This window comes from Fibrobacter intestinalis (assembly GCF_900167415.1).
GTDB lineage: Bacteria > Fibrobacterota > Fibrobacteria > Fibrobacterales > Fibrobacteraceae > Hallerella > Hallerella intestinalis.
In genome coordinates this window covers 1-57,671 of record NZ_FUWU01000011.1, presented here as the reverse complement: position 1 = coordinate 57,671, position 57,671 = coordinate 1, and the positions used below count along the sequence as shown (strand labels likewise).

Annotated in this window: 50 protein-coding genes, 2 rRNA genes and 1 pseudogene (1 of these 53 running past the window's edge); 8 read left to right on the top strand and 45 right to left on the bottom strand. The window is 49.4% G+C overall.

Going from position 1 to position 57,671, the window contains the following annotated elements; all coding sequences use genetic code 11:
* The 11 genes in view from nuoL to B5D40_RS04540 are tightly spaced (at most 22 nt apart) and all read right to left on the bottom strand, a layout consistent with a single transcriptional unit that may run on beyond the window.
* A protein-coding gene (nuoL, locus tag B5D40_RS04590) for an NADH-quinone oxidoreductase subunit L (protein WP_078775954.1) crosses the window boundary here: on the bottom strand, positions 1-1,281 show its 5' portion. 678 nt of this gene lie to the left of the window's left edge; the window shows 1,281 of its 1,959 coding nt (coding positions 1-1,281); it begins with the start codon at positions 1,279-1,281; the stop codon falls past the left edge of the window.
* A gap of 6 nt (positions 1,282-1,287) precedes the next feature.
* Positions 1,288-1,596 carry an NADH-quinone oxidoreductase subunit NuoK gene (gene nuoK, locus B5D40_RS04585; protein WP_073304792.1) on the bottom strand — a complete coding sequence of 103 codons (309 nt, stop codon included), beginning with the start codon at positions 1,594-1,596 and terminating at the stop codon, positions 1,288-1,290.
* Positions 1,596-2,141: an NADH-quinone oxidoreductase subunit J family protein gene (locus B5D40_RS04580; protein ID WP_073304794.1), complete on the bottom strand. Its 546-nt coding sequence runs from the start codon at positions 2,139-2,141 to the stop codon at positions 1,596-1,598. The genes nuoK and B5D40_RS04580 overlap by 1 nt, the downstream gene beginning before the upstream one ends.
* A complete protein-coding gene (locus B5D40_RS04575; protein WP_233126510.1) occupies positions 2,141-2,707 on the bottom strand; it encodes a NuoI/complex I 23 kDa subunit family protein in 567 nt (188 codons plus the stop codon). Before B5D40_RS04575 ends, B5D40_RS04580 begins: the two co-directional genes overlap by 1 nt.
* Complete coding sequence (locus B5D40_RS04570) at positions 2,707-4,068, bottom strand: complex I subunit 1/NuoH family protein (RefSeq protein WP_233134326.1); 1,362 nt, start codon at positions 4,066-4,068, stop codon at positions 2,707-2,709. The genes B5D40_RS04575 and B5D40_RS04570 overlap by 1 nt, the downstream gene beginning before the upstream one ends.
* Complete coding sequence (locus tag B5D40_RS04565) at positions 4,065-5,651, bottom strand: NADH-quinone oxidoreductase subunit G (RefSeq protein WP_233134325.1); 1,587 nt, start codon at positions 5,649-5,651, stop codon at positions 4,065-4,067. The genes B5D40_RS04570 and B5D40_RS04565 overlap by 4 nt, the downstream gene beginning before the upstream one ends.
* 22 nt (positions 5,652-5,673) lie before the next feature.
* Positions 5,674-6,984 carry an NADH-quinone oxidoreductase subunit NuoF gene (gene nuoF, locus B5D40_RS04560; protein WP_073304798.1) on the bottom strand — a complete coding sequence of 437 codons (1,311 nt, stop codon included), beginning with the start codon at positions 6,982-6,984 and terminating at the stop codon, positions 5,674-5,676.
* Positions 6,985-6,986: 2 nt separating this feature from the next.
* Entirely contained in the window at positions 6,987-8,078 is a 1,092-nt protein-coding gene (locus B5D40_RS04555) for an NADH-quinone oxidoreductase subunit NuoE family protein (protein ID WP_078775952.1), read from the bottom strand.
* Positions 8,075-9,268 carry an NADH-quinone oxidoreductase subunit D gene (locus tag B5D40_RS04550; protein ID WP_078775951.1) on the bottom strand — a complete coding sequence of 398 codons (1,194 nt, stop codon included), beginning with the start codon at positions 9,266-9,268 and terminating at the stop codon, positions 8,075-8,077. Before B5D40_RS04550 ends, B5D40_RS04555 begins: the two co-directional genes overlap by 4 nt.
* Entirely contained in the window at positions 9,265-9,918 is a 654-nt protein-coding gene (locus tag B5D40_RS04545) for an NADH-quinone oxidoreductase subunit C (RefSeq protein ID WP_073304804.1), read from the bottom strand. Before B5D40_RS04545 ends, B5D40_RS04550 begins: the two co-directional genes overlap by 4 nt.
* On the bottom strand, positions 9,918-10,565 hold the full coding sequence (locus B5D40_RS04540; protein ID WP_369832920.1) for an NADH-quinone oxidoreductase subunit B: 648 nt from the start codon (positions 10,563-10,565) through the stop codon (positions 9,918-9,920). The genes B5D40_RS04545 and B5D40_RS04540 overlap by 1 nt, the downstream gene beginning before the upstream one ends.
* 183 nt (positions 10,566-10,748) lie before the next feature.
* Here B5D40_RS04540 and B5D40_RS04535 point away from each other — a divergent pair, with 183 nt between their 5' ends.
* The 3 genes from B5D40_RS04535 to B5D40_RS04525 all read left to right on the top strand — a co-directional run bounded on the left by B5D40_RS04535 (position 10,749) and on the right by B5D40_RS04525 (position 13,926).
* A complete protein-coding gene (locus B5D40_RS04535) occupies positions 10,749-12,059 on the top strand; it encodes a replication-associated recombination protein A (protein WP_078775949.1) in 1,311 nt (436 codons plus the stop codon).
* A 276-nt stretch (positions 12,060-12,335) separates the two neighbouring features.
* Positions 12,336-12,647: a hypothetical protein gene (locus B5D40_RS04530; RefSeq protein WP_143394512.1), complete on the top strand. Its 312-nt coding sequence runs from the start codon at positions 12,336-12,338 to the stop codon at positions 12,645-12,647.
* 1 nt (position 12,648) lies between these two features.
* Positions 12,649-13,926 (top strand): Kelch repeat-containing protein, encoded by a 1,278-nt coding sequence (locus B5D40_RS04525; RefSeq protein WP_078775947.1) that lies wholly within the window; start codon positions 12,649-12,651, stop codon positions 13,924-13,926.
* Between the two features lie 104 nt (positions 13,927-14,030).
* Here B5D40_RS04525 and B5D40_RS04520 read toward each other — a convergent pair whose 3' ends face one another.
* From B5D40_RS04520 to B5D40_RS04450, 16 genes are all read right to left on the bottom strand, one after another.
* On the bottom strand, positions 14,031-14,777 hold the full coding sequence (locus B5D40_RS04520) for a hypothetical protein (protein WP_078775946.1): 747 nt from the start codon (positions 14,775-14,777) through the stop codon (positions 14,031-14,033).
* A gap of 11 nt (positions 14,778-14,788) precedes the next feature.
* Positions 14,789-14,932 (bottom strand): hypothetical protein, encoded by a 144-nt coding sequence (locus B5D40_RS15560; protein ID WP_158222186.1) that lies wholly within the window; start codon positions 14,930-14,932, stop codon positions 14,789-14,791.
* 44 nt (positions 14,933-14,976) lie between these two features.
* The gene (locus B5D40_RS04515) at positions 14,977-16,326 is read right to left on the bottom strand and encodes an ATP-dependent 6-phosphofructokinase (protein WP_078775945.1); all 1,350 of its coding nucleotides are present in this window, start codon (positions 16,324-16,326) and stop codon (positions 14,977-14,979) included.
* Between the two features lie 247 nt (positions 16,327-16,573).
* Positions 16,574-18,376 carry a sensor histidine kinase gene (locus B5D40_RS04510; RefSeq protein ID WP_078775944.1) on the bottom strand — a complete coding sequence of 601 codons (1,803 nt, stop codon included), beginning with the start codon at positions 18,374-18,376 and terminating at the stop codon, positions 16,574-16,576.
* Entirely contained in the window at positions 18,376-19,089 is a 714-nt protein-coding gene (locus B5D40_RS04505; protein WP_073304822.1) for a response regulator transcription factor, read from the bottom strand. The genes B5D40_RS04510 and B5D40_RS04505 overlap by 1 nt, the downstream gene beginning before the upstream one ends.
* A 14-nt stretch (positions 19,090-19,103) precedes the next feature.
* Positions 19,104-19,910, bottom strand: coding sequence for a hypothetical protein (locus tag B5D40_RS04500; RefSeq protein WP_143394511.1), 807 nt, complete (start codon positions 19,908-19,910; stop codon positions 19,104-19,106).
* A gap of 196 nt (positions 19,911-20,106) precedes the next feature.
* Complete coding sequence (gene pta / locus B5D40_RS04495) at positions 20,107-21,540, bottom strand: phosphate acetyltransferase (protein WP_078775962.1); 1,434 nt, start codon at positions 21,538-21,540, stop codon at positions 20,107-20,109.
* A 117-nt stretch (positions 21,541-21,657) separates the two neighbouring features.
* Positions 21,658-22,821 carry a sodium ion-translocating decarboxylase subunit beta gene (locus tag B5D40_RS04490; RefSeq protein WP_073304824.1) on the bottom strand — a complete coding sequence of 388 codons (1,164 nt, stop codon included), beginning with the start codon at positions 22,819-22,821 and terminating at the stop codon, positions 21,658-21,660.
* A 13-nt stretch (positions 22,822-22,834) separates the two neighbouring features.
* A complete protein-coding gene (locus B5D40_RS04485; RefSeq protein WP_078775942.1) occupies positions 22,835-23,215 on the bottom strand; it encodes an acyl-CoA carboxylase biotin carboxyl carrier protein subunit in 381 nt (126 codons plus the stop codon).
* Between the two features lie 18 nt (positions 23,216-23,233).
* Entirely contained in the window at positions 23,234-23,932 is a 699-nt protein-coding gene (locus B5D40_RS04480; RefSeq protein WP_158222185.1) for a hypothetical protein, read from the bottom strand.
* Between the two features lie 74 nt (positions 23,933-24,006).
* Positions 24,007-25,560 (bottom strand): acyl-CoA carboxylase subunit beta, encoded by a 1,554-nt coding sequence (locus tag B5D40_RS04475; RefSeq protein WP_073304829.1) that lies wholly within the window; start codon positions 25,558-25,560, stop codon positions 24,007-24,009.
* Between the two features lie 59 nt (positions 25,561-25,619).
* Complete coding sequence (locus tag B5D40_RS04470; RefSeq protein ID WP_078775940.1) at positions 25,620-27,107, bottom strand: succinate CoA transferase; 1,488 nt, start codon at positions 27,105-27,107, stop codon at positions 25,620-25,622.
* A gap of 72 nt (positions 27,108-27,179) precedes the next feature.
* Entirely contained in the window at positions 27,180-28,187 is a 1,008-nt protein-coding gene (locus B5D40_RS04465; RefSeq protein ID WP_143394510.1) for an A/G-specific adenine glycosylase, read from the bottom strand.
* A gap of 58 nt (positions 28,188-28,245) precedes the next feature.
* Positions 28,246-29,673, bottom strand: a complete 1,428-nt coding sequence (locus B5D40_RS04460) for a glycosyltransferase (protein WP_233134324.1) — start codon at positions 29,671-29,673, stop codon at positions 28,246-28,248.
* A complete protein-coding gene (hisA, locus tag B5D40_RS04455; protein ID WP_073304835.1) occupies positions 29,618-30,379 on the bottom strand; it encodes a phosphoribosylformimino-5-aminoimidazole carboxamide ribotide isomerase in 762 nt (253 codons plus the stop codon). The genes B5D40_RS04460 and hisA overlap by 56 nt, the downstream gene beginning before the upstream one ends.
* Positions 30,380-30,381: 2 nt before the next feature.
* A complete protein-coding gene (locus B5D40_RS04450; RefSeq protein ID WP_078775937.1) occupies positions 30,382-31,419 on the bottom strand; it encodes a hypothetical protein in 1,038 nt (345 codons plus the stop codon).
* An 86-nt stretch (positions 31,420-31,505) separates the two neighbouring features.
* On the opposite strand from B5D40_RS04450, the gene B5D40_RS04445 reads away from it, so the two are divergent.
* Together B5D40_RS04445 and B5D40_RS15555 are read left to right on the top strand one after the other, a co-directional pair.
* Positions 31,506-33,065, top strand: coding sequence for a hypothetical protein (locus B5D40_RS04445; RefSeq protein ID WP_143394509.1), 1,560 nt, complete (start codon positions 31,506-31,508; stop codon positions 33,063-33,065).
* Positions 33,066-33,077: 12 nt separating this feature from the next.
* The gene (locus B5D40_RS15555; RefSeq protein ID WP_158222184.1) at positions 33,078-33,251 is read left to right on the top strand and encodes a hypothetical protein; all 174 of its coding nucleotides are present in this window, start codon (positions 33,078-33,080) and stop codon (positions 33,249-33,251) included.
* 110 nt (positions 33,252-33,361) lie between these two features.
* On the opposite strand, the gene uca is transcribed toward B5D40_RS15555, so the two are convergent.
* From uca to B5D40_RS04405, 8 genes and pseudogenes are all read right to left on the bottom strand, one after another.
* Entirely contained in the window at positions 33,362-36,964 is a 3,603-nt protein-coding gene (gene uca / locus B5D40_RS04440; protein ID WP_078775935.1) for an urea carboxylase, read from the bottom strand.
* 27 nt (positions 36,965-36,991) lie between these two features.
* Positions 36,992-37,819 carry an alpha/beta hydrolase gene (locus B5D40_RS04435; protein WP_078775934.1) on the bottom strand — a complete coding sequence of 276 codons (828 nt, stop codon included), beginning with the start codon at positions 37,817-37,819 and terminating at the stop codon, positions 36,992-36,994.
* A complete protein-coding gene (locus tag B5D40_RS04430) occupies positions 37,812-38,447 on the bottom strand; it encodes a DUF1989 domain-containing protein (RefSeq protein ID WP_078775933.1) in 636 nt (211 codons plus the stop codon). The genes B5D40_RS04435 and B5D40_RS04430 overlap by 8 nt, the downstream gene beginning before the upstream one ends.
* Complete coding sequence (locus B5D40_RS04425) at positions 38,444-39,097, bottom strand: urea amidolyase associated protein UAAP2 (protein WP_078775932.1); 654 nt, start codon at positions 39,095-39,097, stop codon at positions 38,444-38,446. The genes B5D40_RS04430 and B5D40_RS04425 overlap by 4 nt, the downstream gene beginning before the upstream one ends.
* Positions 39,098-39,112: 15 nt before the next feature.
* Positions 39,113-39,829 (bottom strand): urea amidolyase associated protein UAAP1, encoded by a 717-nt coding sequence (locus B5D40_RS04420; protein WP_078775931.1) that lies wholly within the window; start codon positions 39,827-39,829, stop codon positions 39,113-39,115.
* A gap of 36 nt (positions 39,830-39,865) precedes the next feature.
* Entirely contained in the window at positions 39,866-40,705 is an 840-nt protein-coding gene (locus B5D40_RS04415; RefSeq protein ID WP_078775930.1) for an ABC transporter ATP-binding protein, read from the bottom strand.
* A gap of 106 nt (positions 40,706-40,811) precedes the next feature.
* Positions 40,812-41,756 (bottom strand): annotated as a pseudogene (locus B5D40_RS04410) (ABC transporter permease subunit); the annotation flags it as partial.
* A 29-nt stretch (positions 41,757-41,785) separates the two neighbouring features.
* On the bottom strand, positions 41,786-42,763 hold the full coding sequence (locus B5D40_RS04405) for an ABC transporter substrate-binding protein (RefSeq protein ID WP_198951076.1): 978 nt from the start codon (positions 42,761-42,763) through the stop codon (positions 41,786-41,788).
* Positions 42,764-43,039: 276 nt separating this feature from the next.
* On the opposite strand from B5D40_RS04405, the gene B5D40_RS04400 reads away from it, so the two are divergent.
* Entirely contained in the window at positions 43,040-44,035 is a 996-nt protein-coding gene (locus B5D40_RS04400; RefSeq protein WP_078775927.1) for an ROK family protein, read from the top strand.
* A gap of 139 nt (positions 44,036-44,174) precedes the next feature.
* Positions 44,175-45,878: an allophanate hydrolase gene (atzF, locus tag B5D40_RS04395; protein WP_078775961.1), complete on the top strand. Its 1,704-nt coding sequence runs from the start codon at positions 44,175-44,177 to the stop codon at positions 45,876-45,878.
* Here atzF and B5D40_RS04390 read toward each other — a convergent pair.
* Positions 45,868-46,971, bottom strand: coding sequence for a tRNA dihydrouridine synthase (locus B5D40_RS04390; protein WP_234978154.1), 1,104 nt, complete (start codon positions 46,969-46,971; stop codon positions 45,868-45,870). The two genes, atzF and B5D40_RS04390, sit on opposite strands and share 11 nt — an antisense overlap.
* A gap of 86 nt (positions 46,972-47,057) precedes the next feature.
* Between B5D40_RS04390 and B5D40_RS04385 the strand changes: the two genes are divergently transcribed.
* Entirely contained in the window at positions 47,058-47,387 is a 330-nt protein-coding gene (locus B5D40_RS04385; protein WP_078775960.1) for an HU family DNA-binding protein, read from the top strand.
* Positions 47,388-47,414: 27 nt separating this feature from the next.
* Here B5D40_RS04385 and B5D40_RS04380 read toward each other — a convergent pair whose 3' ends face one another.
* The 9 genes from B5D40_RS04380 to B5D40_RS04340 all read right to left on the bottom strand — a co-directional run bounded on the left by B5D40_RS04380 (position 47,415) and on the right by B5D40_RS04340 (position 57,538).
* Entirely contained in the window at positions 47,415-48,122 is a 708-nt protein-coding gene (locus B5D40_RS04380) for a 16S rRNA pseudouridine(516) synthase (protein ID WP_078775925.1), read from the bottom strand.
* Between the two features lie 13 nt (positions 48,123-48,135).
* Positions 48,136-49,014 (bottom strand): hypothetical protein, encoded by an 879-nt coding sequence (locus B5D40_RS04375; RefSeq protein ID WP_078775924.1) that lies wholly within the window; start codon positions 49,012-49,014, stop codon positions 48,136-48,138.
* Complete coding sequence (locus B5D40_RS04370; protein ID WP_078775923.1) at positions 49,011-49,592, bottom strand: MlaC/ttg2D family ABC transporter substrate-binding protein; 582 nt, start codon at positions 49,590-49,592, stop codon at positions 49,011-49,013. Before B5D40_RS04370 ends, B5D40_RS04375 begins: the two co-directional genes overlap by 4 nt.
* 3 nt (positions 49,593-49,595) lie before the next feature.
* Positions 49,596-50,960 (bottom strand): TolC family protein, encoded by a 1,365-nt coding sequence (locus B5D40_RS04365; RefSeq protein ID WP_073304869.1) that lies wholly within the window; start codon positions 50,958-50,960, stop codon positions 49,596-49,598.
* A gap of 25 nt (positions 50,961-50,985) precedes the next feature.
* Positions 50,986-51,684 (bottom strand): lytic transglycosylase domain-containing protein, encoded by a 699-nt coding sequence (locus B5D40_RS04360; RefSeq protein WP_073304871.1) that lies wholly within the window; start codon positions 51,682-51,684, stop codon positions 50,986-50,988.
* Positions 51,674-52,366 carry an STAS domain-containing protein gene (locus tag B5D40_RS04355; RefSeq protein WP_073304873.1) on the bottom strand — a complete coding sequence of 231 codons (693 nt, stop codon included), beginning with the start codon at positions 52,364-52,366 and terminating at the stop codon, positions 51,674-51,676. Before B5D40_RS04355 ends, B5D40_RS04360 begins: the two co-directional genes overlap by 11 nt.
* Positions 52,363-54,243 carry an alpha-amylase/4-alpha-glucanotransferase domain-containing protein gene (locus B5D40_RS04350; RefSeq protein WP_078775922.1) on the bottom strand — a complete coding sequence of 627 codons (1,881 nt, stop codon included), beginning with the start codon at positions 54,241-54,243 and terminating at the stop codon, positions 52,363-52,365. Before B5D40_RS04350 ends, B5D40_RS04355 begins: the two co-directional genes overlap by 4 nt.
* Before the next feature lie 126 nt (positions 54,244-54,369).
* Positions 54,370-54,484, bottom strand: a 5S ribosomal RNA gene (gene rrf / locus B5D40_RS04345).
* 116 nt (positions 54,485-54,600) lie between these two features.
* Positions 54,601-57,538 (bottom strand): 23S ribosomal RNA (locus B5D40_RS04340).
* Positions 57,539-57,671: the final 133 nt, after the last annotated feature.

Genomic DNA, 57,671 nt, shown 5'->3' with positions numbered 1-57,671 from the left:
AAGAACAGGGCCAAGAGACGGGTTGAACGCAAAAAGACGTTCCAAAATCAGGTCTTTGGAGAAGAATCCGGAGAATCCCGGGAAACCGATAATAGCGAGATAGGCGAAAAGCATCGTCATTGCCGTAATCGGCGTTTTCTTGAGCAAGCCACCCATTTTGCGCATATCCTGTTCGCCAGCAAGAGCGTGCATCACCGCGCCCGCACCCAAGAACAAAGTCGCCTTGAAGAAAGCGTGCGTAAAGACATGGAAAATGGAAACGTCAAATGCAGCCGCTCCCGCCGCCATGAACATGTAACCCAACTGGGAAATGGTCGAATAAGCAAGAACCTTTTTGATGTCGTTTTGCAAAAGGCCAGCGATGGCCGCCCAGAAAGCCGTCAGCATACCCACAATAGCGATAATCGTCAGCACATAGGGAAGCCGCACGAACAAAGGCGAAAGGCGAGCGACCAGATAAACGCCGGCGGTCACCATCGTTGCCGCATGGATAAGAGCCGACACCGGAGTCGGACCGGCCATCGCATCGGGCAACCAAGTAAGGAGCGGAATCTGCGCGCTCTTTGCGGTGCACGCCCAGAAAAAGAGCAGCCCCGCCACCGTCAAAAGCGGAAGGTTCGCAATCAACACATCGCGAAATGCGGGATTCACAAGCCACGCCGTCAAATCCGCATAGTTCAAAAACGCCGAACCGCCAATGGTAACGAGAATCGCCATGCCGAGCAAAAAGCCGACATCACCGACCCGGTTCACCAAGAACGCTTTATTCGCCGCCTTGCAATTGTTCAAATCCTTATTCCAGAATCCGATAAGCAGGTAAGAGCAAAGCCCGACGCCTTCCCAGCCGAGGAAAGTCAGCACCAGAGAATCGGAAAGGACAAGCACGACCATGCTGAACAGGAAGAGATTCATGTAAGCAAAGAAACGGGCAAATCCGCGATCTTTGTGCATATAACCGGTCGAGTACAGAATGATGAGCGTCGCGATTCCCGTGATGAACAGGAGCATTGTCCGGGAAAGCCCGTCAAAAAGAAGCCCGAAATGGACAGAAAGCAACGGCGAGTCAATCCAGCTGCCGAGAGTCTGGTGAATGCCGTCTTGAGGCATGTTCCACGCCAGAAGTCCCGTGGCGACAAAAGCCAACAGCGGAAACAGAACGCCTAAAAAGCCGACAAGACCTTCGTCCGGACCTTTTTTGCTGTCCGAAGACGCGACCGCAATCAGGGCGAGAACGATTGTTCCTGCCAGCGGAAACAGAGGGATGAGCCAAAGAGGAATCATATTTTATTACCCCCTCATATTGGAATAATTGTCAATGTCCACGCTGTCCTGGTTTCTAAAAATCAGGATGACAATCGCCAGACCGACGCAAGCTTCCGCAGCAGCGACGGCGATGGTGAACAGCGGAACAATCTGCCCCACGACGCTTTCAACGCCGGGGAGCGTTTTAGAAAATCCGATGATGCTCAAGTTCACTGCATTCAGAGCGAGTTCAACGCCCATAAGAACAAAGAACACGTTTCGACGGCACAAGGCCGTTGCGATACCGAGCGACAGGAGAATGAGTGCCAGGATTTGCACATAAATCGCTTGCATTAGTGAACCTCCTCAGACTTTGCCGTTTCCGGATCCGAAGCGATGCGCTTGCGGGCGAGTATAACGGCTGTAGCCATTGCCGAAAGAAGAACCAGCCCAATGGAAAGGAATATCAGATAGTAGCCTTGCCCGCTGGCATTCATATCGAAAAGGGTTTTCGCCGTCACATCGACAGATCCCCTGACCGCGCCGGCATCAAAGTCGAAAGCGGAGCGGCAAAGAGCAACCGCTGCAAGAAGCGCCATTGCAATCACCGAAACTAGAACAAAAAGCGACGTCTTGTCAAAGCGTTTCGTGCGGTTGTCCCGAGAACCGTTCAGCACAAAAATGATGAACATGAGGAGCGTCATGATGGCTCCGGCATAGACCATCACCTGGACGACGCCGACGAAAGGACTTCCGAGCAAACCATAAATGCCCGCGAGCGAAAGCATCGTCGTCACCATGGCAATAGAAGCGTAGAGCGGATGCCGATTCAGCAAAATGCAAATGGAACAGCCGACCGCGATGACGGATAAAAGAATGAAATAAACGAGAGCTAGCATTATTGGACTTCTCCCCAAGCAGCAAGTGCCTGCTTGTTTTTTGTACCGCCGGGAGCGACCTGACTTTGAGGGTCATCCGGATAATCCTTGGGGTCCCAGTTGGTCAAATCGTAGAGCGAGACGATAAAATCTTCACGCTTGCGGTGCACAAAGCTTGTTTCACAAGTATCCATCCGAAGCGCATCCAGCGGGCAAGCTTCTACGCAAAGACCGCAGAAAATGCAAACGGAATGGTCTATATCAAAACGGGCGACGCGCTTTTCAATGCGTCCGTCTTCGGATTGCGCCGCTTCAATGAAAATGCAGTGCGCAGGGCAAGCCGTTGCGCACATAAAGCACGCCACGCAGCGCGGCGTTCCATCGGGACGAAGCATCATACGGTGCTTTGCGCGGTAATCCCTCGGAATGTAAGGCTTTACTTCCGGATAACCCGTAGTCGGCAGCGTTTCATAGCGGAAAAAGCCGCGAAGAAAATGCTTGATGGTGGTGTAAAGGCCTCGGAACGCTTCGAATATATACAAGCGTTCGATCCAGTTCATCGACTTGTGCTTTACGACGCGAACCATTAGTTGCCTCCCATGACGAGTTTGGCGATTATCGCCGTCACGACCAAGTTCAAAAGTGCGATGTTCAAAAGAATCTTCCAGCCGAGATGCATAATCTGGTCATAGCGGAAGCGCGGAAGCGTCCAGCGCACCCAAATCCAAACCCAGCAGAAGAATACGGTTTTAATCATCAAAACTAGGAACTGCAAAGCCGCCGTACCTAAAGCGGTGCCGATTCCATAAATCGGAAGGCCGTTCACCATCGTCGCTTCCGGATGGATAAAGAGACCGGAAACGATTGCCAAGGCAATGAACACGGGAACCGCAATCCAAGCGATGGTCTTGTAAAGCAGATACTCGCGGTTGATTTCCGCTTTGTTGGAAGCCTGTCCCTTGTTGAACGCTCGCAGCCAGCGATAAACCATGTGCAGGAACGCCAGAGCAAGGAATGCGCAAATGCCAAAGAGAACCGCCAAAACCGTTCCCAAATTCGCCTGAATATCGGCGGTCGTCATGAACGGAATCGAGTAGCCGCCCAAAAAGAGCGTCGCCATCAAAATACTGTTGATTCCGACGTGGCCGTATTCGCCCATGTAGAACATACCGAATTGCATGGCGCCGTATTCCGTGTGATAACCGGCAACCAGTTCCGGGTCGCCTTCCGAAACGTCAAACGGAGGACGTCCCGTTTCGGCGATGGCCGCAAGAAGGAAGCAGAAGAATGCGACCGGCTGAACGAAAATGCCCCAAGCGTGCTGTTCCTGCCAACCGACAATGCCTTCGACGCTAAAGGTTCCAGCGAGAAGCACCATGCCCATCATCGAAATTCCCAAGCAGACTTCGTAGCTAATACTCGTCGCCGTCGCGCGCAATGCGCCGAGGAACGGGAATTTGGATTTGGAAGCCCAACCCGAAAGCACCGTTCCAAAAACGGAAAGCGAAGAAAGCCCGAACATCAGAAGAATGCCGACATCCGTATCGATATTCGCCGCGGGAATATGCACAACCGTATCACCGAAAGTGAAATTCAATGAAGCGAAATACGGAAGAACGCAAGGCGTCAGGAGAGTGAGCCCAAAAGGAATCGCCGGAGCGAGCGCGAACAGGACTTTGTTCACATTCGCCGGAGCGTATTGTTCCTTGAAAAACAGCTTCAGACCGTCGCAGGCGTTTTGCACCCAGCCGAAAAACCGGACTTTCCCAAAGAACGGAAGCTTGACGTAGGAACGGTTCGGGCCTTGACGGTCCTGAATGAATCCGGCGCCACGGCGTTCCATCGGAATAAGAAGCAGAATGAAAAGCACGGGAACAAAGGCGAGGCAAAGCTTCGCCAAAGTCAGGAGCCATTCAATCCAGGTTTTGGAATCAATAATTTCCATCATACGGCAACTCCATCGAGCAATTCGCCCGTGCTATGGATCGCATCAAAAGAGAATTTGGCAAGAACCGGAGCAAACTCGCCCGCTTTCTGGTAAGCTACCGCGGCACTTTCCACGTTTTCACCGGCAAGGGCGAAAAGCACCTGATAAAGCGGAAGCAAGTCCGCGCTAGGAGCCGTAGGGGCCGCATTCAGTTTTTGCAAAATGGAATGCACGTTCACCATCGTGCCGTTCACTTCGGACCAATGATTGACGCCATAGACGATAGACGATTTTTTTGCGGTCTCGTCATTTTTTGCCGAAATAGCAATGCGGGTCGGAATCGTTTCCAAAGCGCTTGCCTTTTGAGCGTCGCTTCCCCACAAGTCGGCGGAAAGCGAAACCAGCGTTTTAAATTCGGACGCACGACGCGCCAGATCCTCTGCGGTCTGCGTAAAGCCGAAAAGCGCAAAGCCAGCGCGATTCGCCAACGGATCCCCGCTTTTGGAAATGCCGTCGGGAGATTTTACCGGTTCAAACGTGCCGACGAATACTTCCGCGCGATCGCCGAGCTTATGGACAAGAGTCTTAAGGGCAGCGGCATCTTCATTCGTCGCTGCGCCGCCGAGAACAAACGCGATTTTTCCATCGCCATTCAAGGCCGCCTGGACAGAATCCAGATTCCCGACAGGAAGACGATTTTTGGAAAATTCCTGAAAAGCCAAACGGCTCGTGTTCGAAATCCAAGTTCGATTCACCTGAGGATTGCAACGAGGCATCACTCGCCAGATAAATCCTTCATTGTGGTCAATCCAGATGTTCGCGCCCAAGGAATCGTCCATGGAAACGCTCGCCGTGCGCTTGAGCATCCAAGTCCGCTGCTGAAAACGGAAATACTTGGCCGTCAAAGCACCCGTCGGACAAATGTCGGAAACGCACAAATCGTATTCGTGATCCAGCTTGCTTCCGGGGAAAGTCGTGATGTAGGTTTTATCCGCTCGGGCAGCCAGTTGCAACTGCTCGTCGTGACACACGTCGCGCATAAAGCGGACGCAACGGTCACATTGCACACAGCGTTCTTCATCCAAAGAAATCCGTGGGCCAAGATCGATGCGCTTGCCACCGCGAAGCTGACCTTTGGTATCGTAGAATTGGTGATCGGGATTGCCGTGATAATTTTTGCCGATCTCCGGATAAAGATGCCCCGAAGCCTTGCCCGCTTCGACATAATTTTCCTGCAAAGAGCATTCGCCGGCCTTGTCGCAAATCGGACAGTCGAGCGGATGGTTCAACAGCATAAATTCGGAAACCGCGGAGCGAGCGCTTTTTACCCGTTCGCTGGAGCGCGGAGTAAACACCTTCATTCCTTCTTTCACCGGGGTGAAGCAGGAAATAATCAGCATTTTTCCACGCGGGCCTTCCGTTTCGACCAGACACTGGCGGCAATTGCCGGAAACCGGAAGATACGGATGGTAGCAGATGTGCGGAGTTTCGATGCCCACAGCTTTCAACGCTTCGAGCAGGTTCGTATCGCCAGGCACTTCCACATTTTTGCCGTCAACCTCGATAGTAACTCGGGGACTGTCGGCAGTCGGAAGGTGAGGCATGTTGTAATGATTGCTCATAATATTACCAGTATGCTCCCAAACGAACGGTTGATCTTAAACGAGGTTCCGCATGTTTCGGATTTTTTGCGATGTATTCTTCAAAGTCGGCACGATATTTTCTCGTGTACACGTTCAGCGGACCGCCCAAGGAAATGGAGAGCGGGCAAATCGTCGTTCCGCCAAAACCCGCGGAAATGCTTTGCAACAGCTCGATGTCGCCGTCGTGACCTTCGCCCTTGACAATGGCGTCCAGAACGCGCTTGGCAAATCCCGTTCCTTCGCGGCAGGGAGTGCATTGTCCGCAGGATTCGTGCGAGTAGAAATGCCCGAGAACGTCCAAAATATCGACCGCATTGTGCGAATCGTTAAAGACGATGATGGCGCCAGAACCGAACATGGTTTTCAGCGAAGCCATGCACTCATAGTCCAAAGTAGCGTGCTCGCATTCTTCGGGAAGAAGCGGCGGACAAGAAGAGCCGCCCGGAATGACGCCTTTCAGTTTTCCGATGACGCCCTGGCAGTATTCCTCGCTTTCGAGCATTTCCATGAGCGGAGTTCCCAAAGGAGCTTCGTAGATTCCCGGACGCTTGACGTCGCCCGAGACGCAAAAGACTTTTGTGCCGTGAGCTCTGGGAGTTCCCATTTTGGTGTATTCTTCGACTGGATGCGAAAAAATCCAAGGCAACGACATAATCGTTTCGACGTTGTTCACACAGGTCGGCGATGCCCATGCGCCAGCGACCGCCGGGAAAGGCGGCTTCAAACGGGGCTGTCCCTTTTGGCCTTCCAGCGAATTGATGAGAGCCGTTTCTTCACCGCAAATGTAAGCGCCGGCGCCACGATGGACGAAAATGTCAAAGCTGAATTGGGTTCCCAGGATGTTTTCACCCAGATAACCTGCTGCATACGCTTCGTTCAAAGCCTTGTTCACGCTTTCGATGCACGGCAGAAATTCGCCGCGAGCATAAATGTAGGCACTGCGGGCCCCCAGCGCCCATCCAGCGATAATCAGGCCTTCGATCAAACGATGCGGATCTTCCAAAAGCAAAAAGTGATCTTTGAACGTTCCGCCTTCGCCTTCATCGGCATTCACCACAATATAGACGGGCTTGCCCGTATTGCGGGGAACAAAGCTCCACTTCATTCCCGTGGGAAATCCCGCACCGCCACGCCCGCGAAGTCCAGAACGCTGCACGCGGTCAATCACTTCAAACTGGGACATTTCAAAAAGATGCTCGGAAATCGTAGAGTAGCCGCCGAGCTTCTTGTAGGCATCGATGCTCTGGGCGTTCTTTCCAAAATTTCCCGTACAAACTTTCATCGACTCTTGCATAATCAGACCTTCTTTGCCGTTACTGGTGCTGCGGAATCTTCGGGAAGCGGAGCCGCCTTGGCTTTAGAAACTGGAGAAGGCTTCGCCGTACGGGTTCCGCTCGTCGCAATCATCCGATATTCGTCACCGACTTTGCCCGAAGCATCTACAAACGTCTTGTCTTTAACGCCGGGTTTGCCGACTTCCGTCCAGGAACCGTTCATATTTTTTTCCACAGAAAGCTCTGTACATTCCGGAGCACTTTTCCAGGTAAGGGTCGCGCCGTTTTCATCGACAAGAGCGACGACATTCAAAACCGGAGCCGGAGGAGCATACGTCGGATTTTGCGGCTTTGCCGTCGCCCCGGGAGCACCCGGATGTCCGCCGTGTCCTTTCACCACGCCGCCAAGAACTTCCCGAGGAGGTTCCGCATTCGGGAATTTTTCTTCACGAGCGTAGCACCACTGCAAAATTTTATCAAAACGTTCCGGGGTCAAGCAAACGCCGGGCTTCATCACCAGTTCACCGTTTTCCACATCGGTCGCGTAGTCGTCGTTCACCAGCATCGCAGGAGCGTTTCCGCAAGCGGCAAGGCATTCCACTTCCACAATGGTGAAAAGACCGTCCGGAGTCGTTTCGCCCGGTTTCAAGTTCAGCGACTTGCGGGCGTATTCCAGCATGCTTTCCGCCCCGCGCAAATGGCAGCTCACGTTGTGGCAGAATTGCAAAAGAAATCTTCCCGTCGGAACGTGCTTGTACATCGTGTAGAAAGTCGAAACGCCGTAGGCGTGCGCCGGAGAACAGGCACAGACATCGGCAGCCCAACGAATCGCTTCGTGCGGAAGCCATCCAATAGCGTCTTGAGCAATCCACAGGACTTCAAGAAGCGCCCCCTGCTTCACAGGATAGCGGGAAAGCATATCGGCAACACGGGCTTTGATCGCCGCCGTTTCAAGCTTGGGGGCGATTTCTGCCCAAGTCGGCTGCTTTTGAATCGGATTAGCATGTCCAAATTGCTCTGCCGGAGACGGAAGCGTTTCGACCGGATTCGCTCCATGCGTATAGGCAAGCGTATTGTTCGCCACATCTTGAATGGCGCCTTTAATAATACTCATCTGTCCAATTCTCCCGCAATGATATTGATACTCGAAAGACAGGCAATGGAGTCCGCAATCAGATTTCCTTCGACCAGTTCATGGAAGGCCGCAAACTGCGTCAGGCAGGGCGGACGGACTTTTACACGCCAGGGATGACCGGAGCCATCGGAAATCAGGGTAAAGCCGAGTTCTCCGTTCGCGGTTTCGGAGCCGGAATAGTATTCCCCGGCTGGAATGCGAATGCCTTCGAGGACGCTTTTAAAGTGCCCCGCCAACGCTTCCATTTCTTGATAGATGCGTTCATGCGAAGGAATGCGGATGCGCGGGTCTTCGACGCTCACAGGGCCCGGAGCCAAGCGCTTCAACGCTTGCCGGATGATTTTCACGGATTCTTCCGCTTCGGCGAGGCGCACCATCAGGCGGTCATAAACATCGCCGTGAGTTCCCGTCACCACGTTCCAGTCGTAGGTTTCGTAATCCCAATACGGTTCGTCTTTGCGCAAGTCGCTAGCGACTCCGGTCGCCCGCAGACAAGGTCCGGTCCAGCCAAACTGAATTGCCTTTTCCGGGCTGATGTTTCCCACATCGACCGTTCTGTCCAAGAAAATGCGGTTTCTGTCAAAGCAAGCGTGCACATCGTGCAAGTTCTTTTCGACCTGTTTGCACACGCGAAGAACGTCTTCTTCAAAGCCTTCGTAAGTGTCGCGATAAAGCCCGCCGATTCGCCCATAGCTGTTCGTCAAGCGAGCACCGGTCAATTTTTCCCAAATGCGCATCGTCATTTCCCGGGAGTCGAACAGGTAAAAGAAACCTGTCGTCGAACCCAGGTCCTGCGCAGCGGCGGCAACGCAAATAAAGTGGTCCGCAATACGGGAAAGTTCATTGACAATCACCCGCAGCACTTTGGCGCGTTCGGGGATTTCGATACCGAGCATTTGTTCGGCTGCGCGGCAATAGGCAAAGTTGTTCATCATCGCCGAGCAATAGTCGAGGCGGTCCGTGAGCGGCAAAACCTGCTGCCAATTTCCCCGTTCCGCCATTTTTTCAAATCCGCGGTGCAAGTAGCCGATTTCGCCCACGGAAGCGACGATGTTTTCGCCGTCCAAAGCCGTAATGTAGCGAAGGCAGCCATGCGTGGCACCATGCGACGGGCCGATATTCAGCACCATCAAGTTCTTTTGTTCGCCATCAGGAGTGAGAACTTTCATTTCTTGATGCTCCCTTGCAAAAATTCAACTTCGTTCGGCAGGATTTCTTCCGGACGTTCCAAAATCTTGTAGCCTTTGGATTCCAGCCGCTTTTCCAGTGCCGGATACAGATAATCGTTCGTGGAAAGCCACTGGCGGCGATGCGCCGGATAATCCTTGCGGAGCGGATGCCCAACAAATTCAACATGGTTCAACAAGCGGCGCAAGTCCGGATGCCCGACAAAAGTCACGCCATACTGGTCATAAACTTCGCGTTCCTGCCAATTCGCAATTTCATAAAGATCGGAAATAGTCGGGATTTTCAAGTCCGCTTCTTCAGCAAAGACTTTCAAAATAAGACGCTTGGCCGGGTCATAGACGCTTTTGAAAACATATTCGACCGCAAACCGTGGTCCGGCGTAGTCTTTGAATCCCAAGTAGTCGATGCCGACAATGTCGAGCAGCATATCGAGTCCGAGTTCATCGCGGACAGCGAGAACCGCATCATGCAACCGAGCGCTATTCACGACGACCGTCAAGCTCCACGGATTTTTTTCGGAACGAACGCCTCCGAAATTTTCCAAGCGGGCAAGCGCCTGCTCTTCAAAGGACTTGCGGGCTTCGGCTGTCGCGACAACCGGTTCCTTCACATTTTCTTCAGAGACTGCCATTACGGATTCTCCTTCCAAAATTCAGCCTTGCGGATTGCGGAATCTTTGATGTTTTCCGCCTTTTCTTTCCATTCCCGAACTTTCTCGTGCGAATATTCCGCCAGTTCGGCTTTGGCCTGCGCCGTTTTAGCCTGCAAAGCTTCCCACTGTTCCTTCACACGTTCCTTGCGCTGCAGCATATAGGATTCGTCCGAAAGTTTTTTCTGGATTTCGAACATAGCATCGAAGAACGCCTCGGGACGGCTGGGGCAACCGCCGATATAAACATCCACAGGAATAATATTATCAATCCCGGGCACCGTGCAATAGCAATCGTAAATGCCGCCGGACGTTGCGCAGGCTCCCATAGCAATGACCCATTTCGGTTCCGCCATCTGCTCGTAAATACGTTTGAGAATCGGCGCCTGCTTGTAAGTAATCGTTCCTTGAACAGCCAGAACATCGGACTGGCGCGGTGTAAAGCGGACGTATTCGGACCCTATCCGAGAAAGGTCGTAGGGGCTTGTTTCCGTACTCATAAATTCAATCGCACAACATGCCGTTCCATAAGGGAAAGGCCACAGGGAGTTTTTACGTCCCCAGTTGACGATGAAGTCCAGTTTCGTTGTAAAGAAATTGGCTTCTTGGGCTTCAACTGCCATAGAGATACCTCGTAAATATCGGCTCCAAAATTAGCAATTTGAACGGCTTTTGCAAACGAAAACGCCAAAAATGTTCGCCCCGCATTCCTCGCTTAAAGAAACGTTCAAAATTTCCCTTTTCCTCTCCGGTTAAAATAGAGCCCCTCCTTTCTTGTGCACTGCACAAAATCGTTGCTATATTTGCACGCGATGAACAATCCCAATGAAAAGCCCTTGGCGGAACGTTTACGCCCGACTTCCCTCGACGAATTTTTAGGACAGAACAAAATTCTGGGAGACAAGAGCATGCTTCGGCAAAGCGTCGAAAGCGATTCCGTACCCAGCATGATTTTCTGGGGGCCTCCGGGCTGTGGAAAAACCAGTTTGGCCAACGTCATCCGGATGCACACCCAAAAGCGCTTTGTTTCCCTTTCCGCCGTAGAATGCGGCGTCAAAGAAGTCAAGGCGGTTCTCGCCGAAGCCAAAGCGAATTTGGAAATGGGCCTGAGGACGATTCTATTTATCGACGAAATCCACCGTTTCAATAAAAGCCAGCAGGACGCCCTTCTCAAAGCGGTCGAAGACGGAACGATTACGTTGATTGGCGCAACGACGGAAAATCCGGGGTTTGAAGTCAATTCAGCGCTCCTTTCCCGATGCCAGCTGATTCTATTCGCTCCGCTTTCGACGACGGAACTTTCCCAATTGGCGCTTCTCGCTCTCAAGGAACACCCCCGCGGGCTCGGGCTTCAAGACGTTGAAATTTCCGAAGAATCCATAGCAAAACTCGTCGCCCAAGCCGATGGCGATGCGCGTTTTCTGCTAAACCAAATCGAATGGATCGCCAAAAATTTGGGCGGGCGCAAAACCATCGACGAAAAAATGCTGGACGAAATCCAGTATAAAAAACCGCTCCGTTACGACAAGTCCAGCGAAGAACATTACAACCTGATTTCGGCTCTTCACAAGTCCGTTCGAGGAAGCGACCCGGACGCTGCCGTTTATTGGCTGCACCGGATGCTGCAAGGAGGCGAAGACCCGCGATTTATTTTACGCCGTCTTATCCGTATGGCGATGGAAGACGTGGGACTCGCCGATCCCAATGCGATTTTACTCGCTACCGCCGCCCGGGAAGCTTTTGATTTTTTGGGGGTTCCCGAAGGGCTCATCGGGCTGGATGAAGTTGCCATCTACTTGGCTCTTGCGCCCAAAAGCAACAGCGTAGAAGTCGCCAGCATGACCGCCGATCAGATTATCAAGCGGACGGGAACTTTGCCCGTACCAAGAGCGTTCCGCAATTCGGTCACCCAAGTCGGCAAGCAACTGGGTTACGGCAACGGCTACTTATACGATCACGACAGCCCAGGAGCCTATTCCGCACAAGAACATCTGCCCAAAGAACTTGTCGGCACAGAAATTTATACGCCGACAGAATACGGCAAAGAAAAAAAACTCGCCGACCGCCTCGCCGAATTAAAGGCCATCAAAAAAGCGAAGAGCGAGGAGAGAAAAAGTTATTAGTGGGTAGTGGCTAGGTGAAAGTGACCGCCTCATTCCTTACGCAAGTATGTTCAGTGTAGTCGCTCTTGCGCATCTGAAATGCGCCAAGCCTCTGTTAATCACACTCACATAATTGCGACTTTATGAAAGAATTTTGAAGCATTTTTTTGTTAGCAACCGTCATTTTTAACGACTTAACATCGACAAAGCTGGAACGATTTTATAACTTATTAAAATTTACAGTAACTTTTCATTTTTTAACGAGAATGCTTTATAAAAGCAAGATTATTGTTCGCATTGTTTTCTGCAACAGCTTTTGCAGAAACGGATTATAATGACGCCGTAAAATCTTTTAATAATTATCCTTCAAAAATTACAGAAGAAGTTCAATGGAATGTTCCTTATGACGAGACTTATTTGCCTTACAATGTTTGTGAGAATGTTGGGCTTCATTTGACAGACTGGAGTCCCTTCGACAAAACCGTCTGCGGAATTGCGTTGCTTGTTTCCGAAGGAAATGTGATTTTCGGGAAAGCACCTTCCGTTGAAGAATGCAAGGCATACGATGCGCCCAGTCTCTTGAATCTCCAGTATGTATGGAGGATTTGACATGAAGAATCTGTGCATTTTCCTTTTGGCGTTGCTTCTGTTCGCCTGTTTCGACGAATCTTCGGTAACGCAGGCCTACAGAGAGAAAGAATTCGATCCGGATTTTGGCTGGCGCAAGGGGGATTTCATCCCGGTGCTAGACGAATCCAAGTCGTTTGGAGGCCTGAAATCTATTTATCATGTCGGCGACAGGATTGTTCTGGTTGACGATTACTGGTCCAGCAACGAGTATACTTCCCTGGAGCCTGGCACCAATACCCCAAGGGTGTTCGCCTCGAAGATCGGATCGACTCATTGGGACGCACTTGTCAGTTCCGAGTGGATTCGTTACGTGTACGGGGACTCCACCGGCCTTTATGCCGGGACCCAGCTTAGCGGCAAGGTTCTGAAGTACGATTTCGATCGCAGTACATGGGACGTGATATATGCGCACCCATTTGATTCGCTCGGTTTGTACAACGTCTATGGAATTGCCATTTACCAAGGCCGCCCCGTTGTATGCCTTGCCGGCTTCGAGGACCGTACCGATAAGCGCAACGAAACCATAAAGCTTGCGATGAAAATGCAGACGGATACCGGATGGGTGGATATCACGTATAACTACGATTCGCCCAAGGAAAACCCGATGCAGTTCCACAAGGGGGTTGAGCTAAATGGCAAGTTGTACACGATTAGCGGTGCCCGTGGCATGTGGCGCTATGACGGCAGCTGGAAAAAGATGGCGAAATATCCATACCCTAGTTGGGCAACATGGCTTGATGAAAATGATACGACAGAGATTGTCATGGACATCGTAGTGCATAAGGGTAAAATCTATGTTATAGGTCAATATTCTTCTACCAGCATCCTTGAATATGACGAAGCATTGGACTTGTGGAACCCTATAGACAGCGTCATTGAGACCTACGACGAGACTATTGACACGACGGACCCTTTTGCCGACCCCTATCGTGGGCATAGAGTTTATAAGAGCGGTCCGTTTAACCGTTTTTCCTTGGCGTCGGATGGAAAACATTTGTTTGTTGCAGGTAGTAATGCGGCACCTTATGTTTACATGGGTGACTATGGAGAACCCTATGGAAATGAGGAAAAGGGCTGGCGATGGGTTTTTGGCAACTTGTGTTCCCACCTAAGTTGCCTTGTTCGCGACGCTTCTTTTGATATGGTTGCCGTCGGTGACACCCTGTATGTGGCGAATTGGGAAGCCCTTTTGAAGTTCCCGTTGAAGGATTTGGACGAAGCCATTTCGGATCAGGAATCCTATCCGTCGATTGAATAAAGTCTAACAAGGGGAAGCTCTGTCGCCACCTTATCCACCAAAGGGCTAGTGAAAATAAGAAAGGGCGACTTGTCGGCAGTTAGGGCGGTCTTCCGACTTCAGCCTTATTCCATCTTTTCTTTGATTTTCTGGCGAAGATTTTTCAATTTCCAGCGGGTTCGCTTGTCTTCGACGACAAACGTCGGGCGAACTCCGCGTTTTAAAGCTTCTTCGACCATTTGCAAAGCTTCCTGATAACGCTTTTGGTCCGTTCGCAATTCCGCAATAAAGAGCATCGTATTGATGTCCTCCGGTTCTTTTTGATGCGCCATCACTAAATACTTATCTGCCAGATCTTTATCGGGCCAGTTCAAAAGAATGGGAATGTAAGGGAGCAACTGATGCGCTCGTCCCAAAAACTGCCAGTTTTCCGCTTCTGTGGAAAGATCCCGCACTTTTTTGGCAATGCCTTCTTTAACCGCCTGAAACGCTCCATATTCGTTCGCCCACAGCGAAAGATTTTGAGCATAAAGCGAAATGATAACCTTGTTTTTCGGGTATTTCGCATACATTTCTTCGCCGAATTTTTTGGATTCGGCAAAAAGCTTCAAACGGGTCTTGTGATCCGAAACCGCATAACAGCCCTTAAAATAATAGGCATACAAAAGACGCTCTGCCGCTTTTTCTTGCACCGAAGAATCTTTCAGCGCACGTTTATAAGCGTTGATCATCTTTTCAACAATGGAAGAATCCGCATGGTCGTTTTTGGAATTTTGCGCTCGGTTATCAAACCAATAATTTCCCGTTTCCAAATCTTTGTTGGCAAGAGCGATTCCCGCCAGCAAAAAAAGGCAAACAACAATGCGAAACATCGCTTTCCCGGCTAGATTTTCCAAGTCTGAAGAAGCTTGTTCACCGAAGCAATCCGGCTTTTTTCTTCTTCAGTTCCATGGAATGCCTTAAAAAGAAGGTTGCGATACTCCATAAGAGCTGTGCGGATGATGACTTTTTCTTCTTTCTTGAGCATAGTAGCTATAAATTAAAAATCTTTGTCCGCTTGTTTGTTACGATTTATTGCTTTTTACGTTTTTGTTTTCCGTTAAAGTAATCCAATTGCCGAGTAGAGCCGAGAACGGCGTGCCAAAGCGGGCTATCGGGCTTGATTTTACGGCGTTCGCTGACAGCAAAGTCGATAGGAACATGCGTAAATTTTCCATTCATGCTGCCCACGACCATATTCGTTTTGCCAGCCATCCCCGCATGGACGGCATTTTCTGCAAGCTGATGACAAAAAATGGCATCGGTTCCTTTGGCGGGAATACTGCGGACCGTGTAACTTGGGTCAAAATATTTGATGTTGATTTCCATTCCGATTTTTTTGAAATGCTCATCGATTTTTTCCACCAGATAGTCGCCGATATCGTATTTGAGGATATTTCCCGAAGCATCCTTTCTTTGCGGAAGACCTTTGAACAAATGCTGTCCCGCACCTTCGGCGACGACAACAACGGCGTGCGTTTTGCCGATGGCATAGCGATTTTCCAAAGCGTTAAACAGCCCGCCTTCACCCTCTAATTTAAAAGGAACTTCGGGAATCAGGCAAAAGTTCACAACGGTCGTAGCCAAAGCGGCATCGGCAGCAATAAATCCCGAATCCCTTCCCATCAGCTTGACAAGTCCAAGCCCATTGTAAGCACCATTCGCTTCACAATGCGCACTATTGATGACTGCACAAGCGGCCAAAACAGCGGTTTCAAAGCCGAACGTCCGGTCCACCAAATTCAAATCGTTGTCAATGGTTTTAGGAATGCCTATCACCGAAATCGGCTGATGACGGCGCTTGACTTCTTTAGCGATATCACGGGCTCCCCGAAGAGTACCGTCCCCGCCAATGCAAAAAAGCATATTGATGTTCAAGCGCATGAGCGTATCCACCATCACTTCAGAACTTTGTTCGCCACGGGAACTGCCCAAAATCGTGCCGCCGTCTTCCTGGATATTATCGACAATGTCCGGATCCAAAATCTTGGGAGCGTATCCATAATCCGGATTCAATCCGCGATATCCGTAAGGAATGCCGAAGATATTGCGCACGCCATAATCAAACCACAGAACACGAACAAGGCTTTTAATCACATTGTTCAAACCGGGGCAAAGCCCGCCACAAGTGACAATCGCCGCCCGAGTCCAAGACGGGTCATGATAAATCATTTCGCGAGGTCCCGCCGCTTCCAGCGAAGGAATTCCTTTGCTCGAATGGACAAATTTTTCCAAGGACTCCACATCCGTTGCCAAACTGACGCGTTTGCTGTCGTCAACGAATTTCAGTCCTTTCATCGGGGAAACCAAAGTGCCTTTGCCAACGGTTTCAATGGAAAGATCGTAGTTGTCCGGGTTTTCGAGAATGTCTTCCTTTGTCATAAGAGCCTCGCTTTTCTGCTTGGAAATTTAAAAAAAGATGGGCGACAAAGGTATAACCATTTTGAGATAAAATGTTTGCTGGATTTTTTTGATTCTTAAAAGGTCTTCGGCCAAGATAAACGGACATTCATTAACAAAAAACAGAATTACAATTCCGAAGACAAAACATTCTCTCTGGCCGCAGAAATGCCGAAGCATTCTCTTCAAAGGCTCGCCGATAAAGTTCGTTCACGTCTAAATGCCGGTCTTAAATATCCAGCATCGGCAAGTGCAGTTTTGTCCGCAATCCGGGATTCGCATTTTCAATTTCCACCTTCATATTGGTCTTATCGCAAAGCTTTTTGACCATAGAAAGGCCGATTCCCGTTCCCGACGTCGTACGCGTCATTTCGTTACCCACCCGATAAAACTCGTCAAAGACGTGCTCCATTTCCTTGGGCGGAATGCCGGGTCCATAATCCCGAACCACAAAATACACATCGTTTTCGGCAACGCGCAACTCCAGCGCAATCATCTTGTAGGCAGAATTTCTCGCAAATTTGAGGGAATTGTCCACCACATTCATCAGAACTTGCATCACGGCGTCTTTATCCAAAGTCAGCTGCATATTGCAAATATCGCTCGTGACCGTCAAATCAAATCCGTTCTTTTCCACGTTTTGCGTGTAGGTCGAAACAAAAGTATCGAGAATCGTCTTGGGATTGATCCGGGTGAATTGCACGTTCCAGTTTCCGCGTTCCAATTTGGAAAGGTTCAACACGTTCTGAATCAACCGGGAAAGCCTTTCCGTTTCGCCCACAATTAAGCCGTAATATTTCTGGCGTTTTGTTTCATTGGCGACCCAGGAATTTTGCAGCAATTCCGCATACATCCGAATCGCTGTCAGCGGCGTTTTCAATTCATGACTTACCGCCGAAACAAAATCCTGCCGCTTGTTGGCAAGCTGAAGCTGGCTCCTCGTCGAACGGAAAACGGCGATAAATCCCCCCGCCAAGACAGTGAACATCACCAGACCGATTAAAATCAAAAAGAAACAGCTGTGACTGGAACCCGCATCCGTCAAATAAACGGAAAGCAGCATTTCGTTCAAAGGGAATTGCAGCGGGATTTCCAGCAAGACACCTCGGGAATTGGCTTTGCTACCAAAAGTCACAAAGGGTTTTTGCTTGGTGCCAAATTCCAAGGAAATGCCCTGTTCCGCCGGATTGAACTGCAATTCATTGATGACCAGATTTTCCAAGTAAGGACGGACTCGCACGGCATAACCTTGGATAAACTGTTCGTTGTTTCTCCACACGTTACGATAATAGACGATGTAATTCTCGTTAAGAGTCGCCTGGAAAGGATCGATTTCCACTTCAAGGATATTGGGCACCTGAAGAGAATCGTCTTCGGTTTCTTCCCGCCCGTTTTCCGAAATGCGGAGAATTCTCGCCGATTCCACATCAAAAAGAAAACTTTCCGTTTGGGAACTTTGCTCGTAACGCCGCTGGAATTTTTTGGAATCATTCAATTTGACGGCGAGTTTCAGATTTTTTCCATAAAGGCGATCCAAACTGTCTTGGGTGCTGGCCTGCACCTGCGTCCGCCGCAAACCTTCATTGTGCAAATCCAATTGCTTCAGCACATTCTGGATGCTGTCCCGCACGATTTCCCGTTTCGCCCGATCTTCCACGGGGATTTTTTCCAGAATCCCATCCGGCAAAACAGGTGTGTGCATTCCACCGTCCGGATCCAGCTGAAAATAGCCGATCATGCCGCCATAATGACTGCGAATGGGCATTTCCGCCAGCTTGGAAATGGTGACTTCCTCGCCGCCGATAATGGGAACCGCCCGAATAAAACGATATTCCGAATACGAGCGTTGCTCTTCGATAGCCAAATCATCGTAAATACGCTGATTCAGCATTTGCAAAATAAAATACGCCTGTTCCTTGTAAGCGTATTGGGATTCCGTTTCAAAATGCTGATAGGAATTAACTAAAAGGATAGCGACCGGAATCGCTATCACCAAAAACAAGAAGATGAAAATCAGCTTGAGCCGATTCATCAGTCCGGTGTTTCTCTGAGTTGATAGCCTTCGCCGCGGAATGTGACCAGCAGGCACGGATGCGACGGGTCGTCTTCAATTTTTTTGCGAAGCTTTGTAATGTGGATATCCACGGTTCGAGTATCAACCGATTCTGCGTTTTCGTAGCCCCAGACTTTATTCAGCAATTCCGCCCGGGGAACCGCACGATCCCGATTATTCCACAGATATTCCAGAATTTCAATTTCCTTTCGCGTGAACGACAATTTTTCGGAACCGCGGAAACCGCTGTATTCCCGGAAATTCACCCGGAGATTCCCCGCGACCAATTTGCCATCGCCTTCCATAGTCTGGCGCGCACGGCGTAAAACCGCAGAAATACGAGCCAGCAGCATGGGGACAGCAAAAGGCTTTGGAACATAATCGTCCGCTCCGTATTTGAGCCCGTCGATAATATCTTTGTCGGTATTTTTTGCCGAAAGAATGATAATCGGAATATCCTTGTCCTTTTCGCGGATTTTATCGCAAACGGTAAAGCCGTCCATGCCGGGGAGCATCAAATCCAAAAGAATCAGCCCGTATTTGCCGCTCAAACCTTCTTCCAAACCTGAAATGCCATCAGCGACATGCTTTACACGATAGCCTTGAAATTCCAAAAGATCCACAAGACCTTCTGCAATCGCAATTTCGTCTTCTATAACGAGAATCGTCACATTTGAATTCTTTTTATCCATGAAAACTCCAACGATTAAAGAGCAAAGCCTACGCCGGCTTCCAAAACAAAAGAAGAAGCGTCAACGGCAGAATCATAGTCCACACCAAAATAATACTTTCCATTCACATAAGCCGCAATCGGAATAATCGGCAGCTTGGCGCGAACACCCACAAGAATGTGTCCGCCCAAATTCGTATTCAATCCGTCGTCCTGCAATTCTTCGGAAAGATTATGAGCCAGCTGTTTCATCTGATCTTCGGTCATCGTTCCTGCAAGGAATGCCGTTTTAAGTTCACCATCAAGATGGTCCGTATATTTTTTGATGAATTTTGTCGTCATCACCGGAGTGCTGAGATAGTAAGTAATACCGCCACCGATATAGGGTCGAATGATCGGAAGACTCGTGATCGGATAGGTGATAGAAAGGTCGCCGTTCATCGCAATGAATTTCGGAGAAGCCTTGCCGAAAGGAACCCCGTCAAATTCCAATTCGATATCCTGTTCTTTTACCGAACCGTCTGCACCGTTTAAAGTCAGGGTCGAACTGTAGGAACCCCACTGCAAATTATAAGTCGCTTCCACATCGATAATCGGAAGGAAGTCCACCCAAACTTTAATACCGAATCCCTGAACGCCGCTAAAGGAGCCGTGGCGATAATCCACCGAACCGAGAGAGAGGGAAGACTCGTCTTTGCTCGCGGACAAATCGAGCAAATGTTCGTTCTGTACCGCATCCATGCTAGTACCGAAATTCGGAGCGTAATGAAAACCGATTCCAACAATGGCAAAAGACGGGGCAACACAAAGGGCTGCAACGGCGGCAAATATTTTAAAATTCATTCCGAAAACTCCTCGGTGAGTAGGTTTACCCCCAAAGTATATTAAAACGGCGAAAAACGGATAATTTTTTTCCTTTAAAGCACGGCTTGTATCCTGCATCAATACGAAAATGAGCAGAAAAAACGCAAAATACGCCAAAATGAAAAACTTTGGCGTAAAAAAGCGGAGCATCCACCCCGCTTTCCGCGCAAAAGAATTAGGCCTGTGCTTGAATCGAAGTCAGAGCGATGGTATATACGATATCTTCGACGAGCGCACCGCGGGAAAGGTCATTCACGGGTTTAGCAAGTCCCTGAAGCATAGGCCCCACGGCGATAACTCCCGGAGCGGAACGCTGGACAGCCTTATAGCAGATGTTTCCCGCCGAAAGATCGGGGAAAATGCACACAGTCGCCTTGCCAGCTACCTTGCTTTCTGGAGCCTTCAGCCTTGCAACGTCTTCCGTGGTAGCCGCGTCGTATTGCAGCGGTCCATCGACAGGAATATCAGGGCGGGCTTCCCGAATTTTTTGCGTCGCATTAACGACCAATTCCACATCATCGCCCTTGCCGCTTTTTCCCGTGCCATAACTGAGCATGGCGACCCGAGCCGGAATACCGAAAGCCTTGGCCGTATCGTAGCTCTGGATAGCAATGCCTGCGAGTTCTTCATCGGTCGGATTCAGGTTGATTGCGCAATCGCCAAACACATAAGTCTGCGAAGGGAGGCACACAAAAAATACGGAACTGATGGATTTGACGCCAGGCGCGCACTTGATAATCTGCAAGGCGGGACGAACCGTATCAGCAGTCGAATGGACGGCACCCGAAACCAGCCCATCCACTTCATTTTTCTTGAGCATCATCGTACCGAGGAAAACCGAATCTTTAAGAGTCTCTCGGGCTTTTTCTTCGGTCATCCCTTTAGCTTTGCGAAGTTCCACCAGCAGCGGCACATATTTTTCAGCCAATTCCGCAGTCGGTTCAATGATTTCAAATCCATCGGGAATCGTCAAGTTCTGCCGGGCGGCTTCCGCTTCAACATCGGCCTTTTTCGCAATCAAAACGGGAATGGCGATTTTGCGATTGTAAGCTTCTATTGCCGCCTTCAGCGTACGAGGTTCGGCTCCTTCTGGAAGAACGATCCGTTTGAGATGGTGCGAAGCCAACCGAATCAGATTCCGACGAAATTCCGCTTGGGAAATCCGATGCTCGGTTTCATTGTCCAGAATTTTCTTTACCGCTTCCGCATGGGCGCAATCGCCCTCGGCACAAACAAAAGCCACCCGAATTTTTTGCAGAGCAAAGTCGGCAGCAACAAGAGCTCCCGACTCGTCGGAATCCGCAACGAGAACGACATCCGCATCAAGAGCCGCAGCCAACAGCATATTTATTTGCTCCGCGCGGACGCTTTCCTGAAAAGAAACCCCGGCAACGACCAACGTCTCTGCAGAAGATTCCTGAACAATCCCCACAATGGCTTCCATAGCAGAATCCGCTTCGACAGATTGGAGAATCGCGGGCACTTTTTCAGCGGCAACCCACATTTCAGCAGAGGCGGATTCCTTTTGGACGGTTTCAAAAACGGATTTTGTGGCGTAAGCCAGATCAATGCCGACAGCAGCCGGCGCAACGAGAAAGATATGTTTCATTTTTTTACTCCGAGAATTTTTCAATCATTATTATAGAAAATTCAACCGGACATCGCACAAAATTCGCCAATAGAAAAAGCCCCGACAAATGTCGAGGCCTAAATAAATTCGGCAAAATCAGGCGAGCCGAGAAATCATATATCCCGCACAAATCGCCGTTCCAATAACGCCGGAGACATTGGGTCCCATCGCGTGCATCAGAAGGAAGTTCTGCGGATCATATTTTGCGCCTTCCACTTGAGAAACCCTCGCCGCCATCGGAACCGCAGAAACGCCCGCGGAACCAATCAAAGGATTCACCGGATTATTGGGCGAACACTTGTTCATAATTTTGGCAAGCAAAAGTCCACCAAACGTGGAGAATCCAAAAGCGACAACGCCCATCGCGATAATCATCAACGTCTTCGGTTGAAGGAAAATATCGGCGGACATCGTAAGCCCAACGGAAGTTCCCAAGAAAATGGTGACAATGTTCATCAGTTCATTCTGGGAAGTTTTCACCAAGCGATCCACCACACCGGACTCCTTGAAGATGTTTCCCATCATGAGCATGATAATCAAAGCCGACGCATCTGGAACGACCAAAATGCACACAACCATCACCATAACGGCAAAAACGATGCGTTCCAATTTGGAAACCTTGCGCAGGCTTTTCATGCGAATCACGCGCTCTTTAGGAGTCGTCATCGCCCGCATAATCGGCGGTTGGATTAAAGGAACCAAAGCCATATAGGTATATGCAGCAACCGCGATCGGTCCAATAAGATGGGGAGCGAGTTTATTCGCAGTAAAAATGGATGTAGGTCCATCCGCGCCACCGATAATGCCAATCGAAGCCGCCTCGCCGAGAGTAAATCCGCCAAAGGCAACCGCGCAGAACATCGTGATAAACACGCCGAATTGCGCACCGCCTCCGAGAATCAGAGTACGCGGGTTGGCAATCAGCGGTCCAAAGTCGGTCATGGCACCGACACCAAGGAAGATAATAGGAGGGAAAAGTTCTAGATGGATGCCTTGACTGATATAGTAGTAAAGGCCCGCTGTCGGAGTAAACATTCCTTCAATACCCCAGCCCCCTTCGTAGAAACCTCGGCTTGGGATGTTTACGGCGAGCGCACCCAGCGCAATCGGCAAAAGAAGCAATGGTTCATACTTCTTGACGATGGCCAGATACATCAGCACAAAACAGACAATCCACATGATGATCATCGGTCCGGTAATCATGGAAAATCCCGTACCGGACGAGAACATCTCTGCGACTGAGTTTAGGATACCGCTCATAGGTAAAATTCCTTTAGGCGATGGTCATCAGAACCTGGCCTTCGGAGACCGATTCCTGTTCCTTGACAGCGATAGATGCTACCGTTCCATCGCAAGGGCTGATGATGGAGTTTTCCATTTTCATCGCTTCGAGAACGGCGACTTCCTGATTCTTGGCCACCTTGTCGCCGACTTTGACTTTGAGTTTGAATACAATGCCCATCATCGGGCTTGGGACCGGGGTGCCGCCAGCAGGAGCTGCGGGTGCGGGCGCGGCAACCGGAGCAGGTGCGGGAGCAACTGAAGCCGCGGCAACAGGAGCAACAGCAACAGGAGCAATTTGATTGTTATCGAGAACTTCGACTTCGACATCGTAGCTCTTACCTTCAAAACTGATACGGAGGGTTTTCTTCATGGTGTTTTCCTCTTGAGCTTAGAGCCCGTTGGTTTGTAGTTCTGCACGACCTTGAGCTGTCCATGCCCATTCGGTCGAATTTTGGGGTTTGAATTTGACGACATTCACGGGAGATCCGAGAACTTCGGCGGCAGCAACAGCAAAAATCATTGCCAGCTGTTCGTTCGTAAGACCCGGATGAATATCCAAAGCGGAAATGGCCGCAATGCTTAAGAAAGCCTGCAACTGCTTATTCGTAAATCCAGGATGAACACTCGGAGCGTTCGGATCTAGAGAACATTGAGCAGGAGCCATGGAAGCCTGCGCAGGAGCAGCCGGCGCAGTAGGGGCCGCAGATTTTTTGGTGGTAATCGGAACAACGAATTTGTTCACGACATAGCCCATCAAGTAGGTGAGAATCATGATGCTGATAATGACAATCATCACGATAATCAGACCCGTCGCCTGAAATTCCACGAGCTTTCCGAAAGAGAACGTCTGCACTTCACCCTGTTCCGTCATATACTGGGAACCGAGTTTCGCTTTAGCAATCGGCAAAACATTGCCAGAACCATTTTCCGTTCTAATGCTGTCTTGACGAGCGTTCGCTTCACGAGATTGCGCATTCGTCTTGTAAAGGACAGAAGTCTTGTGCCCGCCTTCGTAAATTTCGAGAACCGTCGAATCGGGCATTAAGGTCAGCTGCTCTTTAATGGGCGCGCTAATCGAGTCAGGCATAATCGCTAACTGTTCCTTAAACCGTTCAGGAACGGGATAAGGGCCGACTATGCTTTTTTGTTGTTCTGTTGTTGTCATAGGGGACTCAATCCGTGTTTTTTATTGGGACGTTTTACCCGCTTCGAAAGCAAAGTCCTCAAAGCGAGAGAAACTTTTGCCTTTGTTTCCGCGGGATTGATAACATCAGTGATGATTCCAGATTCCGCGGCCTGGTAAGGCTTCGAAAATTTTTCGCGGTAGTCGGCAACGAGAGATTTATACAGCTCGTCTTTATTTTCAGCCGCGGCAAGCTCTTTCTTGTAAATAATCTTTGCTGCGCCTTCCGCTCCCATCACGGCGATTTCCGCTGTGGGCCAAGCGAAAACGACATCGCCACCGAGATCCTTTGATGCCATAGCAATGTAAGCTCCGCCGTAAGCCTTGCGCATAATCACCGTCACCAGAGGAACCGTGCAAGACGCATACGCATAAAGCATTTTCGCCCCATGACGAATGATACCTCCGCGTTCCTGAGCGAGTCCCGGCATAAAGCCCGGCACATCCGTCAAAGTGACAATAGGGATATTGAATGCGTCGCAGAACATCACAAATTCAGCGCCCTTGTCCGACGAATCAATGTCCAAGCAACCCGCTTTGTAAGTCGGCTGGTTCGCAACGATGCCCACGACCATACCATTAATGCGGCCAAAGCCCGTAATGATATTTTTCGCAAAGTCGCGCTTGACTTCAAGCCATTCGTTCGGATCCACCAGACGTTCGATTACTTTGTACGCATCAAGCGGATGGTTAGAATCGGACGGAATGATTTCGTTCATGCCGGAATCATCGTCTAAAACGATGTCGGTGAGTTTGTGCGGAGGCTGCTCCGCATTATTCGACGGCAAGAAGCTGAGAAGCTTTTTGATAATCTGGGTCGCGTGCTTGTCGTCGTTCGCCACAAAATGAACGTTGCCGGAAACCGTGGCATGCGCCGTCGCCGAAGCAAACTTTTCAAGAGGAGCCTCTTCGCCGGTAGAAGCTTTAATCACCTGCGGACCGCAGATGAACATATTGGAATTGTCCTTGAGCTGAATGCAGAAGTCCATCAATGCTGGACTGTAGGATGCACCGCCAGCGCAAGGTCCCGCAATGACCGCGATCTGAGGAACGACTCCCGATGCCAGAACATTCGCCCGAAAGACTTTCCCATAACCAGCAAGGCTCTTGACGCCTTCCTGGATGCGCGCTCCACCGGAATCGTTCACCGAAATAATCGGCGTACCGAGTTCAATCGCGCGTTGCATGGCTTCGGACATTTTTTGCGCATGACGGCTGCCGAGGGAACCTCCACTCACCAAAAAATCCTGAGAAATCACGGTCACCGGCCGACCATCCACATTGCCTATTCCTGTCACAACGCCGTCACCGGCAAGATGCTTTTTTTCAAAGCCGAATCCGCGGACATCATGTTCCACGAACATTCCCGCTTCTTGGAAGGAACCCGCATCTACAAGGTCATCAATCCGTTCGCGAGCGGTCAAAAGCCCTTTCGCATGACGAGCTTCCGCTTTCTCCGGACCACAGCCGGAGGAAAGAGCAGATTTTCTGCGTTCTTCAAGTTGATCCAGTAATTCTTGTCTAATTGCCATTTCATGTTCCTTTGAAATTTTGCAGTTTCAAATGAAAAATAGAATTCCAAAGAATTTTGTTATTCCTTCATGGAGCCGTCGGAAAGAAAACGCAAGTGCATATTGAACGCTCGGTCAAGAGCAATGGGAATGTGCTTTCCTTTGGCGGACTTCACACTATAGTTTAAATAATCATTTAATTGTTGGCGGTAGTCGGGGTGCGAACAGGCGTCAATTATGCGATGCGCACGAGCAACGGGATCCAGTCCGCGCAGGTCGGCCAGCCCCTGTTCCGTAACAAAAATGTCAGTTTCATGGTCGGAATGGTCCAAATGCGAAACCAGCGGCACAATCGCACTGATGGTCCCGTTTTTTGCCGTAGAAGGCGTCATAAAGAATCCCAGCAGGCAATTTCTCGAAAAGTCAGCAGAGCCGCCGATGCCGTTCATCACTGAAGAACCACAGATATGGGACGAATTGACGTTCCCGAAAATATCGCATTCGATTGCCGTATTCATCGCAATAACGCCCAATCGCCGAATGACTTCGGGATGATTCGACACTTCCTGAGGGCGCAAAACAAATTTCCGTTTAAGCGCAAACGCATTCGCCAGAAAATATTCCCGAGCTTTGGCGGAACACGTCAAAGCAGTCCCGCTCGCACCGATCAATTTGTCCGACTGAATCAATTCAAAGACGGCTTCTTGAATGACTTCGGTAAAAAGGCTTATCGGCTCTTGCAGCGGATTGCGCGCCATCGCAGTGAGGACGGCATTCGCCACGTTGCCCACCCCACTCTGATAAGGAAGTCCCGATGGCAGCCGTCCCTTTTTTCTTTCGTGCGCAAGAAATTCCAAAATGTGCCCGGCAATGGTTTTAGAAATTTCGTCGGGTTCTGTAAAAGGGTGCACACAGTCGCCCGCTTGCGTGTGGACAATCGCCACAATTTTTTCCGGATCGACTTGCACAAAATCCGTTCCGACACGATCCAAAACATGAGAGACGGGAATAGGACGAGCGTGAGGAGGCATATCGGGTAAATAACAATCGTGAATGCCCGCCAAAGCATCGCCGTAAAGGGAGTTCAACTCGACGATAATGCGGTCAGCCATTTGCAGAAATTCCATCGAATTTCCGCAAGAAGTGGAAAGCCGAATTTTTCCGTCATCAGAAACTTCCGTCGCTTCTATAATGGCTGTCGTCGGATGCGGCAAAGCTCCCGAACGAATCCAACGTCCCATTATACCCAGATGGGCGTCGGTATAAAAGATTTTTCCCTGATTGATAGCGGTGCGCAAATCTTTATTCGATTGGTAGGGCGCGCGATACCGAATAGCGTTGGCCCGAGCGAGCGCACCATCGCATTCGTCCCCGGTCGAAGCCCCTGAAAAAAGGGATACTTGAAACGGCTTTCCTTGAGCGTGCAGGCGTTCCGCCCGTTTTGCAAGCGCTGTTGGAACCGCCTTGGGATAACCGGCAAGGGTAAATCCCGAAACGCCGAGAATTTCATCGTGCCGAATCAGTTCCGCGGCTTCTTCTGCGGACATCGTTTTACAAGACAGTTGCATCACCCCGAATGTATATATTTTTCCGCAGTATATTGCGCCTTCTTGTTGTAAAAAGATCCTATCGCGCGTATTTCAGAAAAGGGGATTCTTAGACAACCCAGCATCTTCCTCTGCCACTTGAGCGATTTTTTGCGCAAAGCTAGATGGTAGTTTTTCAAAAAGTTCCGAAGCCGGAACCCAGATTCCATCTAAAACCGCATTCGGTTTGATTTGTACTTTTAACACTCGGCAGCGAATCTTGTAACGGGTAATGGAATGCTCTACAATTCCAGCCCAACTGCACTGGTCGATTTTTTCCCAAGGAATCTCGGACTCTACAATTCCAGGAATCCGATTGCGAAACGCGTCGGCGTATTCAAAAAGCGGGAACATCAACTGATTTTTAAGAAACGGAGAACGAGGAGAGACTCGCAACAAAAAATTTTCATTTTTGTCGCAAACGACAAGCGCAAAACCCGTCCACGATTCGTAGCGGACTACTTTCTTTTTCGGAAATTCATTTTGCCGATTTTCCTGTTTTGCCTGACAGATTTTTTGAAGCGGACAGTTTTCACAATCCGGATTTGAGCGTTTGCAAATTTTCCGTCCGAGTTCCATCAAAGCTTCGTTTGTTAAAAACGCCTTATCCGCTTTCGCCCAACGAAACGCTTCATCCCAATAAAAATCTTTTTCTTTTTTCCCTTCGGCGGGCAAAAAATCCCACAAATGCAATCTGGCAAAAATGCGGACAAGATTGCCGTCCAAAATCGCTTCAGCCAAATGAAATGCAAGGCTTAAAATGGCTCCCGCCGTATAAGCGCCTATTCCCGGCAACTGTTCCAATTCTTTGCGCGTCTGCGGAAACATTCCTCCGTTTTCCGCAAGAATTTTTGCTGTCCGTAAAATATTTTTCGCCCGACTGTAATAGCCAAGCCTTTGCCAATGCTGCAAAACATCGTTTTCTTTTGCCTTTGCAAGCGTCAATACATCCGGAAAATCCTGCATCCATTTTTTGAATGCCGTTTGCACCGCAGAAACCTGCGTCTGCTGCAACATCGTTTCGCTTATCCAAACCGCATAAGGATTTCGAAATTCGTACAAATTCTCCGAACGCCAAGGAAACGATTCCCTGCTCTCTACAAACCACTTGCACAGGGATCTATTTGCCGAAATAATACTCGTGATAAACCTTTTTATAAAATTCCCATTGAGCGGCTGCCGCTTTTTCCAACGTAAAATCCTTACTGCGCTTATAAGCGTTTTCGCGCATCGGCAAATAAGACGACTCGTTTCGACGCAATTGAATACATTCGTCAAGCTGATTCATCCACGCCGTCGCATCATCGCTGGGAAGGATGTAACCGCAGTCCTTGCCAAAAACAATATCTTGCGGGCCGCCTTTATCACTTACAATGGCAGGCGTTCCCGAAGCAAGCGCTTCGACAACAACATTTCCAAAGGTATCCGTGGTGCTGGGGAAAAGCAAAAAGTCCGCATCGGCGTAAAGACCCGCCAAAATTTCACCGCCCTGAACACCTGCAAAATGCACTTCCGGCGCACCGGCAAAATCCTTTTTAAGCTCTTCCAAATACCAGCCGTCACCGACAAACATCAGCTCCGCATCATCATGAGACTTTCTAAATTCCAGCCACAGATTTTTGAGCAGCGGAAGATTTTTTTCTTTGGAAATTCGACCGACATAGACAAAGCGAACTTTGTTTTTGGAATCCGAAAAGCGTTCCCACGTTCCCTTACCACGAAAATCCGGGCTGTAATTGTCCAGGGGGATTCCGCGCCGAATAATTTCAATATCTTTGAATGGAACTTTGATGTCCTTATTTAAAATGTTCATGTAGTCTTTACACGGGCTAATGACCGGGCGCGTAAAACCGTAAAAAATCTGCATGAGCATTAAAACGTAACGGTGCATCCACTTCGCTTTGACCAGCGTCTTTGTGTAAGTCGGAACGTCTGTGCGATAATGGCTTATCACCTTGATTCCCGCAACTTTGGCGCACAAAGCAACCGCCCACGCTCCGGGACTCGGCGTTTCCACTTCAATCAAATCAACGGGATAACGCTTCAGCAGACGAAGTGCCGGCGCAATATGCGGAATGGCCAGTTCGCTATTTGCATAACCCAGCTGTTCCATGCTAAAAATGCGAGGCAAAAGAATGACGTAGCCATTTTCCACCACTCCCCTTTCCCGCGTATTAAAAGCGTTTCCGACAAGAGCCGCCTTATAGCCGTGTCCTCGCATAAAAGAAATGACATGGCGCAAATTATTGGCAATGCCGTTCACTTCATCCAAATTGTCCGAGTAGAACGCGACACAAATATCGTCTGCAGAATGTTCCGCCCGTTTTTTTTTCAAATAGAAGCGGAGCTTTAAAAGTTTCGGCAAATTTCTGAGAATTTCCCAAAAGACAATGGGCGGAATCATGCAAGTGCGAATGTTGCCCGGCGGCTGATGTTTGAACGAAAAAAACTTGGGAAAAACGCTCGTGACCGTTCTTCCGAAAATCGAAGGCCTAGTGTCGGTTGTTGAATTGAACGCATTCTGCATAGCGAGTACCTGTTCCGCCAAAAATATCCAAAGAACTGCCGATTGTCAAATCCACCCGTCCACTTGAAATTTCATTGCAGCGGATTAAATCGTCAATACTTTTTGCTCCGCCGGCATAAGTCACAGGAATCGGGCTTTTTTGAGCGAGAAAGCGGATGAGCGATTCATCCATTCCTTTTTCCAGGCCTTCCACATCGGCTGCGTGAACCAGAAATTCGCTGGCGTATGCAGCAAGGGATTCCAAAAGTTTTTCGTCCACTTCGGAATCGGTAATCGTCTGCCAGCGGTTTGTGGCGACATTCCAACCGTTTGCGGTTTTGCGGCAGCTCAAATCCAGAACGAGCTTTTCTTTTCCGACGGCAAATGAAAGCGCCTTGACTTTTTCCATATCCAACTTTCCGCCGTTAAAAATCCAGCTGGTGACAATCACATGGCTCGCTCCAGCATCCAAAAATTCCTTGGCATTTTCCGGAGTAATGCCGCCGCCGACTTGCAACCCGTTCGGATATGCTTGCAGAGCTTCCTTGGCAGCTTCTGCGCAGCCCTTGCCGAGCATAATGACGTGCCCGCCCTTCAATCCGTCTTTTTTGTAAAGATGGGCGAAATAAGCCGGAGAATGTTCGCTGGTAAAATGCGTCAGGGGCGTTTCCGAATCCGAAAGGGTCCCGCCGACAATCTGTTTAACTTTGCCTTGATGAATATCGATACAGGGACGAAATAAAGTCATATTTAAAATCCTGTAATGCTCCAATCAAAAACATTGCCGTTCGCCTTGGAGCGTCCGCGCCAAAAATAGATTTCTCCGCCGAGCATCAGTTTTGTCGCTTTTTTGGCAAACCAACCATCAAAATTTTCGAGCATGGAAAATTTCTGCCGGGGCTTGGTCATATCTATGGTCAGCGTATCCGGCGCATTTTGCCACAGAACTTGAAGAGGCGATTTAGGAAAATTCTTGCCGTTGTAATCTTTACCGTCTGCAACAATTCTTTTCGGAAAAAGAATCTGCGTTCCGTCGGTCGTTTGCTGCAACAAATACCCGAAAGGATTTCCCTTCTTGTCGATTGCGATACGACCGGCATAAGTGCCTTTTGTCGCTTCGCTCAAATTGAATGCCCGAACGGCGATGTCCGTCGCATTTCCCGATTGCCAGGTATGCTCCATATAGCCATAGCCTTTCACTTCCAGCGTGTCCTTGTCATGAGCGATTTTTCCACTCACCCGTCCGTAGGGAATCAAAATCGCCGAGCCATACTGGTTATCGCCGACTTTCCAATTGCCATTGCCAGGAACCATTCCCTTGTGCGCGCTGGAAAATGTCACATTCAAAAGAAAGGAACCAAAATTTTCCTTGTTCGCCGTAAAGAGAACCCGATGTCCTTTACCAGGCTTATTCTCCATCAGATATTCCTCTTTGATGGAAATGCGAACTTTAGATTTGTCTTCGGAAAAACGCTCCAGCGGATATTGCCGACCGATATTGGAATTCTTGCCTTTTAGCCCGACAAACGCAATATCGCAACCGATTTTCTTCCCCGAAGTCGGAATGATGATCGTCGCATAATTTACATAGGCGCGCGTACCATTATCAAATACGAAAGAATAGGTCCACGCTTCGGTGGATTTTTCAGACTTCATCGCTTTAGCAAAAAAATCCGAATTATCCGTATGGCGAAAATTGCCGGAGGGCTGTTGAATTTCATTTCCGGCTGCTGCCAAAACGATTCCTGCAAAAGCAAAAATAAAAACGAAAGAATTTAAAATTCGCATATTCTTAAAATTAGAAAAAGTGAATGTCCGTTAAGTTATTATATTTCTCTGTACACGTTCTATCACCATACGGAGGATTCATAAACTTGAAATTATGGGCTAGCTGCGGGGCGATTATCGCATCCGCAACTTTTGCACAAGATGCTTCATACACACAGACGGCGCCCGTACAAGGCGTTCAAATGGTGCCCGTTCAAACAGCGCAGGGCATTCAAATGATGCCCGTCGCTCAACCGGTTCAAGGAACGCAAATGCAAGCCGCTCCTGCCGCTCAGCCAACGCAAATGCAGACCGCCGAACAACCGCAAGCGGCGCAGATGGTGCCCGTTCAAACGGCGCAAGGCGTTCAGATGATGCCTGTCGCCCAGCCGGTTCAAGGAACGCAAATGCAAGCCGCTCCTGCTGCTGCTCAGCCGACGCAAATGCAGACCGCCGAACAACCGCAAGCGACGCTGATGGTCCCCGTTCAAACGGCACAAGGCGTTCAGATGATGCCTGTCGCTCAACCGGTTCAAGGAACGCCCACACAAGCCGTTCCAGCCGCTCAGCCTGTCGAAGAAAAAAAGCTTGAACCGCTCAGCCCATTAGATGCCAAGCTATCGGTTCTTCGCGGCAACTCGTACAATTTCGTGGGAAACGAACTCGCTGCACCCACCGTCGGCCTTCGTCTCGGACTTCCCTATATGATGTCCTTTGACCAATTCCTCTATGTGGAACCTACAAACAATAAGGGATATGTTTCTTTCAAAAAGGGATTGACCTTTTATGGCGGCCTCGACAATTCCGTTGGAGAAGTCGGCCTGATGACCATCGGTATCGCTTCGCCTTCTTTCGGCTTAGGTGTGGATATCGGCATTTCCAAAAATTATCGTACCGAAAAACCGGACGGCGGCGATGAAGTGGAAACGACGACCATCAACGTTGGCGACGACGTAGGTTTGAATTTCGCTATGCCCATCGGTGGACTGGCTCTTGCCATCAGCGCGGATTGGCTCACCACAGGCGACGAAGAAACAACCGATGAAGAAGAAAATGATCTTTGGCGTCTAAGCGGCTCTATCGGCTTGACAAATAATCCCAGTGCCAGAGATTTCGGCTGGTCCGCAGGATTGCAATTTTTACGGAACACGGAAACACAGGAGCTTACCTCTGGCGGAAAAACGGTGGACATCACCTCTCCGAATAGCCGCATCGAAATCGACCCGTATTTCAACTTCGCCTTTAAAGTTCTTCAAAACGATATGGCCCGCGTAATGCTCGGTTCCAATAACATGTTTGCCGTGCAAATCTTTGACAAAGGCGACGCCGCTTCGGACACTTATAAAGAACACATGGAATTTGGTCTCCAGATTACGCCGAATATCTGGGCGGACGTTGCCATCACAGACAACTGGTTCGCATTCGGCGGCCTTTCCCACAATATCCTGGTGTTTGGCTATGAAACCGTCAAATATGACGACGATTCCGAAGAATCGCTGATGCAAATCCACTCCTCGCAAACCAAAGCCCAACTCGGTCTACGCTTCCAGTGGAAGATGCTCGCCGTAGAAGCAAGCCTCGAAGACGTTGTCTATGAAAAGTCTTTTGCGGCGGCATTCAATGGCGAAAACCTGTTCCTCAATATGGGATTTTTCCTGAACTTCTAAGGAGATTGAAAAATGAAAAAAACAACGATTGCATTTTTATTCCTTCTGTCTCTTTCTTTGTTTATCGCTTGCAGTGCCGACGTTGTATCCGGAGATTACAACAAATCCGGCATTGTCAACGAAAGCGGTTATGTAAGCAGTTCGTCTGCTGATACGGATGATTCTTCGGAAGATTCCGAAGAGTAATCCCTATCATCACGCCAAATAAAGTCTGGCGAAAAGCAAAAATCCTTGAAAAAGCTCACGACTTTTTCAAGGATTTTTTATAAGTGGAATAAATCGCGACAGAGATATTTTTAAGAACACGGCGAAGGTTTAACAGCAAACAGACACTGGCCGGAACGCACTTCCATCGAGGGCTTCGCAAAGACCTGCGAAACGACGACATCTTCGTCCGCGACAACGGGGATTTCCGTCTTCATGCTTTCAAGGACAGCCAGAGTCTCGCCAGCCTTGACACGCTTCCCGGCTTCGCTGACGACAAGTTTCCACAGGCTTCCGGCGACCGGCGAATAGACACCTTCTTCGCCTTCGGAAAGCGTCACCTCGGCAACAGGAGCCGATTCGGCACTGTGGATTTCAAAGGTGAATTGCCCCGTGCGAATCCAGCGTTCCTTTTCCTCTTCAAAAGCCGTTTTCCGCTTGATTTCAAAAGCGGCAATCGATTGAGCGTTGTCCGCGAGAAAATTCTCGTATTCCGTGATGTCGAACGAACTTTCCTCGATTTTGACATGGAACTTACCCGCGACGAAATCCTTCCGCATCTGCAAAAGATCATCTGCAGAAACTTCGTAAAAGCGAATCTGGTCAAAAAAGCGCAGCAAATACGGCAACGGAAAGTCTGCAGTCTTTTTGAACCGGTTCCACATTTGCACCGTTCTTCCTACAAATTGATAACCGCCCGGGCCTTCCATTCCATAGACGCACATGTAAGCTCCGCCGATGCCCACGGCATTTTCCGGAGTCCACGTGCGCGCAGGATTGTACTTGGTCGTCACCAGGCGATGTCGCGGATCGAGAGGAGTCGCGACAGGCGCACCCAAATAGACATCGCCAAGCCCCATGACGAGGTAGTCCGCATCGAAAACGATTTTCTTGACGTCTTCAATCGAATCGAGTCCATTTACGCGGCGGATGAACTCGATGTTGTTCGGGCAGCACCAAGGCGCGCCGGGGCGAACTGTTGTCACATATTTTTCAATGGCGATGCGAGTCTGCGGATCATCCCAAGAAAGCGGCAAATAAACCGTTCTTGTCGGGACCTTCGTCACCTTGTTCTTTTTCAAATGTTCCGAAAGTTCCTTGAGAATTTTTAGAACTTCGCCTTGGCGAATCTTCCTGATGTCATAATGAATCTGGATGGAACGAATGCCGGGCGTTACATCGATAACGAAATCCTGCATCCGATCTTTTACGGCAAGCATCCAGGCATGCGCCGTGAAACGGAGCCGCAAGTCAATTACCGCGGGTCCGAATTCGAGCAGCAAATAGTCGTCGCCATCGGCGCGGACGACAATGCGCTCCATCTCGTTTTCTTTGTGAAATTCGGCAATAATGGGTGTCGTCACCGGCACGGCTTCGAGAGCAGGAATTTCTGCAGAGGCCTTTTCCGGATTTTGCAAATTCGCTTCCCGGGCCAACCGGATTTCTTCTGCTTTTTCCACGGAAATGGGAACAAAATGAACTTTGTCTCCACTCTTCAGCTGACCCATTTTCCAAAGTTCCGCTGAAACGATAGTCACCGGGCATGCGAAACCGCCGAGACTTGGTCCATCGACACCGAGAATTATCGGCATATCTCCCGTAAAATCGACAGTTCCGACGGCATACGCGTTATCATGCAAATTCGAAGGATGCAGGCCCGCATCCCCGCCGTCCGGGCGAGCCCACTTCGGTTGCGGTCCAATCAAGCGGATGCCAGTCCGCGACGAGTTGTAATGCACTTCCCAAGTCGCACCGAAAAATTCTTCGATATCCTTTTCCGTCAAATAATCCGGAGCGCCATGCGGACCATATATCACGCCGATATTCCATTCGGAAGTCAGTTCAGGAATCGCCTTCGGAGAGGGGTTAACCGGATGTCCATCCATGTCGTTTCCAATATGGAGAATATCGCCCGCCGAAAGAGCGCGACCGCCATGGCCGCCAAAACCGCCTAGCGTAAACGTCGATTTGCTGCCCAGATAATCCGGCACGTCAATGCCACCTCGAATTGCCAAATAAGCGCGGTTGCCACATTTCGTCATGCCGAATTTCAGAACATCGCCTACCGAAATTTTGACCGGAGCATTTTTCGGACACGCCTGTTCATTCAGTTTCGCCGGAAAATCGCCGCCCGTCCAAGCGATAACCGTTTCCGTATGAAAGCACACCGAGCAACCGGAAATCGTCATTTCAATACCGGCAGCGCCTTCCGCATTGCCGACAATTTTATTCGCCAAGCGGAAACTGTAATTGTCCATCGGGCCAGAAGGTGGAATGCCAACATCCCATAGTTTCAAGCGACCCGGATAATCTTGGACAGTCGTTTGGAGGCCCGGTGCGAGAATTTCGAACGTGCGATTCTTGTATTGATAATCGTTCAGAATCCAAGTAGAAACATTTCCCGTGACAAAAGCGGCCATTTCAAGAACATCTTTCAAAAGCTTGATATTTGTTTCAAATCCGCAGAGTCGCACTTTCGCAAGAGCCAATTTCGCCCTTTCGATATTTTCGTTCCGATCCTTGCCAGCGACAATAACCTTCGCCAGAAGCGGATCGTAGAATGCGCTAACGTCTGTCCCGCGCAAAACCCAGGTATCAATGCGCACGCCTTCCGGGAATGAGACTTCCGTCAAAAGACCGCTCGAAGGGCGGTAATTTTTGCCGGGGTCTTCCGCATAAACACGAAACTCCATCGCATGCCCTTGAGGGGCAAATTTCTGTCCGATTTCAAACGGGCGGATTCCCGCAGCCTGCTCGATCATCCAGCGAACAAGATCAACATTGAACACGGTTTCAGTCACTCCGTGTTCCACCTGTAAGCGGGTATTCACTTCCAGAAAATAGAACTTGTCATTTTTCGCATCGTAGATAAATTCTACGGTTCCCGCAGAACGGTACTTGACTCCTTGAACCAATCGCAATGCTGCAGCGTGCAAAGCTTCACGCGTCATTTCCGGCAGATTCGGAGCCGGAGTTTCTTCGACGACTTTCTGGTTGCGCCTTTGCACAGAGCAATCGCGTTCACCGAGAACAACGGCATTTCCTTCGCCATCCCCAAAAATCTGCACTTCAACATGGCGACCGCGTTCCACATACTTTTCGACGAAAAGTCCAGAGTCCTTAAAGTTATTTTCGCTTAAATGTCGAATTTTGTCAAAGCTATTTCGCAGGTCTTCTTCGGAACGGCAAATCGTCATGCCGATGCCACCACCACCCGCCGTACTTTTCAACATTACCGGATAGCCGATTTCATCTGCACCACGAATCGCATCTTCAATGTCTTTTAAAAGACCTGTTCCGGGAACCAGGGGAACGCCGAATTTCTCGGCAAGTTCCTTGCTGCGATGCTTCATGCCAAATTCCACAAGCTGTTTCGGAGTCGGTCCAATAAACGAGACTCCATTTTCTTCTAGAGCCTTCGCAAAATCCGCATTTTCACTAAGGAATCCATAGCCCGGATGCACCGCTTCGGCTCCAGTCTTTTTAATCGCTTTCAAAATGGCTGGCACATTCAGATAGCTTTCCTTGGCTGCAGCAGGCCCGATGCAAACCGCTTCGTCCGCCATCAGAACGTGTGCCGCAGATTCGTCTGGATCCGAATAGACGGCAACGGATTGGATTCCCATCGTTTTCAACGTACGGATCACTCGGCACGCAATTTCGCCTCGATTGGCAATCAGAACTTTGCGAAACATACAAACTCCTTGAATAATGAAAACTTTTTAAGAAACGGAGAGAATTCTCAACAGAAGAGTTAAAATGCCATTCGGATTTTCTAGCTCCTCGAGAATGGAAAAATGATTTTTGCCGGGCAATTCGGCAAAATAGCCGGGGATTCGTTCATGGGATCGCAACTCTGCAAATTCCAAGCTTTGACGCCGGAGTTCCGGAAGTTCATCCGCACCGCAAGCGACGACAACGGGCTTTGCAATGCAAGGGGAACGCATCGGGCTCAAGTTTTGGATTTCGCACTCCGAAAGGGACAGAGATTTATTCAAATACGACTTGGAAATCGGAAGCAGATCGTAAATGCCGCTGATAGCGAGAGCGCCGCACACATTTTTCTCGGAGAGAACGGAAACGGCTAGATGCGCCCCGGCGGACCATCCCGAAACAAATATCCGGGAGACATCGGCGGCGAAACGTCCCGCATTCTTACGAAGAAAATCCAACGCAGAACGGATTTCTTGGACAATTTCCGGCAGCGATGCATTCGGTGCGAGAGTATAGCCAACCGATGCCACATGGAAACCCAAAGAAAGCGGCCCCTTCGCCAAAAAACGAAAAGTTTCCTTTCGCCGCATTTGCCAATACCCGCCGTGGATAAAGACAAGAATCGGACTTCCTGGATTTCCCGGAAAATAGTCTATTTTCTCACGCGGAAGCGTTCCGTACGGAATATCCATCGTGTCCGGAAACGCTGCGGCAATTTCTGCGCTGCGCACTTCAAATCCTTCCAAGATTTTTGCACTTTCAAAAACTGCACGCGTATTGTCGTATGCAGCGTCCAAATCTTCTTGGGAAAATTCTCTATAGATAATTTCACGCATCGAAAACGACCATCCGGATGGGAGTCGGGTTGTAATCATTGCACGGATTGTTTAATTGCGCGCAATCCGAAAGCAAAAAAAGAACATCCATGTCCGCGCGCATTTCGATATACTTTCCCGGTCCCGAAATGCCGTCCGCAAATTCCAAGCGTCCTTTGTCGTCCAAAATGACCTTTGTGAAAAAATTCAAATTGCAGACCTGATCACGCTTGCTCATCCCGAAATCTTCAAGAGTCCGGACGAATGTGTCGCGACAACTGTGCATATATCTCGTCTTGTCCGTATAACGCACAACATTTCCTTCGGCAGAGCATCCGCTGCCGAGAGTATCATGCTCTCCGCAAGTGTCCGCAATCACGGTGAGCATCGGATTGTCGTCGTTGGAACGGATGACCGTCCCCACCTCAATCATCGTATTCCTTTGTGCGGTTATCGTATTCGGAGCGCTGTAACGTTCTGCCGTATCGTGGGCGTTGTAAATTTGAATGTCTCCAGACTGATTTCCTTCCACATCGATCAGCCGAAGAACCTGGCCCTTCCGAAGCGGGAGCATCTTGCCTTCGCCCGCATAAACGGTCACATCATAGACCGCTTCTTCCAATTTCCGATCGCTTTCTTTCAGCTTCATAGATCCTCCTCGTCCCAGATGAGCATTCTCACCGGAGTCGGGTTATACGCGTTACAGGGATTGTTCAGTTGCGGACAATTGCTCACAACGGCATACACATCCATTTCCGCTTTCATTTCCACATACTTTCCCGGGCTCGAAATGCCATCTGCGAAATTCAAATTTCCCTGTTCATCAAAGGGAACGTACATGAAAAAGTTCAAATTGTTCACTTGATCTCGCTTATCAAATCCAGGCTTCGCAAGCAAAACCTTGAGAAACGATTCACGGCATGCGTGCATATAACGTTTGTCCAAAGCATAGCGGCAAGTGTTGCTTTCGCAAGAGCATGCGCTCCCTAGCGTATCGTGATCGCCGCAGGTATCCGCAATAACGGTAAGCATCGGATTGTCGTCATTTGAATAGAGCTTCGTGCCGACACCCACCAAACAATTCGCCTGACGTTGCACAGTTTGCTGCACACTGTAGCGTTCTTCTGGATTTGTAGCGCTGATGAATAGCGTATCAACGGCCTGATTTCCTTCGAGATCCAAAATGCGGAAAATCTGGCCTTTTTTAATTAAGTGCATCCAGCCTTCGCCTGCAGGCACATCTTCCGAATAGACGGCGTCTTCTTCCCGAAGGGAGCTTTCCAAATATTTCGTCACCATTTTGAAACCATCCTTTTAAAGATTGTAATCTGCCGTGTTGGCAAACCCACGACCATTTTCTGGGCACCAGATGAAGCATGGATCATCTGCCACCGAAAATTCGCAAGGCAAGAGTTCCACCTTGACCGGCTTCCGCAGATATTCCTTCGATGGATTCAGCGGGTGCATTCCCGTGTCGATAACGACAAGCGTATCCATTTCGGCGCGTAGTTCCACATAATCGCCGGGTTTTGAATTGTTTTCGACAAACGTCATCTTGCCGTCCGATGTCACCACGACTTTCGAGAAGAAGTTCACGAGTTCCGTAAAATCGCGCTTGGTCATTCCATATTTGCCGATTTCCACCAAAAGGGAATCGTAACCATTTCGGAAAAAATCATTTTGATAATGTTGATAGTCGTGCTCACCAAAGCGTTCCTTGATCAAGTTCGCGTGCGTACAACCGCAAAGCGGATCATGCCAGCCGACTGTATCCTTGACAACGCTTAAAAGAATGCGTCCCATATCGCTGTAAAGGCAGCAATTCTCGGCAATGCGACAGACATGTTGAATTTTCAAAGAATCGCCCAAGTTAAAGCGTTCCGTAAAATTCTTTGCGTTGTAGCAAAGGAGCGAAGCGTTTGCGCCGCCTTCCAAATCTGTAAGTCGGATTTTCTGACCGCGTTTCACAATGCGGGAATAGTTCCAGCCACCCGCAATCGTTTTTGAAGTCAAAACTTTTTCGTTTTCCATAGTATTTACCTCTTGTTGGAATTTTGTTGGTGAATTTTACTTGGTCGAGTTTTTCTTTCCGACCATGTTCACGATGTTAAACGTTTCCACGGGAACCTTGTTTTCCACCGTCGGATGAATCAGGTCTTCCACATACTTCCGCGTTTCTACGAATTGCGGAAGGAACAGGCTTTCTTCGTTCCGCGGACGCGGCACATCGACTTCTACAAATTCTTTTACCTTGCCGGGGTTTGCCTGGAGAGTCAGAATCCTGTCCGAAAGGAATACGGCTTCGTCCAAATCGTGCGTCACAAAAAGAATCGTGATGTCGATATTCTTCCAGACTTCGAGCAAATATTTTTGCATTTGCGAACGCGTTTGTGCATCCAGAGCGCCAAAAGGTTCGTCCATCAAAAGAACTCGAGGTTGCGGGGCAAGCGCACGGGCAATGGCGACACGTTGTTGCATACCACCCGAAAGTTGCTTCGGATAGTATTCCGAATACCTGTCAAGCCCGACGATTTCCAGCCATTGCCTCGCCGTTTCTTCCGCTTCATCCTTCCCGAATCCCGACGATTCAAGCCCGAACATCACGTTTTGCTTCACCGAAAGCCAAGGGAAAAGCGTGTATTTTTGGAACACCATTCCTCGCTCGGCTCCCGTACCGGAAACCTTCTTGCCGTCCAACAAAAAGCATCCGTCCGTCGCCGTTTCAAGACCGGCAGCAATGCGAATGAGCGTTGACTTTCCACATCCCGATGGTCCGATGATCGAAAGAAATTCGCGACGTTTCACTCCAAAAGAAATTCCGTCGAGGACGCGACGCAAGCCGCCATCGCTTTCAGCGAAATCTTTCACGATGTTTTTCGCTTCAATAATGAAATCAAAGTTTTCCATTATTCTTTTCCTTCAATTCTTTTTCCGCTTCTGTCAAGCGAAAGGAAAATACGTAGTTCTTTGGAGCGGTTAGTTCCCGACGCAATTTCACGAGGAAACTCACGCGCCCATCTTCCCAAGCGAACAAGTCCTTTCCTATTCTTGAAAGAACAAGATCGCAACCGAGTCCGATGATTCCTAAAATGACAATCGCCGCATAAACGTTATCGAAATTCCGATACTTCGCTTGTTGATTAATGAACCAGGTAATGCCGGAACTCGTACCGACTACTTCCGCGACAATCAAATACGTCCAAGCCCAACCGAGCAGGATTCGCATATCCTTGTAAATTTTCGGCGCAATTTCTGGAATAATGACTTTTATCAGCACGCGTAAAGGAGACGCACCCAAAGTCCGCGCCGCTTCTGTCAAAGCCGGATCCGCATGACGCGTCGTTGCGGATAGCATCGGAACTTGTTGAAAAAAAGTTCCAATAATGATAATTGCGATTTTCGGGGCATCGTTAATGCCGAGAACAGCGACAGCGAGCGCCCCAAAAACCGGAGCTGGAAAATACCGAAAAAACTCGATAAAGGGAGCGGTCAGCCTTTCCACAAAAGGAATGGAACCGCTGAGAATGCCAAGAGGAAGTCCGACAAGACTCGAAAGGAAAAACGCTAGGAAAACGATTTTTATCGAATGCAAAATACTTTCGTAAAACCAGACGTCCCCATCGCGTTTCGGCGGCGTGCGGAAAGCGGTCACCAGCGCTTTCGCTACAGAATGGGGAGCCGGTAGATAAGCGGGATTCACGCGCACGCCTTTCATCGGAGCCTCTCCCTCTGCAAGCAAGTTCGCACTCTCTTCCTCAAAATTTTCTCTGGCGATTTCATCGCCCGGTTCGCAAAACATACTTCCGCCCGCATCCGTTATTTGAATCAGCGGATGATAAATAAACGGGATATAGCTTACCGCACACCAAAGCGCGAGCGGCAAGGCGAACGAAAGAATGGCCAAAATTATTCTTCCGCGCTTCCCGGCTTCCTTTCGTATTCCAATTGGACAGTTCATGTTTTACGTCCCGGGTTAATTTGTCTTTTCTACTTTCCGTTAACGAGCTTTTCTGTGAACGAAGGATTGATATAGCGGTTCACATCAACGTGTTTGTCATAGACTTTGTTCTTCACAAAGAATTCATCGACTCGTTTACTCGAACCGTAAATCGACCCGTAAGAAGAATCCTTCTTGTTGAAGAATTTGATCGATTCGTTCAGCCGCAAGAAACGCGTTCCGCCGATAAACTTCGCATATTGCGATTCCGGAACACCAACGCGATCCGCCAGGATTTTGACCATTTCCTTCTTGTTTTTAGGATCATTCATGTAGGCGACCACATCGTCCCACGCAGCAACGACTTTCATCCATTCGTCCTTGTACTTCATCAGCGATTCTTGCGAAACGGCCAAGACATCATAGATAATGCCCGGTTCGTCAGCACTCGTATAAAGCTCCTTGGAACCCGTCACCTTCTCAAGCGCATTTACGGAATGCGGAACCCAGGCAACAACTGCCGAGACTTCGCCACTTTCCAAAGTTTGGAGCGCTTGGTGAGTCGGCATGTTCACCAGAGTCACGTCCGATTCCTTGAGACCATTCTTCAAAAGGGCGTTGATGAGAAGTGCATGGGAAAGGCAACCGATTTCCACGCCGACTTTCTTCCCTTTTAAATCCTTGATGGAAGAAATTCCCGGAGCTCCAACAATTTTATCATTTCCGTTACTATAGTCATTTATCAAAATCGTCACGTTCCGTGCACCCGTTGCATTCAAGACCATCGCATCGCCATTCGCCACTCCAACCGCATCGACTTTCTTCGCGGCAAAAGCATCCATAGACGGCCCATATTCGAACCATTCGAGTTTTACATTCACGTCGTGCTTCTTGAAAAATCCCTTTTTGTCGGCAATTTCCCAAGCAGTCCAGCCTGGCCAATCGCTATAAGCAATTTTCAAGACCGGCTTTTCAGCGTAAAGTGTCGCCGCAAGACCCATGGCCGCGGCAAGAAGGATTTTTGGCATTTTCATAAGTACCTCGCGTGAAGAGTTTTTGCAGTCCACAAAGCAAAAGCAATGCCAAAATCGAAAAGTTTCCGTTTTTTCAACGAATTTCGCCGCTTTTTATTTTTTTCACTCCGACTTTATAAAAACTTTTTATAAAGTCCCGACAGATTTGTAGAGAGAAAAAACATTTTAGCCCTTTTTCGTCGTTTTCCCAGAAATCAAGCATACTTTGTAAAACATTTTTATAAAGATTTTTCTCATTACGTTAAAATTTGAATTTATCTTTTAACCAAGATGTCCTCCAATTCCATTATAAAAATCAAACAGCAAAACATTTTGCAAATCAAACGGGCACTCATTGCGCTCGGTTCTGCGACAAAACCCGAAATCGCCAAACGCACGGGATTGACTGTCGCCACTTGCGGAAACCTGCTAAACGAAATGGCCAAATCCGGAGACGCTGTAGCGGAAAACCTCCGACTCTCCAATGGAGGACGCCCGGCACAAGCTTACCGCTACTGCGCCGAGAAAACGCAATTTCTCAGCCTTCTCGCCATTTCCGAGAATGGTACGGAAAAAATCTACTACAGAGTTGTCGATGTCTCTGAAAAAACGCACAGCCAAGGTTCCTCCCTCGTCCACCAAGTGAATCTTCCCACCTTGAAAAAAATGGCAATGGGAATTTTGAAAAAGAATCCGGCCATCCGACTCGTCACCCTCGGCGTTCAAGGCTGCATCCACGAAGGAATCGTCGCCTTTAGCGATTTCCCCGAATTAGACGGGCGCGCAGTCCAAAGCGAATTAGAAAGCGCGCTCAAAATTCCCGTCTTCGTCGAAAACGACATGAATTCCATCGCACTAGGCTACTCGCGTGTAAACCAAAACGAAAAAGACATAGCCATTCTCTTTTTTCCAAAAGGCAACCCGCCTGCCGGAGGATTTCTCGTCGATGGGAATATCGTCCGCGGACATTCGAGTCTTTCCGGCGAACTTTCCTATTTCCCCTTCCCCTTTCCCAAAGGGAGCCAGCGGCGATTTTTCGACAACACAAAGCGAGCACTGCCCGGCATCTTGCAAGTCGTCCAAGCGACAATCGTCTTCTTCGACCCCGCAGTCATTCTTCTCACCGGCTGCCTCTCGGAAGATCTAAAAAAGCTGAACTTTGAAAAACGTTTGCAAATGCGATTCGCTAAATCAAAATTGCCCAAGCTCCTCATCCAGCCGAATACGCAAGAAGAATACTTTGCCGGAATTGCGCAACTATCCATTCAAAGGCTTTTAAAAATCTGATCGGGGCTTGTTTCAACATTTTTGAACGAATTTGAAAATCGATTCACATTTTTGGATCGATTTTTTTTGCATTTCTCTTTATTTTTTCTCTCCGCAAAACTACTTTATAAAAGGTTTTTATAAAGTCAAGAGGTTCCTAATGAAACTAGACATCCGCTCATTGCTTTCTGCCTATCGCGATGGATCCACGACTCCCGAAAAAGTTATAACCGAATTAAAGAAAAAAATCGCTGAAGCGCCGGCTTCCATTTGGATTTCGCATACTTCCGACGAATCCCTTTCCCGCTATCTGAAAAACCTGCATTTGAAATCTCCCCGCGATCTTCCGCTCTACGGAATTCCCTTCGCCATCAAGGACAACATCGACCTCGAAAACTGCGAAACGACAGCCGGCTGCCCAGCATTCGCCTACACCCCAAACCGTTCCGCAACCGTCGTGGGCAAGCTCATTCGCGCAGGAGCCATTCCCCTCGGCAAGACAAATATGGATCAATTCGCCACAGGTCTTGTCGGAGTGCGTACTCCCTACGGCGCAATCCCCAACCGATTCGCTCCCGAATACATTTCTGGAGGATCTAGCAGCGGATCCGCAGCAGCACTCGCCTATGGACTTTGCTCTTTTTCCCTCGGAACGGACACGGCAGGTTCCGGGCGCGTCCCTGCGGCATTCAACAATCTTTATGGCGTGAAACCGACTTGTGGACTTTTAAGCACAAAAGGAGTCGTCCCCGCATGCCGAAGTCTTGACTGCGTTTCTCTCTTTGCGCTCAATTTAAGCGATGCAAAGCGGCTTCTCGAAATTGCAAAAGGCTATGACGAAGACGACGATTATTCGCGAAAAGCTCCTGAAAACTTGGCGCACCTTCCGGGAAATTGGACGTTCGGCGTTCCCGAAGAATCGGAACTTAATTTTTTTGGAAACGAAAATTATCGGAAACTCTTCGAAGACTCCATCACAGCTGCGGAAAAAGCCGGCGGAAAAATGCGACGAATCCATTTTAAACCTTTTCTCGAAGCGGCTCGACTCTTGTACGAAGGACCTTGGGTTTTTGAACGGTATTCCGCTGTCGGAAAATTCATCGAAGAGCATTCCGCACAAATTCATCCCGTGACACGCAAAATTATTATTCCTCCATCAACGCCGCATCCGTCGCAAATCTTCGACGCATTTCACAAACTGCGCCACGCAAAAGCTCTTGCCGACCGGGAGATGGATCAAGTCGATTTTCTTATGACGCCAACCGTCGGCACCTGCTACAAGACAGCCGAAGTCGAAGCCGATCCGATCCGCCTCAACTCGAATCTCGGATACTATACAAACTACATGAATCTCCTCGACTTTTCGGCGCTAGCCATTCCTGTGGGATTTGCGGGGAAGTTGCCATTCGGTGTCACTCTCGTCGGTAAAGCCTTCGCGGAAAATGTCCTTTTCTCCGCCGCAGAAAAGCTCCGTTCGTTCCTAGCGCCCAAAATGGCGATTGCTGTTTGCGGAGCGCATCTACAGGGAATGCCTCTTCATGGGGAACTCGAAGACGCCGAATTTCTAGGGACCCAAAAAACTGCTGCGGAATACACCATGTTCGCCCTTCCTGGGAACATTCCCAAACCAGCACTCGTCCGTGCGGAAAAAGGCGGAAGTTCCTTCCATGTAGAGCTCTACGCGCTCCCAGCGGAAGAATTCGGAAAATTTATTTCCCAGATCCCCGCGCCACTCAGCATCGGGAAAATCCGCTTGGAAAACGGAACGGAAGTTTCCGGATTTTTAGGAGAACCAATAGTGCAAAAAATCGGCAAGAATATTTCCGAATTTGGCGACTGGCGAAAGTATTTCCTCAGCCTTTGAATTGCCTGTCAAACGAAACCGAATTTTCCTTGCGACCGTTCAAATTAACCAAGCGCGAAGGATTAAAGCGTATTCCGTTGCTTTGCGCAAATTCTGCAAACCTGTCCGCATTTTCAAAAAGCTCTTCTAAGCTCTGGCTTGTCAATACCCGCTGCCGAAATTCCGACGAGTCCGGTTCAAAGCCCTTGCATAGTCTGGCCGCCAGCTGTTTCAATCGCCCAAGCATTCCAAAAGGCGAAGATTCGCATTCTTCCGCCATCAATTCGTAATAAATTTTGAAAATACCACAAGCTTCTTGTGCGGACACATCCCGCGCAGGTTTGCCTTCTAATGCGTCCGCAATTTCACCAAAAAGCCACGGATTGTGCAAAGCTCCTCGTCCAATGGAAACTCCGCTAATCGCATATTTTTCCAATTTTTCAAGAGCGGATTGAACGCTGGAAACATCGCCGTTGCCGACCACAGGAATCCTTGCCGCAGCAGCAACTTCGCCAATCAAGTTCCAGTCCGCAAAACCGTTATACCCCTGCACTCGTGTTCTGCCATGGACCGTCAGCATATCAGCCCCTTCCACTTCTGCAATTTTCAAAGTTTCCATGACATTGATGGAATTTTCATCCCAGCCGACACGACATTTGAGCGTCATCGGAATCGCTATCGCCTTTTTGACTTCCGAAAGAATTTTGGCCAGTCGCGGCAAGTCCTTTAAAAGCCCCGCGCCTCCACCCTTCCCAGCGACTTTTGGAACAGGACAGCCCGCATTGACTTCAATGTAATCGGGCCGCAAAGATTCAAGAACTTGAGCCGCATAAGCCATCCGCTCCGGATCCCGGCCAAAAATTTGAATTCCAAAGGGGCGTTCTTCCGGGTAAAAATGGAGCTGTTTGCGATTTTTCAAAACAAACGGCGAAGTTCCATCTGTCGATACAAATTCCGAAACCAGAAGTCCCATTCGATTTCCGGACAAAATCCGACATAATCGGCGAAAAGGAGCGTCGGTCACGCCGGCCATAGGAGAAAGCACCGTACAGGGAGAAACGCCGACTCCGGCAAACTGAAATTCATTTTTCAACATTTCTTCACATTTATCCACGAAATAGCCAACAATTACAAGACAAAAAAAGAATTTATCTCGCAGCAAATGTAATTTTTTCGGCCAGAGGTTCTTATATTTTGAACGTGGCGAATAGAACAAAACAAGATTTAATTCAATCGGTAAGCCGATCCACAGGCATTGTCAAAAACAAAGTGCGTGTTGTTGTGGAACAATTCCTGGATTTCGTGGGAGAATCCCTCGTCGAGGGAAATTCCATTGAAATCCGTGGATTTGGCACGTTTGCCAATAAAGTTCGGAAAGCCCGTCCTGTGCGCAACCCTCGAACGGGCGAACCGGTATTTTTAAAATCCAGAACCATACCGACATTTAAATTTTCCGCGGAACTCAAAGCGGCTATCGCACGTTCAGTGGAACTTCAAACAGAAAAAGTTTCCACAGCAAAAACAGTCTGACACCAAGACAATCGGCGAGCTATCGTTTTAAATAAACAGGGCGACTTCTTCCGGAGTCAAGTTTCGCCATGCGCCTTTTTCAAGCGAAGAGTCCAAGAGCAAGTCCCCAATCGAAATCCGCTGAAGCTCTTCCACGTGATTTGACACGGCGGCAAACATCCGGCGCACTTCGTGATACACGCCCTCTGCAATCGAAATGCGCACGAGTGTATCAGAAATTTTTTCCAATTTTCGAGCAATGAAAGGCTTCTTTTCTCCTTTCAACAATACGCCTTCTTTCAAAATCCGAACTTGCGCCTCGGTAATCGGACGGGCCAGCCGCGCTTCATAAGTTTTGAGCATTCCTTTTTTCGGACTTTCCACCCGATGGATAAACTGCCCCTGATTTGAAAGCAAAAGAAGACCGTGAGTGTCCGCATCCAAACGCCCAACACAATTCAAACCCATTTCAATCCATCGGGGAGGAAGCAAGTCAAATACGGATTCATAGTCTCTTGGTTGATGGCTGCATTCATATCCGCAAGGTTTATTCATCATCAAATACAGCTCTTCCGCGGTCGAAACCTCTTCACCATTGACCTCGAGGATTTCCGGCTTCTTTTCCAACTCTTCAAATGGATCTTCGATAGTTCTTCCGGCGATGGCAACCAATCCAGAGCGCACCAGTGCCCTACAATTTTTCCGGGTTCCAAATCCCAAGCGGGACAGCAATCTTTCTACGGTTAATTTTTGCATACAAATTCTCTATTTAAGGGGAAGATAAAAAACGAACAATCCAACGCCGCCAGAACACGAGCCGAACGCTCTCCGGATTTTTCCGATATCGCCGTCGATTCCAAAAATAATACATCGTCAATTCCGCAATCGTTTTAGCGCTGATAAAAATAAATCCCAAAACTCTAGCAATTGAAAAAGAGGCTACAAATCCGCCTTCAATCCTCAAAGGCTTTTCGCCCGTCCAATCCGCAAGAAAAATCCAATTTTCAAAAAACGGGACAATTCCACTCATCGCATTCAATCCACCGACCACATAGCCCATTCGTTCATAGTCCTCATTCCAACGGATTCCCTCCACAACAGTCGGCTCAAAGCGGCAATGAAATAAACGAAAAAACGACCGGCCCAAACGAAAAACGCCTTTTAGAATTTTCTTTTCAAAAACCGGTTCGACAATCAAGGTCAAAAATTCTCGATCCGAATTTTCTTTTTTGGCTTTTCTTCTTTTCGTTTTTTTCTCTTTATCTACCTTTTTTTTTGTCGCTGAAGTATTTTTTTCAGCAGCCGAATCGCTCTTCTTTTCAAAAGAAGGCGGGCTGCAATTTTCACCGGCATCAAGCGGACGCGTTGTCTTTTCTTCCGACAGGGATTCCTTCCATGGATTTTCGGAATCGAAATCGTCCTTTTTGCTGGCCAGCTCTTCGAAATCCTCCGGCAATTTCAAATCCGAGTCGGCATCTTCCTCGGAAATCTTTTCCGAACCGAAAGCATAAATTTTTTTGCGAAAAAGGCGAACTTCAAATTTTCCTTCGTTCCTTTTGCCCGCAAACAAAAAGCGGACTTTTACCGGAAACAGCAACAGTCCGCCCAAAAGAATCGTCGTCAGTATGACAAACGCATCAAAAATCATTCTTCGTTTTCGTCGGCTTTCTTTTTGACTATTTCAAGAAGTTCGGCAAATGTCTTAGTTTTCAAAATCGTGGAAAACTGTTCCTTGTAATTTCTCGCCGTCGAAAGGTCGTCGATGACCAAATCCCAAGCCATCCACACGTCGCCCACCAGGTTCATTTTATAAACAAGAACCGATTCCTTGCCCCGATACCAAAGATGAGCCGTCACATTCGCTTCGGCGTTGTTCTTTTTCATTTTCGGAGCTTCGTAAACCGTGCTATCCGTGCGGTACATTTCCAAACGTTTTGCGCTGGAATTGCGAACCATCCTCTGAAATTCCGAGGCAAACTGTTTTTTCGCCGCCTCATCAAGACCGTTCCAAGTTTCTTTCGGCAACGATTTTTCGGCCAGAAGATTGAAATTGAACACATCGCTCAACAATCCCTTGACCTTTTCCTTGTCCTTTTTGGAAAGGCTCTGTTTTTTCAGCAAGACTTGCAATTCCTTGTCATTTTTAGAAATCGCCGTCACAGGATCTGCCGCAAAGGCAACAGCAAACGGAAGAAAAACGGCGACAAGAAGAGTTTGAATTTTCATACATCAATTCCCCGGATAGAGTTTATGGTATTCGGACAGGGATAGTCCCATCCGACGGATAAGTTCCGCAAAAGCAATGTTGTATTTGCAGACCGCATAGTAATAAGACTTTTTCAACTGGAGATTGTCTTTGTAGGCAGAAACCAGTTCTCCCGCATTTGAAGGATCCAAATCGTATTTCATGGCGGCACTTTTCAAAATCGATTCGCTCGCACGCAAACTAGAACGCAGACTTTCCAACTTTTTCTTGGCTCCCTGGGTTTGCACATACTGTTCTTCCATTTGCAGCAAAACACCGTCCTTCGCATAATTTTGTTTTAGTTTCAGTCCGCGAAGTTCGGTTCGAGCAGAAACATAAGAACTCCAGCTGTTCCACAAATTCAAATTGTAACGGACCCCAAAACCGACTGCCCCCGAAATACTGTTCACCGCATCCTGAGCAAAGGCATTTTTCTGTACCGCAGTCCGATTTCCCGCCCAAGATTTGACATACGAAAATTCGCCCATGATAAAAAACTGCGGGCCGAGCTTTGCCGAAGCGAGATCCAGCTGGTGAGTCCGAGCTTCCAAACCGGCGACCAGGCGCTTCAATTCGGGATTGTGCTGAATCGTCATGTCTTTCGCCTCTTCAAGAGTCGGAAAATATTCCGCCCTCTCTACAAGCGAAGAATCCATCGCCACAAAGACCTCCGTCGAATCCAGTCCAAGCGAGAACCGAATCGCCAGCTGCACGCGAGTCATTCCATTTTGTGCATCGATCACCGCTTCGTCCAACGTATGGCGTCCCGCCTTGATTTTCAGCAAATCCGTTTGAGAGACATTCGGTTCGTCGTTGTCCAAAGCTTCTTCCAATTTTTCTTCGGCGCGATCCATTTGTTTTTGAGCGTCTTCCACCAATCGATTCATCTCCAACGCCAACAAATAATTGTAATAGTACGTTTGCAACTCGACACTCTTTTCATGCTCCTTGGAAACGACGTTCATCTCCTGCTGCCGCAAATCCGCTTCCGCAGCCTTTTTTCCCGCTTTATACTGGCCGTAATTTAATGGCTGAATCGCTTTTATTTCCGTGCCGAAAAACGGTCCCATTTTGGTGAAGTCCCAAGTGTCCACGGTATCTCCCCAGTCGTCCACATCGTCTTTTAAACCGGGAGCCGGCCCCACCATCATGGAAACTTCAAATTTGCTGAGAATCGCCGAAGCTTTGATTTCCTGAATTTTATTTTTCTTCGCTTCCGTCGAAAAACGGGATTCCGCCAACAGCGGGTCTTTTAAAAGTCCCCTTTCCACAAAGCCTTCGCAGTCATACCGCACTTCTGTCGAGAAAGCGACCGCAATAAGCAACAAAGGAAGAACTTTAAAAATCATTTTGCAAAATTTAGAAATCCTAGAGTCATTCTCCGATTTGTTCGTAGATAAGCCGCTTCAATTTCCGATATTTAGCCAAAACCTCTTCGTAATAATTCGTGGGAATCGGGGAACGGGAACGAATTTTCGTATCCACACCGCCCTGTCCAATATTATAAGCAATAATGGCTTTTTTCAAATCCCCATATCTACCGACCAGCCGCATCAGATAAGCACTCCCAATAACAACGCTTATTTCGGGGTGCATCAAATCTTCTGCATTTTCAATTTCGATTCCAAAACGTTTTCCAATTGCTTGAGCAGTCGGAAGCTTGAGCTGCATCAAGCCATAAGCTCCCGATTCCGCTCCGCTACGAAACCGGCCTTTCGCATTCGGATTTCCCCGGCTTTCCTGATACACAATCGCCGGAATCAACAGCGGGTCAAATCCATAATTTCTTGAAATCATCCAAATTTCATCGCTCAACTGGATTTTCTGTTCCGGAGGCATCTTGTTTTTTGAAAGAATCCCCAAAGCCAAATAAATCCTGACATAATCCAACGTCCAATTCTGGTATTTGGCAAGTTCTGAAATTTCCTTGCCGATTTGCGATTCTTGTACCGCAACCTTTTTCAGCTGCGTAGAATTATACGCCCAAAAACCGACAAAAGCCAAAAGGAAGGCGCAAAGCAAAGCCAAAGCGGAAAAGGCGAATAGGGAAGACAGGCGGAAACTACTTTTCACGCCGCCGATCCTCCAGGCGATCCAGATATTTGGTCCAGTTCCGCACCCGAATTTCTGTTTTTTTAGAAGTCGTGGAATCCACAATCAAGCCCAAATTTTTTAACGGGCCTATGACCGATTGCAGATAATCCAATTCGTTCTGCATACTTTGCGCTTCTTTGTCCATTTCTAACAAACGTTCTTCCCGAAGCCGAAGTTCCCTGTTTTGATTTCGGATAATCCCATACAGCGCAAAAAAATGCCCCACCAAAATTCCTATCAAAAGCAAGGCGATCAGCGGACTTAAACGGATTCCCGTCTGCCGACTATAAGACACTCCCATTTTTTTTAATGTGGCAAAAATTCCCGACTGCCTAAAATTTTTCCAATTCTGCGTTATCGTAAATATATGGGCGTAACTGCTGAAAAAAGCTTTGTTCTCTTCGCCAGAAAAAACAAGAACCAGTTCCGTTCCATTTTGCTTCGCCTTTTCCAAAAAAAACAGAAACAGGGACTGGTATTCTTCATCGCAAAAACGAGCTTTATCAATATCCAGGAAAAAAATTTTGCCCGGTTTATTTAACAAGCCGGTTACTTTTTCGCGCAACGATGCCAACTGGGTAAAGCCAAACGTCCCACAAATGCGAAGATACAGGCCGTCTTTTATTTCTTCGATGAATAAATCTATCTGTTCCGCATTCATCTAAAAAAGCCCCGTTTCGAAAAATTCATGGTAATCTTGAAACGTTCCTCCGTCACCGAAGATAATTTCAGATTCCAAAAAAAGAATATGCGAACCCCCTGCACAATCGTCGGAGCCGCAGTATCGTGCGAACCCATAATCCAGCTTAATAGGACCTTGGCCGGCTGTGAAAAAGAAATGCGGCACGCCTGGGACAAAAGGCCGTCTTTAATCAAAATTTCTGAAACTTCCGGGAAAATACACGGCAGCGGAATATCGGGGTCAATACTTCTCCCGTCTATTTTTAATTTATACGCTCGACCCTGTTCAAATTTCCGCACCCCAAGATTTAATTCCGTACCAAAATAGCCGTCCAAATCGGCAAAGGTCCCGTTCGCTATCGAATAAGAAAAATCCAACTGCGAATCCGACTTGCCCAAAGAAATATCCTTGTCAATATGCGTCACATGATTTTGCCCGTTCAAATCGACAATCTGTTCCGAGCGCAACCAAATGCCCAAAGCATTGTCCTTTCGCTCAATCCGATATTCATAAGGAGCGTTCAGAGCTCCCAGTCCATCGTTTAAAGCGGCCTCTATTTGCATGGCATCCGATAAAGACGGCGAAAGCAAATGATCGACAAAGGCGCGAGGCACATCTCCATTTTGCTGAAATGCACTGACCCAATTCACCCGTGCCGGTTTATAAATTAAGGAACGAAGGGATGCTCCGCTGCCCTGCTCCAAAAGAAATTGCAGGTTTGCATTGTTCACTAAAATTTGACGGCTGCCGGTTTTCAAAAAATCGGAGACTTCGACTCGACGCCCTTCCATCTTTGAAAATTTTTCAATCTCTTCCTCCACTTCTACAATCATCCGATGCCCCTTCCAACGGACCAACGGACTCCGTACACCCTTATTGTCATAAAGATCCGCATAATAGACCGGCGACATCAGCGGAAGCAATTTCGTCTGCACGCCATGTAAATCCTTGCCCTGCAAGAGCGATTCCGCATGAGAATTGGCAATCAGCAACGATTTGTGCATCAAATCCGCTTCTGGACGGCGCAAAAGCAATTCCCGGCAGCTTTGCGCACCGACAGGAAGGCCAAGATGGTTTCCTACTGCGCTCATTAAATTGACTTTTCCTTCGGAAGGTTCGTCCAGCCAATGGAATATCGGCCATAACTGGAAGGGAAAATTCAGCAAATTAGATTGCAATCTCTCAAAAAAAAGACGAATCGATTCGGTATCGCTGACCGGCACTGATTCTATTGCAATCCAAGGATCCTTATTTTTTATCAGAGATTCCAATTTTGCCTGCAAAAGAGCAGAGTCCAGCAACAACGCCTGGCTTAAATCTTCTGCAACAGGAAAAAGCTGCATGACGAAATCCCCGAATTCCGATGTAAACCAGCCCGTAACGCGGGTCGCAAGTCCTATACATTCCTGCAAACTTTTTTCCGAAACAAGAGTATAGCGTAAATTCTGCTTTGCTAAAACTTCTGTCAGACCAATTTCCCAAGCCATCGAAGAATTGAAATAACCGATAGGTTCAACCTGGAAAATTCTTTCCATCAGAGCCGAGTGCATTTGCAACTGCAACTTCTGCAAGCCAGCAGGGAAAAGAGGCAGCATGGAATCAAAAAAGCTGCCGCCTAAAATTTCCAGCTTTCCATCCCGAATCGCTTGGCGCATATACACGACATCGGCGATATTCCGCCTGTTCCAGACCTCCGCCACCCTTCCCGATAGATAAAGGGAGAATTTTATTTTATTCGTTTCTAAAAGGGTTCTAATCTCTCGTGCTATTTGTGAAAACTGTTCGTCGAAAGCCGATTCTTCCAGAGAGAAAGGCTCCGTCACAGAAAGCAGGATGGAAAGTTTAGCAGGAGTCATGTTTAAAAAATAGCACAAGGGAGCGGGGACAGGGAGGGCGTCCCCCGCGCAGGAGGTCCCGGACGGCGTCCGTCCCGGGCGTTTAAAACAAGGAGGGCCCCCGCGCGGATGCGCAGGGGCCCGTGGATCCGGCGGCGACCTACTCTCCCGGGCCCGAAGGCCAGGTACCATCGGCGACAGGTGGCTTGACTTCCGTGTTCGGAATGGGAACGGGTATGACCCACCGTCGATGACCGCCGAAATTGAAAACTCTCAGTACGGGATCCCAGAGAAGGAAAGTGCGGGGCGCGAAGCTCCGAACGGGCGCCTGCAGGGACCAAGCCGCCCACGCGCGGCAAAGCCACATCGCCGAAAAAAAAGGAAAAGCCTCACGGGCTATTAGTATCGCTCGGCTCAACGCGTCGCCGCGCTTACACCTGCGACCTATCGACGTCATCGTCTATGACGGCCCTTCAGGGGGTTGCCCCCGCGAGACCCTATCTTGGGAACGGCTTCACGCTTAGATGCTTTCAGCGTTTCTCCGATCCGCACATGGCTACCCGGCGGTGCCGCTGGCGCGACAGCCGGTACACCAGAGGTGCGTCCGTCCCGGTCCTCTCGTACTAAGGACAGGCTCCCTCAAGTCTCGTACGCCCACACCGGATAGGGACCAAACTGTCTCACGACGTTTTGAACCCAGCTCGCGTGCCGCTTTAATTGGCGAACAGCCAAACCCTTGGGACCTTCTCCAGCCCCAGGATGCGACGAGCCGACATCGAGGTGCCAAACCTCCCCGTCGCTATGAACGCTTGGGGGAGATCAGCCTGTTATCCCCAGAGTACCTTTTATCCATTGAGCAACGGCCGTTCCACGCTGTACCGCGGGATCACTAAGCCCTACTTTCGTACCTGCCCGGCGTGTCCGCCTCGCAGTCAGGCTCCCTTTTGCCTTTATGCTCTGCGCGCGATTACCGACCGCGCTGAGGGAACCATTGGATGCCTCCGTTACCTTTTGGGAGGCGACCGCCCCAGTCAAACTGACCATCAGACACGGTCCCCCGCCCCGGTCAGGGGCGCGGGTTAGGCCTCAAGCCTTGCAAGGGTGGTATTTCAAGGGCGGCTCCGGAAGGGCTGGCGCCCCGCCATCAAAGCCTCCCACCTATCCTACACATCCAAGGCCTAAAACCAATGTCAAAATTCAGTGAAGGTTCATGGGGTCTTTCCGTCCAGGTGCGGGATGCCGGCATCTTCACCGGCACTGCAATTTCGCTGAGTCTCAGGAGGAGACAGTGCAGAAGTCGTTACACGATTCGTGCAGGTCGGAACTTACCCGACAAGGAATTTCGCTACCTTAGGACCGTTATAGTTACGGCCGCCGTTTACCGGGGCTTCGGTTCAGCGCTTCTCCTCGCGGATGACGCCTCCCGTTAACCTTCCGGCACCGGGCACGTGTCAGACCATATACTGCCCATTGCTGGTTCGCATGGCCCTGTGTTTTTGGTAAACAGTCGCTTCTGCCATTTCTCTGCGGCCTCCCTCCGCTCGCCCTGCGCGGGGTCACGGAAGGGGGCTCCCCTTATCCCGAAGTTACGGGGTTAATTTGCCGAGTTCCTTCTCCTGGGTTGTCTCAAGCACCTTGGGCTTCTCGCCCCATCCACCTGTGTCGGTTTACGGTACGGGCTCCCTCTCGGCTCCCTTAGGGGGTTTTCCCGGCACCGGCTGGGATCTCTCGGACTCGGGCCGAAGCCCTCCCCCGGTCCGGAGTCTGGGGCATGTGGAGGGGGGATTTGCCGCCCCTCCGCCTTGCGCTCCTTCCGCGGCGTCCATCTGCCGCTCGATCCTGCCCGATGCGTCGCCCCGTCGGTCGTATCGCCTCGAGGGAGGCCGGGGACTCTTGACCCCGTCTCCATCGGCTACGCCTCTCGGCCTCGTCTTAGGTCCCGGCTGACCCCGGGAAGATTAACTTTACCCGGGAAACCTTGGATTTTCGGTGCGCGGGCTTTCCACCCGCGTTTTCGCATACTCATGCCAGCATTCTCGTTTCCGGTACCTCCAGCGGGCATCGCCACCCGCCTTCCCAGGCCTGCGGAACGCTCTCCTACCGCTCCTTGCGGAGCCCACGACTTCGGTGACGCGCTTAGTCCCGATAATTTTGGGCGCGGGACCGCTCGACCAGTGAGCTATTACGCTTTCTTTAAAGGATAGCTGCTTCTAAGCTAACCTCCTGGCTGTCTGAGCAGTCCCACATCCTTTCCCACTCAGCGCGTACTTGGGGACGCTTAGTCGGTGGTCAGGGTTGTTTCCCTTTCGTCCGCGGATCTTATCACCCGCGGGCTGTCTGCCGCGAATCGGTGCGCCGGTATTCGGAGTTTGGTTGGGTTTGGTAAGCGGGTGTGCCCCCTAGTCCATCCAGTGCTCTACCCCCGGCGGCCTGTCGCGACGCCATACCTAAATATGTTTCGGAGAGAACAAGCTATCGCCCAGTTTGATTGGCCTTTCACCCCCACCCACAGCTCATCCGAACACGTTTCAATGTATATCGGTACGGCCCTCCACGGGGTGTTACCCCCGCTTCAGCCTGGCCATGGGTAGATCACTAAGGCTTCGTGTCTGCCGCGTACGACTGGACGCCCTGTTAAGACTCGCTTTCGCTGCGGCTCCGGCCCTTAGGGCCTTAACCTCGCCGTACACGAGCAACTCGCTGGCTCATTAAACAAAAGGCACGCCGTCAGGAGGATGAATCCCCCCTCCGACTGAATGTGCGCACACGGTTTCAGGCTCTGTTTCACTCCCCTCTCGGGGTGCTTTTCACCTTTCCCTCACGGTACTCATCGCTATCGGTCATTCGCTCGTATTTAGCCTTGGAGGGTGGTCCCCCCGGTTTCAGGCAGGGTTTCACGTGCCCCGCCCTACTCAGGATGCTGCCAAGCGCCCTACCAGGTCCCTACAGGCCTGTCACCTGCTGGGGGGGGGCTTTCCAGCCCGCTTCGGTCCCCGGATGGGCGTCACGCGGCAGTCCTACAACCCCGGGATCGCTCCCGGTTTGGGCTCCTCCCCGTTCGCTCGCCGCTACTTGGGGAATCTCGGTTGATGTCTTCTCCTCCAGCTACTTGGATGTTTCGGTTCGCTGGGTTGGCTCCCCGTGGCCTATGTGTTCGGCCGCGGGGTGCCCGGGTCGCCCCGGGCGGGTTGTCCCATTCGGATCCCCGGGAGTCAATGGCTCCGTGCGCCTCGTCCCGGATTTTCGCAGCTTGTCGCGTCCTTCGTCGCCGGCGAATGCCTAGGCATCCCCCGTGTGCGCTCTCTCGCTTAATTCCTCGTTCCAGCGACATAGCTCTCGCCTCGCATGAGCGGCTCGGGCCCCGTCTTCTCGACGCCCTCGCTCGAAATTGCTTCGCTTCTCGCTTGTTTCTATTCTCTGGAATTGCTTCCCGTACTGTCAAGTGGCTA

Coding starts and splice junctions, on each gene's coding strand:
- B5D40_RS04370 (WP_078775923.1), bottom strand. CDS start 49,592: ATGAAAATTCAAACTCTTCTTGTCGCCGTTTTTCTTCCGTTTGCTGTT.
- B5D40_RS04400 (WP_078775927.1), top strand. CDS start 43,040: ATGTCCTCCAATTCCATTATAAAAATCAAACAGCAAAACATTTTGCAA.
- B5D40_RS04350 (WP_078775922.1), bottom strand. CDS start 54,243: ATGACTCCTGCTAAACTTTCCATCCTGCTTTCTGTGACGGAGCCTTTC.
- B5D40_RS04475 (WP_073304829.1), bottom strand. CDS start 25,560: ATGGCAATTAGACAAGAATTACTGGATCAACTTGAAGAACGCAGAAAA.
- pta (WP_078775962.1), bottom strand. CDS start 21,540: ATGAAACATATCTTTCTCGTTGCGCCGGCTGCTGTCGGCATTGATCTG.
- B5D40_RS04550 (WP_078775951.1), bottom strand. CDS start 9,268: ATGAAAGTTCTCACTCCTGATGGCGAACAAAAGAACTTGATGGTGCTG.
- B5D40_RS15560 (WP_158222186.1), bottom strand. CDS start 14,932: ATGCTCAAGAAAGAAGAAAAAGTCATCATCCGCACAGCTCTTATGGAG.
- B5D40_RS04510 (WP_078775944.1), bottom strand. CDS start 18,376: ATGAATCGGCTCAAGCTGATTTTCATCTTCTTGTTTTTGGTGATAGCG.
- hisA (WP_073304835.1), bottom strand. CDS start 30,379: ATGACTTTATTTCGTCCCTGTATCGATATTCATCAAGGCAAAGTTAAA.
- B5D40_RS04570 (WP_233134326.1), bottom strand. CDS start 4,068: ATGATGGAAATTATTGATTCCAAAACCTGGATTGAATGGCTCCTGACT.
- B5D40_RS04415 (WP_078775930.1), bottom strand. CDS start 40,705: ATGGAAAACTTTGATTTCATTATTGAAGCGAAAAACATCGTGAAAGAT.
- B5D40_RS04520 (WP_078775946.1), bottom strand. CDS start 14,777: ATGTTTCGCATTGTTGTTTGCCTTTTTTTGCTGGCGGGAATCGCTCTT.
- B5D40_RS15555 (WP_158222184.1), top strand. CDS start 33,078: ATGAAAAAAACAACGATTGCATTTTTATTCCTTCTGTCTCTTTCTTTG.
- B5D40_RS04375 (WP_078775924.1), bottom strand. CDS start 49,014: ATGATTTTTGATGCGTTTGTCATACTGACGACGATTCTTTTGGGCGGA.
- B5D40_RS04505 (WP_073304822.1), bottom strand. CDS start 19,089: ATGGATAAAAAGAATTCAAATGTGACGATTCTCGTTATAGAAGACGAA.
- B5D40_RS04430 (WP_078775933.1), bottom strand. CDS start 38,447: ATGAAGCTGAAAGAAAGCGATCGGAAATTGGAAGAAGCGGTCTATGAT.
- B5D40_RS04515 (WP_078775945.1), bottom strand. CDS start 16,326: ATGACAAAGGAAGACATTCTCGAAAACCCGGACAACTACGATCTTTCC.
- B5D40_RS04470 (WP_078775940.1), bottom strand. CDS start 27,107: ATGCAACTGTCTTGTAAAACGATGTCCGCAGAAGAAGCCGCGGAACTG.
- B5D40_RS04580 (WP_073304794.1), bottom strand. CDS start 2,141: ATGCTAGCTCTCGTTTATTTCATTCTTTTATCCGTCATCGCGGTCGGC.
- uca (WP_078775935.1), bottom strand. CDS start 36,964: ATGTTTCGCAAAGTTCTGATTGCCAATCGAGGCGAAATTGCGTGCCGA.
- B5D40_RS04380 (WP_078775925.1), bottom strand. CDS start 48,122: ATGCAAAAATTAACCGTAGAAAGATTGCTGTCCCGCTTGGGATTTGGA.
- nuoK (WP_073304792.1), bottom strand. CDS start 1,596: ATGCAAGCGATTTATGTGCAAATCCTGGCACTCATTCTCCTGTCGCTC.
- B5D40_RS04490 (WP_073304824.1), bottom strand. CDS start 22,821: ATGAGCGGTATCCTAAACTCAGTCGCAGAGATGTTCTCGTCCGGTACG.
- B5D40_RS04405 (WP_198951076.1), bottom strand. CDS start 42,763: ATGCCAAAAATCCTTCTTGCCGCGGCCATGGGTCTTGCGGCGACACTT.
- B5D40_RS04420 (WP_078775931.1), bottom strand. CDS start 39,829: ATGGAAAACGAAAAAGTTTTGACTTCAAAAACGATTGCGGGTGGCTGG.
- B5D40_RS04485 (WP_078775942.1), bottom strand. CDS start 23,215: ATGAAGAAAACCCTCCGTATCAGTTTTGAAGGTAAGAGCTACGATGTC.
- B5D40_RS04480 (WP_158222185.1), bottom strand. CDS start 23,932: ATGCCTGACTCGATTAGCGCGCCCATTAAAGAGCAGCTGACCTTAATG.
- B5D40_RS04555 (WP_078775952.1), bottom strand. CDS start 8,078: ATGAGTATTATTAAAGGCGCCATTCAAGATGTGGCGAACAATACGCTT.
- B5D40_RS04575 (WP_233126510.1), bottom strand. CDS start 2,707: ATGGTTCGCGTCGTAAAGCACAAGTCGATGAACTGGATCGAACGCTTG.
- B5D40_RS04525 (WP_078775947.1), top strand. CDS start 12,649: ATGAAGAATCTGTGCATTTTCCTTTTGGCGTTGCTTCTGTTCGCCTGT.
- B5D40_RS04365 (WP_073304869.1), bottom strand. CDS start 50,960: ATGATTTTTAAAGTTCTTCCTTTGTTGCTTATTGCGGTCGCTTTCTCG.
- B5D40_RS04535 (WP_078775949.1), top strand. CDS start 10,749: ATGAACAATCCCAATGAAAAGCCCTTGGCGGAACGTTTACGCCCGACT.
- B5D40_RS04355 (WP_073304873.1), bottom strand. CDS start 52,366: ATGAATGCGGAACAGATAGATTTATTCATCGAAGAAATAAAAGACGGC.
- B5D40_RS04425 (WP_078775932.1), bottom strand. CDS start 39,097: ATGGTGACGAAATATTTGGAAAGCTCCCTTCGGGAAGAAGACGCCGTC.
- atzF (WP_078775961.1), top strand. CDS start 44,175: ATGAAACTAGACATCCGCTCATTGCTTTCTGCCTATCGCGATGGATCC.
- B5D40_RS04545 (WP_073304804.1), bottom strand. CDS start 9,918: ATGGCAGTCTCTGAAGAAAATGTGAAGGAACCGGTTGTCGCGACAGCC.
- B5D40_RS04565 (WP_233134325.1), bottom strand. CDS start 5,651: ATGCCTCACCTTCCGACTGCCGACAGTCCCCGAGTTACTATCGAGGTT.
- nuoF (WP_073304798.1), bottom strand. CDS start 6,984: ATGCAAGAGTCGATGAAAGTTTGTACGGGAAATTTTGGAAAGAACGCC.
- B5D40_RS04435 (WP_078775934.1), bottom strand. CDS start 37,819: ATGCGTGAAATTATCTATAGAGAATTTTCCCAAGAAGATTTGGACGCT.
- B5D40_RS04450 (WP_078775937.1), bottom strand. CDS start 31,419: ATGCGAATTTTAAATTCTTTCGTTTTTATTTTTGCTTTTGCAGGAATC.
- B5D40_RS04500 (WP_143394511.1), bottom strand. CDS start 19,910: ATGAATTTTAAAATATTTGCCGCCGTTGCAGCCCTTTGTGTTGCCCCG.